This window comes from Nonomuraea sp. NPDC049480 (genome assembly GCF_044465905.1).
Classification (GTDB): domain Bacteria; phylum Actinomycetota; class Actinomycetes; order Streptosporangiales; family Streptosporangiaceae; genus Nonomuraea.
Window position 1 is genome coordinate 398,128 of sequence record NZ_JBITMD010000003.1, and the last position, 56,488, is coordinate 454,615.

Sequence of the window (56,488 nt, forward strand, 5' to 3'; positions counted from 1 at the left end):
CGAGATGCGGATCGCCCACGAGGAGATCTTCGGCCCCATCCTCCCGATCTTCCCCTACCGCGACATCGACGATGTCATCGACTACGTCAACGCACGACCACGACCGCTCGCGCTCTACTACTTCGGCAAAGACGACACGGACCGGCGCAAGGTGCTCGACCGCACGACCTCCGGCAACGTCACCATCAGCGGCACCATCATGCACGTCGGGCAGGACGACCTTCCGTTCGGCGGCGTCGGCGCGAGCGGGATGGGCCAATACCACGGGATCGAGGGCTTCCGGACGCTCAGCCACCCCAAGGGCATCTTCGTGCAAGGCCGCTGGAACGCCGCCCGCCTCCTGTATGCCCCCTTCGGGAAGCGTACCGACGCTCTTCTCAACTTCTTCCTTCGATAACCGGCGGCTTCCGCCGCCAAAGCCCGACCCGCATTCCGACGGGACGGGTGTGTCGACGACCGTTGTCGTGGGCCCTCGGGAGGCAATGGAGCGATCAATGGCGCCAGAGTGTGCAGGAAGCTGCACACTGTCCAGGTGTTTCGGCCGAAACACCTGAACTGATGTTCGAGCCGAACGCCGTCGCCGGGGGCGACCGTCTGGTCACCAGGTAGGCCGGCAGCCAAGGGCCCCGCTCGCCTGGTCACAAGGGCAAACCAGCCGATCGGGTGATGTGCTCATGAACGACGGAACCCCAGTCCGACAGTCCCGCGAGCCTCGCCGTGACCCGCTGGGCGTCGGGATGTTCGAGTTCTTCGAAGATCTGTAACGCGTCGCCCCAGATCAGCCGGGCGACCTCATCCTCACCCAGCTTCTGGTGGCTGTCACCTAATCGGGTGAGCGTTCCCGCCACACTGCACCGGTCACCCGCGTGGCGGAACAACTCGAGGCTCTGCTGGTAACAGTCGATGGCCTGCTCGTACTGCTGAAGATGATGATGGATATGCCCCAGGCTGTCCCATGTCGCTGCTCGCCCGTGCAGGTCGCCCGTCGTGGACTGCAGGTCGAGGGCCCGCCGGCAGTAGGCGAGGGCCTTGGGATGCTCCCCGAGCAGCGTGTAGTGCCAGCCGACCGCGTTGAGCGCCCTCGCCTGCCCGGCCTGGTGATTGGTCCGCCGGTAGAGATCAAGCGCCTGTTCGGCGTGGCTGAGCGCCTCCCGGTAACGCCCCTGCCGTTCGAGCACTCCCGACATGTTCCCGTGCGTGTGCGCGCTGCCGGTGAGGTCGCCCAAGTCACCGTACAGCTGGAGCGCGGACTGGAAATGTCCAAGGGCGTCGTCGTAGCGGCTCAGCTTGGTGAGAGCCCACCCGAGGTTCCGGTAGGCGTGTGCCTGTCCCATCTTGTCGCCGGTACGGCGGGCGGCTTCCAGACCCAGCTCCTGAAGTTCAGTCTGTTCACGCCATCGCCCCTGACGGTCCAGAAAATCATTCAAAATCCATGCGAGTTGCCACAAATGGGTGTCGAACCCCGTTTGGGCGGCAAGGGAGGCGGCCGCCATCAGGACCGGATGCTCGGTCTTGAACCATTCCAACGCCTGCCCGTGATCGGCCGGCGCCGATACGACGACCCCGGCCTGGGGTGGCGCCAGGAGCGGAGGACTCTGATGGACGTTGAGCAGCCGAGCCGAGTGGTGGGCGGAGTGCACATAGTGGTCGAGCAGCCGATGGAGGGCGGCCTGCCGTTCGGACTCGACCTCATGGGCGCTCGCGAGCTCGGCGGCGTAGGCCCGGAGCAGGTCGTGGAAGACGTAACGGCCGTGAGCGTGCTGAGTGAGCAGGTGCGTGCGCGTCAGCTCGGATAACAGGGGACGTGCCTGGGCGAGGGACATGCCGGCCAGGCTGGCCGCGGCCGGGGCGGTGATCCCGGGGCCGGGGTGGGAACCGATCAGGCGGAACAGCCGGGCGGTGTCGGGGGTGAGCGCGTGATAGGACCAGGAGAACACCGTGCGAATTTGCGTCATCGGTTCGCCGCCGTCGAAAACGTCCAGGTAGGCGTCGTCCAGTTCGGAGACCAGAGCGGACAGGGAGACGTCGGGGTTGCTCGCCGCCCTGGACGCCACGATGGCGATGGCCAGGGGGAGGCGTTCGCAGCGCCTGATGATCTCCTCCGCTGCGTCCGCCTCGTCGACCACCCGGTTCGCGCCCAGACGCTTGGCCATCAGCTTGCGGGCGTCCGGGACGGGCAGCAGCTTGAGGAACAGCGGGTGGGCGCCTTCCTTCGCCACGAGGCCGGGGAGCTGGCTGCGACTGGTCACCAGGACCAGACAGCCCGGTGAACCCGGCAAGAGTGGACGAACCTGCCCGGAGTCACGGGCGTTGTCGAGCACGATCAGGACCCGGTGCCCGGCGAGCAGGCTCCGATAGAGGCCGGTCTGGGCGTCGAGGCGGGCCGGCACCCGCTCGGGCGACACGCCCAGCGCCTCCAGGAGGCTTCGCATCGCCTCGGCGGGACTCATCGGCGATCCGGTCGGGTCGAAGCCCCGGAGATTGACATACAGCTGGCCGTCCGGGAAACGATTACAGACACGGTGTGCCCAATGTACGGCCAAGGCCGTCTTGCCCACGCCGGCCGCTCCCGACAACACGGTGACGACCACGGCGGTGGGCTGCTCGGCGGCGGCGGCCTGGATGGCGTCGAGCCGCTCCAACTCGGCGGCGCGTCCGACGAATCCGTAGACGTCCAGAGGCAACAGGGCAGGGAACACGGGCGCGGGCTCTGACGAAGCGTTCAGAACCTGCCGGTGAACGTCGCGGAGGTATTCGCCCGGTTCGATGCCCAGCTCCTCTATCAGCACGCGCCGGACTTCCTGATAGACCTTCAGGGCCTCGGCGCGCTGGCCTGACGCGTTCAGCGCCAGCATGAGCTGACCGTGGAACCGTTCTCGCAAGGGGTGGCTGGCGACAAGGAAGCGCAGTTCGCCGACGAGAGAGGCATGCCGGCCCAGCGCGAGTTCGGCGTCGGCGCATTCCTCCCTCATCTGGCACCAGGCGTCCTCCCACACGCGGACGTAGTGCGCTCGCAGCACTTCGGAATCGATGCCGGTCAGCGGTTCGCCTCGCCACAGGGCGAGCGCGTCCCGGAGCAACGCCGACTGTCCTTGCTGGTCCAGGTTCGCGGCCGCCTGGGCGGCTCGCGCGCGCAAGCGCTGAACCTGCGCCGTGTCCACGTCGCACTTGTCCACGTTCAGCAGGTAACCCCCTGGCTGGGTGATGAGGACCTGCGGCGTCGCGAGGAGCTTGCGCAGGCGCATGACGTGGCTGTGCACGGTTTCCCGTGCCGTCAGGGGCGGCTCTCCGTCCCATAGGCAATCCACGAGGTGCTCGACGGGGACGACCTCGCCGAGGCGGAACGCGAGCGCTGCGAGGACGATGCGCTGTTTGGCGGAGGTGACCGGTATCAGCATGTCCCGGTCGCCGCGGATCTCCAGTGGGCCAAGCAGTTTGATTTCCACCTACTGCTCACCTCCGGTGCCATCGGGTTGCCAGCCAGACGCCATAAGCGCATGGCACAATGCCGAACTTTTGTGATCAATCACACAATGATCAGCCAAACCGGGCGAGTCAATCCGTGTCGGGAAGTCCCTTTCATTCGGTGCCACCCAGCTGCCATCCGCCTGCCAGGCAGGGCCGCCACGATCACGGAAGAACACCGAGAAGTACCTGTTAGGAGATGCGCTTGCGCCGGTTACCGTTAGCCACCGCTGTCGCGATGGCATTGCTCCCCTTGCTGGCCGCGCCGGCATCCGCCAATACCGTCGAAGACGCGCCGACGGTCCCGGTCCAGGAGATCGGCCCTGGCCTCTACTTCCCCGAATCCAAAGCCTACGAACTGCACGAAATGGACGTGGCGGCGGGCGCGATCGGCCGGCGTCACGACGTGACCGTCGTGGACGGCGGCCTGGCCAAGCCGGAATCCGCCCCCGCGTCACGCCCCGAACTGGGCGTCTTCGGCCCCGGCTGGCAGGCGGACTTCCTCGGCGGCACGATCGCCCGGAAGCTGGAGGTCCAGAACGGCGCCATCGTCGTCACCGAGCTGGACGGCGGGACATCCAGCCGCTACGCGCTGACCAGCAGCGTCTCCTTTCCCTCGGGCGGCGGGGTGCAGAAGTACGAGGCCTCCGACGGCTCCAAGATCACGGAGACCACCAAGTGGGACACGACTGCCGGAGAGCTGCGCACCACGATCGTGGAGACCCTCGCGACGAGCCTGGACACGGACGAGGGCGACGACACCTTCGCCGACGACAATGGCGCGCCGCTCAGCGCGGCCGCGGTGAGCCTCACCTACACCTGGACCAAGCTGGGCACGCTCCAGGGCGACAACTGGCGTGTCGCCGGCCTCGGGACCAGCGCGTTCGGCACGACCACGCTGACCTACGACCCCTACGCGCGCATCAGCACCATCAAGGAGCCTGCCGCCGGTGACAAGCCCGAAGAGACGGTGACGTTCCACTACGCGACCACCACGACGGCCACCTCCGGCTCCTTCGGCGACTACGCCGGCCAGATCAAGGCGATCACGCTCGTCTCCGGCTCCGAGGCGCCGAAGACCGTGGCCAGCTTCGACTACGACCTGTCAGGCTGGCTGCGTTCGACGAGCGACCCCAGCAGCGGCACTCCCGACGAGACCTACGCCTACGACCCGTACGGCCGCCTGGCCGAGATCGACTCCCTCCAGCTGGGCGCCTGGGACATGTCCTTCCCGGCGAACAGCGCCGCCCCAGTCGTGACCAACACCGAGCCCGACCGCCCGTCCGCCGGCGACGAGCTGGCGGGGCCGACAGGGGCGGTATACGACCCCAACGTCACCGGACCGGACCCCGCCGACTTCACCAACCCCGACATCGACGGGATTCTCAACTCCCCCAGTCGCTGCGCCACCGTCGAGAACTGGCTGTGGTACACGAAGAAGGGCTGTTCGTCCTGGGCCGCGCACTACGGCTGGCGCAATCCGCAATTCAAGAACACCCCCACCGGATTCCAAGTTGTCGGCATCACCTACGACCACTGCACGGGATCGCCGGACAAGCCCCGGTACCTGTTCTGGAAGTTCGACTTCCGGGTGGCCTGTGACATGCACGACTACGGCTACGGCCTGATCGGGAACACCTACAAGGGCTACAGGTGGTACCTCGACCGGAACAAGAAGTCCAAGGTGGACAACCTGTTCTTCACCACGCTCGCCAAGAAGACCTGCCCCAAGTACTCGAAGGCCGCGCGCGTCGGCTGCCTTCAGCTGGCCGCCGTCTACCGGGTCGGCGTGCTGGCCGGTAAGCCCAAGAAGGGTGCGGACGCGACTCGGGGTTCGCGCCCCTAGAAGCAGGCCACCCATGACCGGACGGCGGGCGACCGCCGTCCGGTCCCTTCACGGAGGTCCGGATGAGCTGGATCGGCACGAGGATCCGCAGACACAGGAACGGCAGGGGAGCGGCGCCGGCCGCCGGTTCCTATCTCGCCGTCGTGGTGGTCACGGCGGGAGTCGCGGAGTACGTCTCCGTGACGTCCGGCGCTCCCATCGGGCCGGCCGTGGTGCTGATGGTCATCACCTTGCCCACCTCGCTGCTGGTCCTCCTTCCGCGGCTTTTCGGCATCGGGGAGAACGTCCTGGAAGGCGATGTCCTTCTCATCGCGCTGGTGGGATGCGGCGTCTTCCAGGCCTGGCTGTTGTGGCTGCTGCTCCGCGGCCCACGGATCCGATAACGCCACAGGTTCGGATAGATAAGGCGAAACACTGCCATGAAAAGGTCTCTGGCCATCATTCTGGCGTTAACCGTCACGGCGCTCATGGGCGCCCAGGCTGCGTCGGCAACCCCGACGCCACACCCTACCGACATAGCCACAAAAGCCGTAAAGCCCTCAGAGCCCTCCACCATCGATCCCGTACTCCGCAAGAAGACGACCGGCAACCGCAAGGTCCGCGTCAACGTGCTCACCAAGTCCCGGGGCCAGCTTCTGGACGCGGCCGCCGCCGGCACGACCCTGGCGACCTTCTCGCGCCTTCCCGTGGTCACCATGCGGGTCGACGCGGCCGGCCTGGACCGCCTGGCTTCGCAGGCCGGTGTGGTGAGCGTCACCGAGGACGTCCCCGTCCCGCCGGTCCTCGCCCAGAGCATCCCCCTGATCGGCGCCGACAAGACCAGGACCGCGGGCCTGACCGGCACCGGCAGCGCGGTAGCCGTCCTGGACACCGGGGTGGCGCGCACCCACCCGTTCCTCGCCGGCCGGGTGGTCGCCGAGGCCTGCTTCTCTCCCGTCGACGAGGACTACGGCGCCTCCAGCCTCTGCCCCGACGGTGAGGAAGAGCAGGAGGGGGCCGGAGCGGCCGACTCCGATCAGGGGCCGTGCGCGGCCGCCAACCTCGACTGCGACCACGGAACCCATGTCGCCGGCATCGCCGTCGGCAACGGCGCGAACGTCAGCGGAGCCCCGCCGGCCGGCGTGGCCCCCGGCGCCCAGCTGGTCGCGATCCAGGTGTTCAGCAAGTTCGACACCGAGGACTTCTGCGGCGCGGGTGCCGCGCCGTGCGTGCTGAGCTTCACCAGTGCTCAGCTCCTCGCCCTGGAGAAGGTCATGGAGCTCAAGGAGTCCGGCGTCCCGGTGGTGGCCGCCAACCTGAGCCTCGGCGGTGGCCAGTGGAGCGCGGCCTGCGAGGAGGACGTGCGCAAGGAAGTCATCGACATCCTGCTGGAGATGGGCGTGGCCACGGTGATCGCGGCCGGGAACAACGGGTACGGCGCCGCGGTCACCGCCCCCGCCTGCGTCTCCTCGGCCGTCACGGTGGGCAGCACCACCGATGACGACGCCGTCTCCACCTTCAGCAACCGAGGTCCCCTGCTGGACCTGCTGGCTCCCGGTACCGGGATCCTCTCCTCGGTTCCCGCCGCCAAGTGGGGAACGATGAGCGGCACCTCGATGGCCGCTCCGCATGTGGCCGGAGCGCTGGCCGTACTCCGTCAGAAGTTCCCTGGCACCGGCATCGGCGAGCTCGTCTCCCGGATGAGGACCACGGGCAAGCCGATCACCTACACGACCGCCAGCACTCCCAGGCTCCAGCTGGACGCCGCCGCCCTCACCCAGCCGACCCCCACGCCGACCCCGACCCCCACGTCCACCCCGACCTCCACGCCCACCTCCACTCCCACCTCCACGCCGACCCCGACGACCGAGCCGGAGAACGGCCAGTGGTCGAGGTACTTCGCCAACTGGACCGACTACAAGATTCCAGAGCCGGGCCGTGCGGAGTCGCCGATCCAGGTGAGCGGCCTGCTCGGCAACGCGCCCGCGCACGTGCACGTCTACGTCTACATCGAGCACACCTGGGTGGGCGATCTGAAGCTCGACCTGATCAGCCCGGACGGCACGGTCCACGAGTTGCAGGGATCCTCCCCCAGCGACGGCGACGTCATCGACGAGACCTACCGGGTGGACGCCAGTACGGTGGCGACGCCGAACGGGACCTGGAAGCTGCGCGTCGAGGACGCTTATACCGGCGACACCGGAATCATCGACGGCTGGACGATGGACTTCCCCTTCTTCGAGAACTGGGATGACCACGACCTCCCCGACCGCGGCGTCATCGAGGTTCCCATCTCGGTCGTCGGGTGGTTCCCGGGGAACGTCCACGACAAGGTGACGGTCTACGCGGACATCCACCACACCTGGGTGGGTGATCTGAAGATCGATCTGATCAGCCCGAACGGCACGGTGTACCCGCTGCGCGCGACGGACCCCAAGGACAGCGGCGACATCATCCACGAGCTCTATCCCGTGGACGCGAGTTCGTCACCGGCGAACGGGACGTGGAAGCTACGGGTCGAGGACATCACCGCAGGCGACACGGGCTACATGGACGGGTGGTGGCTCAAGTTCTGATTCCCCGCCGTCGCGCGACCGCCGGACGACGCCATGCGGCGTCCGGCGGGACCGTGGCAGGCAGCACGTTTTGAACCGCGAGCCGTCCATTCTTGCCGATCATTCCGCCCCATGGCAGAAACAGCATCATCTGTTCCTGGCGGGAACAACCGAATTCGCGGAGAGAATGCGAAATCGGGCCGGCGTCGATGCCCTGCTCCCGGGGCCCTTGCTTTACGCGAGCCGGCAGGCGATTGCCGCGTGGTCCGAGCGTACTTCGCTGTCTTCCAGGATCTCGATGCAGAAGGCCTCAACGAGCGAGTTGCAGGCGCTGACCCTGGCCGGCGTCGATGCGTAGCCTTGACTGTTGAGATAGTCGAGGCAGTCGTCCGGTGACCGCGGTGCCGCCTGCTGGACCGCTGACGCAGCCGACCCGGCGACTGCCGGCACGGCCTGTGCCGGTAGGGCGGACAGGCTCATCGCGAGCGCGGCGAGGCTTCCGGCAACGGCGATGTTCCGCAGGATGCTCATGGTAGGTGGGGCTCCTTTCGACAGCTCCGACGGGGGAACAGCATTCAGTGAAACCTGCTGCGGTCTCGTATTTCCGGCAGGTTGAGTGCTTTATCGCCGGACTCGGATTTCCCTTACCTGCTGGGATCGGAAGACTCACTTTATTTCGGCGGCAGTCGCAGGACGAGGGCTTTCATCGGACATGCACCGGACAATCAGCGAGGTTCAAAGGCTGAAGGGTGACCGCGGGACCGTCGGCGAAAAGCGGCGCTCGACCGGCGTCACGTACGCGGTGGCGCGGTGGTGCCCCGGACGACGAGGCGGGCGTCGAGGATGAGCTCGCGGGAGGGCAGCCGGTGGTCGTCCAGGCGTTCCACCGCCGAGCGCACCGCGAGCTGGGCCATCTGCTCGGCGTCCTGGCGCACGGTGGTGAGGTTGATGTGGGACAGATGGGCGATGTGGCTGTCGTCGTAGCCGACCACCGAGATGTCTCGCGGGATGCGGACGCCGGCGCGGCTGAGCGTGTGCATGAGGCCCATGGCGCAGCGGTCGTTGCCGGCCAGCACGGCGGTCGGCAGCGGGTCGTCGTGGAAGAGGGTTTCGCCGGCCTTCTCGCCGGATTCCTCGGTGTGGTCTCCGGGAAGGACGCGGATCTCTTCCTCCAGGCCGTGGTCGCGCATGGCGGCGCGGTAGGCGTGGCGGCGTTCGGCGGAGCCGGGGCCGGTGCCTCCGTCGATGTGGACGATGGCGCGATGGCCGAGGCCCACCAGATGATCGACGGCCTGCCGCATTCCCTTGCTCTCGGCGGTGTGGACGGTGTCGACGCCGTTCACGGGCACGCGGCGCCCCACGACCACGGTGGGCGTGTGCGCGCCCAGCTCGGCGAGGTACGCGGTCTCGGCGTTCGGGCCGAGCAGGATCAACGCCTCGCAGCGGTGGCCCAGCAGGGCTTCCACGACCTTCCGCTCGTCCCGCGTGGGGCCGAGCGCGCTCAGCAGGACCTCGTAGCCGAGCCGCTCGGCTTCGGCGTAGATCGCCTCGACGAGGTCGGCGTGGAAGGCGTTGCGGATGTTGATCATCACGCCGAGGACCATGCTGCGATTGCGGGCGAGAAGCCGGGCCGCGTTGTCCGGACGGTAACCGAGCTCGTCGGCGGCGCGGAGCACCCGGTCACGCGTCTCCTTGCTCGCCCCCGGCTCGTTGCGGAACACGAGTGAGACCAGCGCCCGTGACACGCCGACCCGGGCCGCGACATCCGCCATGGTGGGGCGCTTGGCCCGCGCCGAGGCCCTGGCCCCGGCCTTGGCGGACGGCTCGGATCCCGCACCTTGCTCCACCCATCAACCCTTTTCCGATGCGCGCGGCTTGCCGCAGGCTGTTGACATCCGATGTGACGCGGCTCATAGTAACAGCCACTAGAGCGCGCTAGAAAGCAGCCCTCGATGTGTAAGCCGGACAGACGCATGGAGCATCGGCGCAGTGGCCCGGGAAGTGTTCCCGAGGCCCGGCCGGTTGCGCACTCCTGCCGTGTCACCCCACGTAGGCAACAGAGCAAGCGTCGTCAGACCCTGACGTCACAACATCTTCATGTCAGGACAAATTAACTGAAGACATTGTCTTGACATGGGGCTTCATCGGCAGGTTACATCGTCGACACGAAGCCAGCCTGACAGGTCGGCCGACACACCGAGGGCCCCGCTCGAGCCCGTCTCCGCCCGAGGTCTTCTCGGACCCCCAGATCCACCAGCCCCATTGCCGCTCCCAGGGAGAGGTAGAACCAGTGCTCTACTCCACTCGCATCAACTGGCGCGCTCTAGTAGTCGCGCCCCTCCTCGTGCTCGGCCTCGCCAGCTGCTCGAACGCCTCGAGCGACACGAATGCCGGTTCGAGCGCACTGTCCACGGAACCCGCCGCGGCCGCCTCGGGGGCGGGGCTGCAGTCCGGGCTCGGCAGCCGTGCCAAGAACCGTAAGATCACGTTCTTGCTCTCCCAGGATCCCGGGGACTCCTTCTGGGGCACCATCTCGCAGGGCGCCAAGGACGCGGCCCAGATGTTCAACATGGAGCTCAACCTGCAGACCAGCCAGGGCGACCCGTCGAAGTACAACGACCTCATCGGCAGCGCCGTCGCCGACAAGCCCGCCGCCGTCGCCGTGGTGATCGACGACCCGAAGCGCTACACCGAGAACGTCTGCGCCGCGCAGAAGGCAGGCATCTCGGTGATCGCGTACAACATCACGCAGGAGGGTGACGTCGCCAAGTGCACCCTGGGCTTCGTCGGCCAGAACTTCGAAGAGGCGGGCTACCTCCTCGGCCAGCGCCTGATCGCCGAGGCGAAGCTGCCGCAGGGCGCCAAGGTCTTCACCCCGGTCGAGTTCCCCGACCAGGTGTACGCCATCCAGCGCAACGCCGGCGTCCAGAAGGCCCTCGACGCCATCGGCGCCAAGACCGAGATGGTCGCGACCGGCATCGACGACGCGGGAGCGCTGGACAAGATGAGCCAGTACCTGCTCGGTCACAAGGACATCGCGGCGATCGTGCCGCTGGGCGGCACCCCGCACCGCAACATCGAGGCGGCGATGAACGACGTCGGCGTCAAGGTCCCGGTGGTCGGCTTCGACCTGTCCAAGCCGGTCATCGACGGCATCAAGAGCGGAACCATCCTCGCCGCCGCCGACCAGCAGCCCTACATCCAGGGCTTCCAGACCGTGGCGCAGCTGGCGCTGAACCTCGACTTCGGCCTCAGCCCCGCGACCATCAACTCCGGCGGCGGCGGCCTGGTGGACAAGTCCAACGTCGCGGTCGTCGAGCAACTGGCGGGCAAGATCCGCTGACCGGACCGGGGCGGGCCCGAACGGGCCACCGGGTCCGCCCCCATTGGTCATATCCGTGACGGACATGGAGAGCCAAGCAGCGATGAGCAAAACGACCAGCGACGGAGCACCGTCGCCGACCATGGAGGATCAGCCCGCGGTGGCGGTCGCCGCCCCGAGAAGCGGCGGCGAGCAGTTCGGCGGATGGCTGCGGCTGGTACGCGGCCGCGGCGCGCTCGAGATCGGCATCATCTTCGTGCTGGTGCAGATCGGGTGCGTCATCGCCTACCTGGTGGCGCCGGACAGCTTCCCCTACCTGTCAGACGCCAATTTCAACGTCCTGAGCCAGTCGATCCCGGTGCTGGCCATCCTGGCGATCGGCGCGGGCGTGCTGATGATCGCGGGAGAGTTCGACCTGTCGCTGGGGATGAACTACACCTTCTGCGCGCTGGTGTTCATCCACTGGTACTCCAGCGGGAACGTCTTCGGCGCGTTCGTCGTGACCTTCGCGATGGGCATCGGCATCGCCCTGCTCAACGGCGTGATCGTGACCCGGTTCAAGATCCCGTCGTTCATCGTCACACTCGGCATGATGTTGTTCTGGGACGGCGCGGCGCTGTTCTACAACGGCACCTCGGCCGCGCGCATGCAGCGGGGCGAGTCTCTGCAGACCATCTTCGCCGGGCAGATCGGCCCCTTCCGCGGGCAGGTCGTGTGGCTGGTCCTGGTCGCCGTCTTCTTCTGGGTGGTCATGCACCGCCACAAGCTCGGCAACCACATCTTCGCCGTCGGCGGCAACGAGTCCGCGGCCCGGGCGATCTCCATCAATCCGACCCGCATCAAGCTGATCGCCTTCGGCATCCTTGGGGTGTGCGTGGCGCTCGCCGCGATCCTCGTCGCGGTGCGGACGCAGTCCGTCCAGCCGGGCACCGGCCGCGGCATGGAGCTGCAGGCCATCGCGGCCGCCGTGGTCGGCGGCGTATCGCTGCGCGGCGGCAAGGGCAGCGTGCTGGGCATGGTGCTCGGCGCGGCGCTCATCCTCGTGCTGCAGGACATCCTGCTGCTCTCCGGCGCGCCGGGCTTCTACCTCAACCTCTTCATCGGCGTGATCATCGTCTTCGCCGCCGTCTTCAACCGCCTCATCGAAGGGAAGGCCGAATGAGCACGGACAGCGAAGGCGAGGTCCTCCTGGAGCTGTCGGGGATCACCAAGCGCTACGGGCCCAATGTCTGCCTGAACGACGTCGGCTTCCAGATCCGCAAGGGCGAGGTGGTCGGCCTGCTCGGCGACAACGGCGCCGGCAAGTCCACCCTCGTGAAGATCATGTCTGGTGTCGTACGGGCGGACGCGGGGGAGTACGCCTGGCGCGGCAAGAAACTGACCGCGCCGACCCGCCAGGACACCGAGCGGCTCGGCATCGAGACGATCTTCCAGGACTCCGCGCTGGTCCCGTCCCTCACCATCACCCGCAACATCTTCATGGGCCGGGAGCTCACCAACCGGCTGGGCCTGCTGAGGATGCGCAAGATGGACCACATCGCCGCGGACATCCTCGACAGCGTCGTGACGATCGAGGGCATCAAGAGCCCTCGGCAGCTCGTGAGCTCGCTCTCCGGCGGACAGCAGCAGGCGGTGGCGATCGCCCGCGCCGTGCATTTCAAGCGCAGCCTGCTCGTCCTCGACGAGCCCACCAGCGCCCTCGCCGTACGCGCCACCGAGGCCCTGCTGGCCTACCTCACCCGGCTCAAGGGCGAGGGCGTCAGCTCGGTGCTCGTCACGCACAACCTGCACCACGCGTACGAGGTGTGCGACCGGCACATCGTGATGAACCACGGACGCAAGATCCTCGACACCACCCGCGAGGAGACCTCCGTCAAGGAGCTCACCGCCGCCGTGGTGGAAGGCGAGATCGGCCTGCGCCGCCACCGCGAAACTCTGACCACTGATGGGAGATAGGCCATGACATTGTCCCGGATCCGGCTGGGCACGGCCCCCGACTCCTGGGGCGTATGGTTCCCCGACAACCCGGACCAGGTTCCCTGGGACCGCTTTCTCGACGAGGTGGCCGCCGCGGGCTACCAATGGATCGAGCTCGGCCCGTACGGCTACCTGCCCACCGACCCCGAGCAGTTGCGGGACGAGCTCGGCCGGCGCGGGCTGCGGCTGTCCGGCGGCGCGGTGTTCTCCGGGCTGCACCGCGGCGGGGAGGCGCTGAAGGAGGCCATCGAGGAGTGCCGCGCGGAGGCCAGGCTGCTCACCGCGCTCGGCGCGAAGTACCTGATCTCGCTGCCCGAGGGCTACACCGACCTCGACGGGAACCTCACCCAGCCGGTGGAGCTGACCCCCGGGCAGTGGAAGGACCTCACCTCCGGCATGTCGGCGCTGGCCCGCGTCCTGCGCGAGGAGTCCGGGGTCGAGCTGGTCTTCCACCCCCACGCCGACAGCCACGTCGACACCCAGGAGCGGGTGCTGCGGTTCCTGGAGGACACCGACCCCGGAGTCGTCTCGCTCTGCCTCGACACCGGCCATATTTCCTACTGCGGCGGGGACAACATCGAGATCATCCGGGCGTTCCCCGAGCGGATCGGTTACGTGCATCTCAAGCAGGTGGACCCCGAGATCGTCCGCCAGGTCCGCGAGGAGAACCTGTGCTTCGCCGAGGCCGTCCGGCGCGGCGCCATGATCGAGCCGCCCACCGGCATCCCCGCCATGGAGCCGCTGCTGGCCGAGCTCGGCCGGCTGGACGCCGACCTGTTCGCGATCGTCGAGCAGGACCTCTACCCGTGTCCGCCGGACGTTCCGTTGCCCATCGCCACTCGCACCCGGACGTACCTCAACGGCTGCGGTCTGCGTCCGTGAAAGAAGGAGCCACTGTGACAATCAAGGTCGGTGTCATCGGGGCCGGCAACATCGGGGCCGACCATGTGACGCGCCTGGCGTCCCAGGTCGTCGGATCGGCGGTCGCCGCCGTGTTCGACGTCGACGCCGCCCGCGCGGAGCAGGTCGCCGCCGGAGCGGGCGCCGTGGCGCGGTCGAGCGCGCTGGAGGTGATCGAGGACCCCGGCGTCGACGCCGTGCTCATCGCCTCGCCCGGCGAACTCCACGCCGAGCAGGTCCTGGCCTGCATCGCCGCGGGCAAGCCGGTGCTCTGCGAGAAACCGCTCGCCACCACCGCGGCGGACTGCCTCAAGGTCCTCGACGCCGAGGTCGCCGCCGGCCGCCGCTGGATCCAGGTCGGCTTCATGCGCCGCTACGACCCGGGCTACCAGGTCGTCAAGAACACGATCGACGACGGCACGGTGGGCGAGGCGCTGCTGGCCCACATGGTGCACCGCAACGCGACTGTGCCCGGCTCCTTCACCAGCGAGATGGCGATGACCGACTCGGTCATCCACGAGATCGACACCACCCGGTGGCTGTTCGGGCAGGAGATCGTCCGCACCACCGTCGTCGCCACCAAACCGAGCCCGCTGGCCGCGGCGCACCTGCGTGACCCGCAGATCGTGCTGCTGGAGCTGGCCGGCGGCGGCGTGGTCACCGTCGAGGTGTTCGTCACCTGCCAGTACGGGTACGACGTGCGCTGCGAGGTCGTGGGCTCGACAGGCGTCGTGGCACTGGAGAACCCGACCGCCAACGCGCTGGTCACCGGCGGCCGGCGGATCGAGGCCGTGCCGGCCGACTGGCGGGTCCGGTTCGGCGCGACGTACCTGACGGAGTTGCAGGAGTGGATCACCGGCCTGCGCGCCGGCGTCGTGGGCGGGCCCAGCGCGTGGGACGGGTACGCGGCCACCGCCGTCGCCGAAAGCGCCGTCGCCTCGCTCGAGACGGGTGAGCCCGTCGCGGTCGGCCTGGTCGAGCGGCCCGGTCTCTACACCTGAGAGGAAAACCCGAACGATGAAGATCGCTCTTGACCCGTACATGCTGCGCAGCACGCCCCTGCTGCAGCTGCCCGCGCTGGTGGCCGAGCTGGGCTACGAGTACATCGAGCTGTCGCCGCGCGAGGACTTCCTGCCCTTCTTCCTGCACCCCAGAGCCGACCGCGGCACCGTCGCCGCCTTCAAGTCCGCCCTGGCCGCCGCGGATGTCAAGCTCGCCTCCGTGCTGCCGCTGTATCGCTGGTCCGGCCCCGACGAGGACGAGCGCCAGGCGGCGGTGCGCTACTGGAAGCGGGCCATCGAGATCACGGTCGAGCTCGGCTGCACCGTCATGAACTCGGAGTTCAACGGCCGCCCGGAGCAGGCCTCCCGCAGCGAGGCGATGTTCTGGCGGTCGATGGAGGAGTTGCTGCCCGTCTTCGAACGCGAGGGAGTCCAGCTACGTCTGGAGCCGCACCCCGACGACTTCGTCGAGGACGGCAAAACCGCCGTCGACATGGTCCGCGGCATCGACTCCCCGCTGGTGTCGTTCCTGTACTGCGCGCCGCACACCTTCCATCAGGGCGGCAACATGACCGAGATCATGCAGTACGCCGGGGACCTGCTCACCCACCTGCACGTCGCCGACTCCTTCGACCACCGCGCCTCCTCCGGGCTGCGTTACATCGTCAACCCGCCCGGCTCGACGGCGCGCGTCCATCAGCATCTGAACATCGGCCAAGGTGAGGTCGACTGGGACGAGTTCTTCGGCACCCTCGGTCGCCTCGGCTTCGATGGCGTCATGACCGCGTGCGTCTTCGCCTGGGAGGACAAGGCGCGCGAGTCGAGCCTGTTCATGCTGCAGGAGATGACCAAGCGCACGGCCTCATGGTGAGGGACTCGGCGAGTTCCCCGGCGCCGGCCTCTCGTCCCAGAGGTGCGTCGTGGGCATGGGACGTTCTCTTCGCCGATGATCAGCCGGCGAGGCCGATGAGGGCGGGCAGGGCGATGGTGTGCCCGGTGTGCTCGCGGAAAGCGCGCCGGGGCCGGCCACGAGCACCTGAAGGCCGGAACCCCGTGAGAGGGAGTTCCGGCCGTCGCGATGTCGGTGGCGGACGCCGATGTCAGTTGCAGGTGGTGGTGTAGAGGTACTTCGCCACCTCAGGCTCGTCGACGTTCTCCTTGGTGATGACCGTGGAGTCCGTGCCGATCTGCTTCTGCACCGCCTCGCCGCGCGCCGCCGCGGCGGCCTGGGCGACGCCGTCGGCGCCGATCTGCGCCGGCTGCTGGGCGACCAGGGCCTGGACCACGTCGTCGCGCAGCTGCTCGACCTGCGCGGGTCCGGCGTCGAAGCCGACCAGCTTGATCTTGCCGGCCTTGCCCGCCGCCTTCACCGCGTTGTTGGCGCCCTGGCTCTGGTCCGTGCTGAGCGCGAAGATGCCGGCCAGGTCGGGATGTGCCGCGAGCTGGGCCGAGACCAGCTGGGAGATCTTCGCGACACCGTTGGAGGTGAACACGTTGCCGAGATACTTGATGTTGGGATACTTCTTGAGCCCCTCCTCGAAGCCCTTCTGCCGAGCCTCGGCCGTGCTCACCCCGGGCTGGCCGCCGACCAGGAGGACGCTGCCCTTCTCGCCGATGAGCTTCGCCAGCGCCTCGGCGGCGACCTGGCCGCCCTTGACGTTGTCGCTGGCGATCGCTGAGGCGACGAAGCTGGTGTCCGACAGGGTGGTGTCCACCAGCACCACCTTGATACCGGCCTCGGTCGCCTGCTTCAGCGGCTGGACCAGGGCCTGGGAGTCGTTGGGGGCGATGAACATCGCGTCCGGCCGGGCGGCGATGACCGAGTTGACCATGGGGATCTGCAGGCTCACGTCCCAGTTCTTGGCGCCCTGGACGTTCAGGTCCACGTTGTGCTGCGCCGCCGCCTCCTTGGCGCCGCAGGCCATGGTCTCGTAGAAGGGATCACCGGCGACCCCTTCGATGAAGGTCACCTTGACCTTCTTGGCGCCCGCCTCGGCCGGCGCGGCGGACGCGCCGGACGTCGCGGCGGCGTCCGTGCCGCTGGAAGCGGAGGAGCCGCAGGCGGCGAGCGTGGTCACGAGACCGGCGACGACGGCCAGCCATGCCATAGGTGTTCTCTGCATCGTCGACTCTCCTGAGTGATGCGGCCGCACACTGTCGGTGTGTGCAGGCGATGGCGTGAAACGTGCGTCGTCGTAGGAGGAAGCCTCGTGGGCGGCGCAGGGGCGTGAGGAAATGTGTGGGGGAGAGGGCGCGCGGAGACCGCGCTAGGTTCGTACGTCGCGCCGTCGGCGGCGCTGGTCGACCATCACGACCGCGACCAGGGCGACTCCCAGCGCGACCTGCTGCCAGAAGGGTTCCAGGCCGAGGATGACGAAGCCGTCCGTGAGCACCGAGGGGATCATGACGCCGACGACGGTGCCGAGCACGGTGCCGATTCCGCCGATCAGGCTCGTGCCCCCGATGACGACCGCGAGGATCGCCTGCAGCATGTCGGTCTGGTGTCCGTTGAGCGTCGTCGTCTGGAACCGGGCCAGACTCACGAATCCGGACAGCCCAGCCAGCGCGCCCGAGAGCGCGTAAATCTTGACGATGTGGTGGTTGACGTTGACCGCGGCCCGGCGGACCGCCTCCTCGTTGGATCCGATCGCGGCCGTGTAGCGGCCGAACCGCGTCTGCGACATCACGAAGGCGCCGACGGCGGCGACCGCGAGCGCCACCAGCACCGTGTACGGGATGCCGAGGAATTCGCCGAAGCCGAGGGTGTCGGCCAGTGTGCGCGGCACGCCGTGCATGTCCTGCCCGCCGGCCAGGAGGTAGGCGAGACCGGTGGCGGCGGCGAAGCTGCCGAGCGTCGTGATCAGTGGAGAGACGCCGCCGCGGGTGGTGACCAGCCCGTTGACCAGCCCCCATGCCAGCCCGGAGAGCAGCGCGGCGGCGAGCCCGGCCAGCAGGACGAGTGGCCCGTCGCCGCCGATCGCGAGCATCACCTTGAGGCTGACGACGCCGGAGAACACGAGCACCGAGCCGACCGAGAGGTCGATCCCGGCGATCGTGATGACGAAGGTCATCCCGACCGCGATGAGCAGATAGCTGGAGGCGTCGACGGCGATGCTCTTGGCGTTGAACCAGGACACGAACTGCTCGGGGCGCAGGACCGAGAAGATCGTGATCAGGGCCAGCAGCACGAGCACCGACCAGCTGCGTTGCATCCGGTGCAGGTTGCGGAGCGGGCCAGGCGCCCGCGGTCCCGGCCCGGCGTCGTCCACGCCGGCTACCGGACGTGCGGCGCCGGCGCTCGTCGGCGCTGTTTCAAGGTCTGACATCGCTCACCTCTACGGGGTGCGCCATTTGTGACAACGTTGTCACTTCGATGAGGCACGGTAACCCCCGTGGTCGGTGGCCGTCAACGCTGGTGGCCCAATTGTTGCCGACCGGAACCCAAGGTCACCGGCGAACCCGCCGCCCGCACGGCGTCGGCCACCTCGGCCGGCACAGGAGGGATCGGACGCGGCACCGGAAGCCCGGCCAGGGAGAGCGACAGTTCGGCGAACAGGGAATTCGCCCAGGCGAACCACGGCCGGGTGAAGGCGGCCGGGTCGTCGGCGTGGAAGCTCTCGTGCATCAGGCCGGTGCCGGCCTCGGTGGCCAGGAGCAGGCGGTACGCGTCCGCCGACTCCTGCCGCGACCCGGCGGTCAGGGCCTGCACGCACAACGCCATCGGCCAGATGTGCCGCGCGGGTGTGTGCGGGCTGCCGACACCTTCCGCCGCCCGGCCCCGGTAGTGGTACGGGTTCCGCTCGCTCAGCACGAAGGCGCGGGTCCGCAGGTAGAGCGGATCATCGCGGTCGCACCAGCCCAGATAGGGCAGCGACAGCAGGCTGGGCACGTTGGCGTCGTCCATCAGGTTCACTCCGCCGAGGCCGTCCACCTCGTACGCGTAGACGGGGCCGGAGCCGGTCTGCGCCACCCCGTGGCGGGCGATGCCGCCCGCGAGTTCGACGGCCAGCTCGAGCGCCCGGGTGCCGAGCGCGGGCTCCAGCAGTCCCTCGTCGCACAGCCGTACGACGCCGTTGAGCGCGACCACGGCCGCCGCGTTGGCCGGGATCAGGTAGCCGTACTCGCACCGGTCGTCGCTGGGCCGGAAGCCCGACCAGGTCATCCCTGTGCGGCCGACCGGCGATCCGAGACCGCCGCGGTCCAGCGTGTCGGCCTGGAAGGGGCCGGCCACGCGCTCGAAGCGGTAGGGCGAGTCCCGTTCGTGGTCCTGCTCGACCCGCCAGACCCGCATGACGAGGTCGGCCGCCGCCGCGAAGTCGCCGTCCAGATGCGCCGCCGATCCGCCGGCCGCCCACAGCTCGTAGCCGAAGGACAGCAACGAGCACAGCGAGTCCACCTCGTACTTGCGCTCCCACACGTCCGGGGGCGGCGCCGGCCGGTCGTGCTCGTCGGCGTGGCCGCCGGTGGGCCCGTCGTTCACCGCGTTGGCGTAGGGATCGGCCAGGACCGCGCGCGCCATCCGCCGGACGACCCCGGTCAGGACGCGCAGCACGGCCGGATCCGGCAGCCCGGTCAAGTACGGCCGGAGCTGGCCGACCGTGTCCCGGTGCCACATGGCCTCGATGTCGCCGGTGATGACGAAGGGCTCGGCCGGGTCCCCGCGCAGCGTGGTCGTCCAGGCGTTGGCGAAGCAGCGCCGGAACATCTCACCCGCACCGAATTCCGCCTCCAGCCGAGCCTGCGCCCGGGAGGACACGCCGGCCAGGCTCTCGGCGAGAACGGCCCAGTGTGCCGCGTGGACGTCGGCTGACAAGAGAACGCACCCCTCGGGCTGATAGGCGGAACCGGCTCGGTGCCGCGGGTGGCGGCGGGATCCGGCGCCACGGACATCTTTGCTGGCGCACGCTACCCTAGTACTGTCCTATGCGACAGCGTTGTCACCCCCACGATGGATCTCCGCCCTTCCTCAGCCGGCCGGGATCCGAGGAGGCGCCGATGAGCAGCAGCCCCGACACCCCACTCCTGCAGTTGTCCGGGATCGTCAAGCACTACGGGACGGTCCGGGCCCTCCAGGGCGCCTCGCTCACCGTGCACCCGAACGAGGTCGTCGCACTGGTCGGAGACAACGGCGCGGGCAAGAGCACCATGATCAAGGTGATCTCCGGGGTGATTCAGCCGGACGAGGGCGAGATCGCCGTCAGCGGCCGGCCGGTCACCTTCTCCAGTCCGCTCGATCCGCGCAGCCATGGCATCGAGACCGTCTATCAGGACCTCGCGCTCGCCCCCGACCTCGATCCGGCCGCGAACCTCTTCCTCGGCCGCGAGGTGCTGCGCGGTGGTTTGCTCGGCATGCTGGGCATGCTGGACAAGCCGAAGATGCGCCGCCAGGCCGACGACGCGTTCGCCCGCCTCAGCGTCGGCCTGCAGGACACTCGCAGCACGGTCGGCACCATGTCCGGGGGGCAGCGGCAGGGGATCGCGGTGGCGCGAGCGGTGCTGTGGGCGAGCCGGCTGGTCCTGATGGACGAGCCGACGGCCGCCCTCGGCGTCGTCCAGACCGGCCGCGTCCGGGCATTGATCGAATCCGTGCGGGAGCAGGGCGTGTCCGTGGTGCTGGTCAGCCACAATCTGCCCTTCGTCTTCGAGGTGGCGGACCGGATCGAGGTGCTGCGGCTGGGCAGGCGCGTGGCCGCCTTCACCCGGGGCGAGGCCACGGCGGAACGCGTGCTCGGCGCCATGACGGGCGCGCTGAGCGAGGAGCCGCCCGACGATCTTGCCGATGCCCCGGCGGGTACGGCTCCGGATACGATGATCGGTACCGAGATCAACGCCAGGGCGGACGGCACCCGCGGAACCGGCGGGATGGAGGCATGACCGGCCCTGCCGACGTGTCCGCGGCCTTGTAGTGATCGACAAGCCGCAGGAAGGGGGACGGCCCGTGACTCGGCCGACGATGAAGCAGGTCGCCGAACTCGCCGGGGTGGGCATGAAGACGGTGTCCCGGGTGGTGAACGGGGAGGGCCGGGTCAGCCGTGAGACGCGGTCGAAGGTGGAGGCGGCCATCGCCGCGACCGGCTACCGGCGCAACGAGGTGGCCCGGAGCATGCGGGGCATGCGGTCCGGGCAGAGCACCGGAGACATCGGCCTGCTGCTCGGAGACCTCACCAACCCGTTCTTCGCGGCCATCGCCTCGGCGGTGATCGGCGTGGCCCGGGCGCGCGGCTACGCCGTCGTGCTGGCCAGCGCGGACGAGGATCCGCAGGCCGAACGCGCGGCCATCGACGGTCTGCTGGGCCGCCAGGTGGCCGGGCTCCTGATCGTCGCCGGCGGCCGGGACTACAGCTACCTGCAGCCGGAGCTCCAGCGCGGCACACCGGTCGTGTTCGTGGACCGCCCCGGCGCCGGAGTGGAGGCCGACGAGGTCGTGCTGGACAACGCCGCCGGGGCGCGGATGGCCGTACGGCATCTCGTCTCCTACGGGCACTCCCGCATCGGCGCCATCGTCGCGCCGAGTCGCTGGACGACCACGCAGCGGCTGCGTGGCTTCCGGGACGCCATGCGTACGGAGGTCGGTTCGGCCGACCCCGCGCTCATCCGGCGCCTGTCCACCGGTTCCGTCGCCGAGGCCGAACGGGCGGGCCGCGAACTGCTGGCGATGCCGGACCCTCCGACCGCCATTTTCACCACCACCGGCTTCATGACGCAGGGCCTGCTGCGTGCGCTGGGGCCGCGTCGCGACGTCGCGGTCACCGGCTTTGACGACTTCCCGCTGGCCGACATGCTTCCGGTTCCGCTGACCGTCGTCGCCGGCGATCCGGTCAGCCTGGGCACGGTTGCCGCGCAGACCCTGTTCGCCAGGATCGACGGGTGGACCGAGCCGCCGGCCCGCCGCGTCGTCCGCCCCACGCTGGTGCCGCGCGGCAGCGGAGAGATCCGCCCACCCGCCTCATCGATTCAGTCCGCCCTGCTGTCCTCTGGATCATCGGCGCCTTCCTGATCGCGCGAACGCCCGCCGTCGTCGCTCGCGCCCAGCTCGTGCCGGTGTGCCGTTGCGCAGGAGGCCCTCACACCGCTCCACGCCGAGGTGTGCCCGGGTGGACGGCGACGACTCCGCGGTCAGGGCAGCAGCCGTTCGCTGGTCTCCTCGCGCGACCTCTTCAGGAAACCCACGTAGTCACTCCCGCCGGTCCCTCTGGCGGCCTCCTCGCCGTGCTCGAACCGTTTGATGTAGCGCCCGGTGATGCCGATGTGCTGAGCCCTGAGCCGGTCCAGGCCGGCGACGGCCGCGTTGTACGCGTCGGCTGACCGAGGGCGGGCGCTGCGGTGCCGCGCGACGAAGCCGCGGATCGAGGGGCCGGCCTCCAGATCCTCGAGAAAGCGGCGATGCGGCCCGGGCATGTACGCGCGCATGCCGGTCAGGAAGCCGGAGGTCAGCTCGTCGCGATGGTGGATGCCGAGTCCGGCGTCGAAGGCCTGGATGAGGGAGCTTTGGGCGGCGCTGCCGCCGGCCAGCACCAGAGGCTCACGATCCACGCCTTCGAACCGCAGTCCCGGCGCGGACCAGCCCGTGAGGAACGGCCTGATCCGGTGGTAGAAGACGTAGTGGTCGCACCAGCGCTCGATGTCGAGCACCGCGTCGACCACGCGGCCGAGAACCTCGCGGACGCCGAGCAGCGCCTCGACGAGCCGGGTGTGGTCTCCGGCCGCCGCGGCGTGCTGGGCCCGCACGAGGAGGGGCAGCCCGCCGGCTCCGGCCAGTTCGACGCCCACGGTCGCGAGGTAGAACCACTTCTCGTCCACGCCGCCGAGGAACGTCAGCTGCGTGTCGATGTTGGACATGCTCAGCGGCTCAGCCGCATCGATGCGCCGCCAGTTGTTCAGGACGAGTGAGGCATGGGCGACGATCGGTTTCCGGTCCAGCAGTTGGGCGAGCTCATGAAGAGGGCGTGCCACCGGGGCCGGGAGCGTGCGCGCGGGCGTGCCGGCACCCCACACGTACGCGTTCGCGAGGCAGGACAGCAGCAGCATGGCCCGTTCCCGCTCTCCGCAGGACTCCAGCCTGTCCAGTGTGAGCTCGGGCATCGACGCGATCGCCGTACGGATGCGCCCTGTCATGATCAGCGCCGTGATGTTCCGGCCGGCCTGCTCCCAGGGGCGGTAGTACGCCGGCAGCGCGTCCACCGGGTCTTCGGCGGGCACGAATCCGCGGTGCACGTCGATGGCGTACTCGCCCAGCGAGGCGACCCGCGGTCTGGGGGCGCGGGTGTGCGCCGTCTCAGGGATCACCGGACTTCCTCCTCGTCTGCCCCCCAAGCTGAGGTTCCCCATGGAGATCGTATGCACATGAGAGCGCGATGACGCCTCAGGTGCCGGTGAGCGGATGAGCCAGGCCGCCCACGACTTCCTCAGGCCCTGGCCAATCCCGGCCACCGGCCGATCATGCTGCTGTTCGCCCGAGGCGCGGAGCTGTCGGTCAACCAGGTCGCCGAGCGCGCCGGGAGACGCGGGCCTGACGTCGTCCGGAACCACCAGCCGAATATGGAAACGGTTTTCATGTGCTAATCTCCTGATCGCCGATCCCCTCAACTCTGGACAATCCGTGCGAAACCGCAGTCTTTTCCATGCCCTCGCGGCAGCTTGTGCCCTCACCTTGGCCGCGTGTTCCCTTCCGGCAGGCGGGCAGAGCGCGGACTCCGCCGGTGGGCGGATCAAGGTGGCGATGCTCCAGCCGCCGCGTTCCGGCCTGTCGCCGTTCAGCGACGACGCCTTCAAGTTGTCGCGCTGGTCCACCGCCGAAACCCTGGTCAACCTGGACGAGAAGGGTGACGCGCGCCCCGCGCTGGCCACCGCGTGGTCCCAGATCTCCGACCGGACCTGGGAATTCACCGTCCGCCAGGGCGTGACCTTCCACGACGGCAGCAAGCTGACCGCTCAGGTCGCCGCCAACGCGCTGACCCGGGCCGGCCGGGCCACCCCCAAGCCGCGCATCCTCGACGGCGTCGAGCTGACCGCCACGGCCGAGGGCGACAAGCTCGTCGTGACCACCGGTGAGCCCGATCCGCTGGTGCCGCACCGCCTGTCCTCGCCGCAGCTGTCGATCCTGGCCGAGCGCGCGTACGGCGCGGACGGCAAGGTCGACCCGGTCGGCACCGGCAGCGGCCCGTTCAAGCTGACCCGGGTCAACGGCACCACCACCGCCACCCTCGACCGCTACGACGGCTACTGGGGAGGGAAGGCCGAAGCCGCCGGCATCGACGTCTCCTTCGTGCCGGACGGCACCGCCCGCGCCGCCGCCGTCCGCAGCGGCGAGGCGCACATCGCCGAGGCGGTCCCCGTCTCGCAGGCCGCGCTCCTGGCCAAGGAGACGATCAGCGAGGTGCCGATGCCGCGCACCAACACCCTCTACCTGAACACCGCGAAGGGCCCCTTCGAGACCCCCGGCCTGCGCGCCGCCGCGCGCACCGCCATCGAGGCCGGGCAACTGGTCAACGGCGTGTACGAGGGCCGCGCCGACCTCGCGGTCGGCCTGCTGGGCCCCGCGCTCCCGTGGGCCGCCGAGGGCCGCGAGCCGCTGACCGGACGCACGCCCGCCGCGAGCGCCAAGGGCGCGCGGATCACGCTGGCGACCTACTCCGACCGGCCCGAGCTGCCCGAGGTCGCCTCCGTGCTGCAACAGCAGCTCCAGGGCGCCGGCTTCACGGTCAAGCTCGTGGTACGCGAGTACGCCCACATCGAGGAGGACGCCCTCGCCGGCGCGTTCGACGCGTTCATCCTGTCCCGGGCGACCATGCTGGACTCGGGCGACCCGGTGGCGTACATGCAGGCCGACTTCACCTGCGACGGCTCCTTCAACCTCGCCAAGCTGTGCGACGACGACGTCGACAAGGCGGTGAAGAAGGCCGCGGCCACGGAGGCCGGCGCCGCCAGGCGCGCGGCGATCCTCGAGGCGGAGGCGGCGGTCCTGCGTACCGACGCGGCGATCCCGATGCTGCACGAGCGCGTCATCCAGGGCGACGCCACCACGGTGACGGGATCGGCGAAGGACCCGCGCGAGCGGATCCTGATCACCCTCGGCACCCGGCTGAAGTGATCGCACCGCCGCTGCGCGAGCGCGCCGGGGTGCTGCTCGCGCGCACCGCCGCGCTGGTCGCGATCATCGTCGTGGTCGGTCTGCTGCCCTGGCTGTCCGGCCGCGACGCGGCGCTGTCGCTGCTGCGCGCCCGCTCGGCCGAGCAGGAGCCGACGCCGGAGGTCCTGGAGGCCATCCGGCGCGAGCTGGGCCTGGACGGCGGCCCCGTGCCGCTGCTCGGCGGCTGGCTGGGCGGCGTCCTGCGCGGCGACTTCGGCCGCTCCTGGGTGGACGGCAGCCCGGTGCTGTCCTCCATCCTGTCCGGACTCGGCGTCTCGCTGACGCTGATGACCGCCGCGCTGATCGTGACGGCGGCGTTGGTGTGCGTGCTGTGCGCGCCGACGCTGGCGCGCGGCGCGCGCGGCACCCTGCGCGGCGGCCGGGGCACGGGGGCCGCGGCCGCCGCGCTGGCCGCGCTGCCCGAGTTCCTCATCGCGACGCTGCTGCTGGTGACGCTGTCGGTGTGGCTGGGCTGGCTGCCACCGTACGGCTGGCGGAACCCGCAGGACCTGGTGCTGCCCGCGCTCGCGCTGGGCATTCCGGCGGGCGGCGTGCTGGGGCGGCTGGTGGACGACGCGCTGCCCGCGGTGTTCGCCGAGCCCTGGGTCGGGCTGTGGCGCTCGGCCGGGTGCCGGCCCGGCGTCATCGCCCGCGCCGTGCTGCGTCGCGCGCTGCCCGCTCTCGTGCCCCAGTTCGGGCTGGTGGCCGTGGGGCTGACGAGTGGGGCGGTCGCCGTCGAGACGGTGTTCGCGGTGCCCGGCATCGGCAGGACCGCGCTGGGCGCGGCGGAATCCCAGGACCTGCCCCTGCTCCAGGGCGCGGTGCTCGCCCTCGTCCTGCTCGGCGTGCTCGCCGGGACACTCGCGGCCGCCGGCCGGCGCTGGATGCTCGGCCCGGGGCTGCGGGACGCCGCGCTGTCGCTGCCCGCGCCGGCCGTCGGCGGCGGTGGCCGGTGGCACCGCGTGGTGCCGGCCGCCTGCGCCGCCGTGCTGGCGGCCGCCGTGGCCTGGGGGCTGCTCCTCGACCCGCTGGCCATCGACGTGGGCGCGCGGCTGGCCGGGCCGAGCCGGGCCCATCCGCTGGGCACCGACGCGCTGGGCCGCGACGTGCTGGCCAGGGTCGGCCATGGAGCGGCGGCCACGCTGGCGGTCGCGGCGCTGGTCAGCACGGGCTCGTACGTCATGTCTTTGGCCCTCGGCTTCCTGCCGGGCCCGGCCTCGGGGGCCGCCGAGATCGCCAACGCCGTGCCGCCGGTGATCGCCGGCATCCTCGTCGCGGCCGTGCTCGGTCCCGGCACCCTGGGCGCCTCCGTCGCCGTCGCCCTGGTCTCCTGGCCGGTGCTCGCCGCCCACGCCGCCGCCCTGGTCTCCGAGACCCGCGCGGCGGCCCACCTGGTGGCCCAGCGCGCCATCGGCTCCCCGCCCTCCTGGATCCTGACCCGCCACGTCCTGCCCGCGGTCGCCGGTCCGATCGCCCGGCACGCCGTGCTGCGCCTGCCCGGTGTCGCCCTGGCCCTGGCCTCCCTCGGCTTCCTCGGTCTCGGCGCCCAGCCGCCCGCTCCCGAGTGGGGGCTGACGCTGGCCGAGTCGCTGCCGTACGTCGAGCGCGCGCCATGGGCGGCACTCGCCCCGGCGGCGATGCTCCTGCTGCTGGCCGCGCTGGCGGTCTCGCTGTCCACGCTCCGCGGAGGCCGGGCATGACGCTCTCCGAGCCGCTGCTGCGCGTACGCGACCTGCGCGTCACCGCGCCCGCCGCCGAGATCGTCAGAGGACTGTCCTTCGACCTGGCCCACGGCGAGATGCTCGCGGTCGTGGGGGAGTCCGGCGCGGGCAAGTCGCTCACCGCGCGTGCCCTCCTCGGACTGCTGCCGCCCGGCCTGCGGATCTCCGGCAGCGTGCGCCTGGAGGGGATGGAGCTGGCGGGCGCGCCCCAGCGCCGCTACCGGCAGGTACGCGGCCGTCGTGTCGCGTTCGTGCCGCAGGACGCGCTGTCGGTGCTCAGCCCCGTCCACACCGTCGGCGACCAGCTCGCGCTCGCCGCCAGGTCCGTGCGGGGCCTGAGCCGCAAGGCCGCCCGGGAGCGGGCGGTGGCCGCACTGGAGCGGGTCGGCATCCCCGACGCGGCGCGGCGGGCGCGGGCCTACCCGCACGAGTTCTCCGGCGGGATGCGCCAGCGCGCGGTGATCGCCATGGCCACCGTCAACGACCCCGCCCTCGTCATCGCCGACGAGCCCACCACCGCCCTGGATTCCGCCGTCCAGGCCATGATCCTGCGCATGCTGGCCGAGCTGCGCGAACAGACGCGGCTGGCCGTGCTGCTGGTCACCCACGACCTGGCGGTGGCGGCCGCGCACGCCGAGCGCGTGCTCGTCATGTACGCCGGCCGCCAGGTCGAATCCGGCCCGGTCGGCCGGGTGCTGCGCCATCCGCGCGCCCCTTACACCGGCGGGCTCATCGCGTCACTCCCGCGGCGGGAGGCGGTGGACCGGCGGCTGCCCGTCATCGACGGCGCGCCGCCGCGGCCCGGCGCGCTGCCGCCCGGCTGCGCCTTCGCGCCCCGCTGCCCGGCCGCCGCCGGCGCCTGCCGGGCGCACGAACCCGAGCCGTACGAGGCGGGGGACGCGCACCTGGTGGCTTGCCACCGGCTCGGCGAGCTGCCGGACCCGGTCACGGAACTGTTCGAAGGGCACCCATGACGCCGCCTCTGCTGGAGGTGCGGGACCTCGTCGTGCGTTACCCGGCGCGCGGCCGCCGCACCCCGCCCGTGCTCGCGGTCGACCGGGTCTCGTTCACCCTGGCCGCCGGCCGGACGCTCGCCCTGGTCGGCGGGTCGGGCTCGGGGAAGTCCAGCATCGCCGCCGCCGTCCTCATGCTGCGCAGGCCCGAGAGCGGCTCGGTACGCTTCGCGGGCCGCGAGTTGACCGGACTCGACGAGCGGGCCATGCGCCCGCTGCGGCCCGCGCTGCAGCCCGTCTTCCAGGACCCCTACGGCTCGCTCAGCCCGCGCCGGCGCGTGTACGACACGATCGCCGAGCCCCTGCGCGTCCAGGGACGCTGGGATCCGGCGACCGGGCCGGCCCGGGTCAGTGAGCTGCTCGACCTCGTACGGCTGGACGCGTCACTGGCCCGGCGCAGGCCGTACGAGCTGTCCGGCGGCCAGTGCCAGCGCGTCGGCATCGCCCGCGCCCTGGCCTGCGAGCCCCGGCTGCTCGTCCTGGACGAGCCCGTGTCCGCCCTGGACCCGTCCGTACGGGCCGGGATCGTCAACCTCCTCGCCGACCTGCGGGACGAACTGGGGCTCGCCCAGCTGTTCATCGGCCATGACCTGGCCCTCGTCCGGCACGTGGCGCACCACGTCGCGGTGCTGCGGCACGGCCGGATCGTCGAGACCGGACCCGTCCAGCAGGTGTGGGAGGCGCCCGCGCACGCTTACACGCGCGAGTTGCTCGCCGCCGTGCCCGACCTCACCCGGGTGGGCGACCCCGCTTGACCTTCGCCCGCCTGCCCGCGCTGCCTCGGCTGCTCATCGCCACCCAGTTCGCCTTCAACATCGGCTTCTTCGCCGTCCTGCCCTACCTGTCCGCCCACCTGACCGGCTCGCTGGCGCTCGCGGGCTGGCTCGCCGGCCTGATCCTGGGCCTGCGGACCTTCAGCCAGCAGGGGCTGTTCGTGATCGGAGGCGCGCTCACCGACCGGTTCGGGCCGCGGCCGGTGGTGCTGGCGGGCTGCGCCCTGCGCGTGGCCGGATTCGCCTGGCTCGGGTTCGCGGAGAGCACCTGGGCGGTCGTGGCCGCCGTGCTGCTCATCGGGTTCGCCGCCGCGTTGTTCTCGCCCGCCGTCGAGTCGGAGATCGTCCGCCAGGCGGCGGCGCACGAGCGGGCGACCGGCGTCGCCCGTGCCCAGGTCCTGGGGCTGTTCAACGCCGCAGGGCAGGCCGGGGCGCTGATCGGGCCCGTGCTCGGCACGGCCCTGCTCGGCCTGGGCTTCCGCGCCGCGTGCCTGGCCGGCGCCGCCGTGTTCGTCCTGGTGCTGCTGGGGCAGCTGGCGCTCATGCCGTCCGGATCCACCGCGGCCCGTCGCGACGGTGCCAGGGGCGTCGTGGATATCGCGCGCAACCGGCGGTTCCTGGGGCTGTGCGGCGCCTACGGGAGCTATCTGCTGCTGTACAACCAGCTCTATCTCGCGCTGCCCGCCCAGGTCGAGCGGGCCACGGGCACGCAGGGGGCACTCGGCTGGCTGTTCGCGCTCTCCTCGGCGCTGGTGGTGGCCGGGCAGCTCCCGCTGTCCGGATGGGCCGCGCGCAGGTTGTCGCTGCGCCGGTCCCTCCTGATCGGCCTGGGGCTCATGGCCGCCGGCGCGGTGGCCGCCGGGCTGCTGCTGCCCGTACGCGCGGCCGGCGGGCTCCTGCCGTCGCTGGCCTTCGTCGTCCTGCTGACCGCCGGGCAGATGCTCGTGGTTCCCGCCGCCCGCGCCTGGCTGCCGGACCTGGCCGAGGACCACCGGCTGGGCCTCTACACGGGTGCCATGTTCTCGCTGTCCGGGCTGCTCGTCCTGGCCGGAGGCGCCCCGCTCGGCGCCCTCTTCGACGCCGAAGGCCCGCTGCCGTGGTTCGCCCTGGCCGCCGTCGCCCTGGCGGGCGCGCTGTGCGTCCCGAAGCCGCCGCGAGGTGCGGGAGGGCCTACGAGGGCGGCGCCGTGACCGTCACCGGGACCGGGCGCGGCAGGTGGTCGCCGACCCGATGACCGCGGGCCAGGATCCCGGTGACCGGCGGCTCATCGCTCGCCCTGCCCGGGCTTGTCCTCATCGACGATCTCCGCGTCCACGACCTCCTCTTCCCCGGCCCGCTGCTGATCGCCCGCACCCGCGGCGGAGCCCTGCGCCTGCGCGTAGATCGCTTGACCCGCCTTCTGGGCGGCGGCGGAGACCTTCTCGCCGGCCTGCCTGATGGCGTCGGCGTCCTCGCCCTTCAGCTTGTCCTTCAGATCGGCGATCGCGGACTCGATCTCGGATCTGACGTCCGCGGGGATCTTCTCCGGGTGGTCCCGCAGCAGCCTTTCGGTGGAGTAGACGAGCGTCTCGGCGTTGTTGCGGGTCTCGGCGGCCTCGCGCCTGCGGCGGTCCTCCTCGGCGTGCCGCTCCGCCTCGCGCACCATCCGGTCGATGTCGTCCTTCGGCAGCGCCGAACCGCCGGTGATCACTATCGACTGCTCCCGTCCCGTGCCGAGGTCCTTGGCGGAGACGTTCATGATGCCGTTGGCGTCGATGTCGAAGGCGACCTCGATCTGCGGGACTCCTCTCGGCGCGGGTGGCAGACCGGTCAGCTCGAACATGCCGAGCTTCTTGTTGTACGCGGCGATCTCGCGCTCGCCCTGGTAGACCTGGATGGCCACGGACGGCTGGTTGTCGTCGGCCGTGGTGAAGACCTCCGAGCGTCTGGTCGGGATCGTGGTGTTGCGCTCGATGAGCCGGGTCATGATGCCGCCCTTGGTCTCGATGCCCAGCGACAGCGGGGTGACGTCCAGCAGCAGGACGTCCTTGACCTCCCCCTTGAGCACTCCCGCCTGGAGCGCGGCGCCGATCGCCACCACCTCGTCCGGGTTGACCCCCTTGTGCGGCTCCTTGCCGCCGGTCAGCTCCCGTACCAGGTCCACCACGGCCGGCATGCGCGTCGCGCCGCCGACGAGGATGACGTGCTCGATGTCGGAGGCCTGGAGCCGCGCGTCGTCGATCGCCTGCCGGAACGGTCCCTCGCAGCGCTCCAGCAGGTCCTGGGTGAGCCGTTGGAACTGCACGCGGGTCAGCTTCTCGTCCATGTGCAGCGGGCCCTGGGCGGAGGCGGTGATGTAGGGCAGGCTGATCGAGGTCTCACTGGTCGACGACAACTCGATCTTGGCGCGCTCGGCGGCCTCCCGCATCCGCTGCATCGCCATCTTGTCCTTGGACAGGTCGATCCCGTAGCCGTTCTTGAACTGCGTGACCAGGTGATCGACGATCCGCTGGTCCCAGTCGTCGCCGCCGAGGCGGGTGTCGCCCGCGGTGGACCTCACCTCGACCACGCCCTCGCCGATGGACAGCAGTGACACGTCGAACGTCCCACCGCCCAGGTCGAAGACCAGGATGGTCTGGTCGTTCTCCTTGTCCAGGCCGTACGCCAGCGCGGCCGCCGTGGGCTCGTTGATGATCCGCAGCACCTTCAGGCCCGCGATCTCCCCGGCCTCCTTGGTCGCGGTGCGCTGCGTGTCGTCGAAGTACGCCGGCACGGTGATGACGGCCTCCGTCACGCGCTCCCCGAGGTAGGCCTCGGCGTCGCGCTTCAGCTTCTGCAGCACCCGGGCGGAGATCTCCTGCGCCGTGAACCGCTTGCCGTCCACGCTCTCCGCCTCGGGGAACCGCCAGGCCGCATCGCCCATGTGGCGCTTCACGGAGCGCGCGGTGCGCTCCACGTTGGTCACCGCCTGCCGCTTGGCGAACTCGCCGACCAGGACTTCGCCGTTCTTGGCGAACGCGACCACCGAAGGCGTCGTCCGCGATCCCTCGGTGTTGGTGACGACGGTCGGCTCACCGCCTTCCAGCACGCAGACGACCGAGTTCGTCGTGCCCAGATCGATGCCGACGGGTCTGGTCATCGACGGCCTCCTTCCTCATCGCCTCCCGACCACGAGCTGGAGCATCGCCCGTAGCAGCACCAAGTCCGGCGGCGCCACCGCGGCGAAGCGGCCAACGGTCACACCGGGGCCGGCCACGTCGGCGAAGACCCGCCGGCCGGCGTCCGGCACGGGCACATGCCCCGCCGGACCCCGCGCGCGGATGACTCTGACGGCGACGGGGCGGCCGCTGAGCGCGCCGCGGGCAGCCTGCCGGCGCTCGGCGTCGTAGGCCGCACGCCGGGCGGGATCCCGCAACACGGCGTAGGCCTCGATCACCTCGGCGAACCGTTCTCGCGACGCCGGCTCGGCGGGCCGGGCGTCCGGATGGAGTGCGCGTGTCAACCGCCGGTAGGCCGACGTGATCTGCGTCGTGGATGCCGACGGTTCCACACCGAGCACCGTGTAGTGGTCCCGCTGGGGCCACTTGCCGTCGCGCCGCACGGGCACCGTACTCACCTCCTGCGCCAAAGGCATCGCCGGCCGGATGGCTGCTGCGACCTGCAGGTATGAAACGGAACCTCTTTATGAATGTATATCAAATGTGCGCCATCCCTTGCTGCGGCGGCTGGTTTGTGCTAGAAGCGCTGTTTCAGGGTGGGGGCGGGCGGCGTGGGTGGCGCCTCCTTCGCCTCGATGGCGGAAACCGACATTAGGTGCAAAATTTACGTCCGTATGGATGGCGGGCGTGCGGGGAATGTGCTGATGTTCTTGGTGGACGCACTCCGGACTATGACCTTCGATCCGTCGTGGAGATGGCTATGGATCGGCTGGACGTCAACGTGGAGATCGCGGACGGGCGCGCCCTGGTGCGGGCACGCGGAGAGATCGATCTGGCGACCGCCGGGCTGCTCGGGAGCATGCTGGAGAACGTCCGGCGACCCGACGGCTGCCGCCGGGTCGAGGTGGACCTCGGACGGGTCTCGTTCATGGACTGTTCCGGGTTGAGCGAGCTGATCAGGGCCAAGGGGCGCCTCCTGCGGCAGGGCGGGACGCTCACGCTCGTCACCTGCTCGCCCCAGGTCGATCGGCTGCTGGAACTCGCCGGCCTCGACCATCGCCTCGACGCGCCGTGGCGCCATCGCGTCAGGTAGCGCCGGTCAGGACTTGACCAGCGTGTACGCCCGCGCGGGATCGATTGCGACGGTCACGTTCGTGCCCTCGGGCAGCGGGCACCCGGGATCGGGCCCGGGAACGTGCCGCCCACGCTGGTGAACCGGCCACGCCCCGGCCGTCACCGCGGCGGCCGCGACCGCTGTCCCGAGCAGGCCGGCCAGCAGGGGTGACCGCGGCGACCGCGACACGACCCGGTGCGCCCGGCCGCCACGTCCCATGGGGAACCACCTCTGCCGTCATCGGCCTGACCCGCCTCGGGAAAGGGATGACCTGCCGGGCCGAACGGCGAAAGGGGGCGTTTCGCGAGTGCGCCGCGGCGAACGTCACGTGCTCGGCGTCATCCGGGCCCTCGGCGGGCGGGGGAGCGGCGGCGCGGGGATGCGCCGTTCATTGACCGCATTTCATCCCGGCTTGGGCGGGAGCGTAGGTGCGCGCGGGCACCGTTCCGGTGGAGCCGGCGCGGCCGGATCGGTGTGACTCGTCCCTCGGGGGACGGCGGAAATCGGGAGAGAACTGCCCATGGGTGAGAGATACAGCGTGCTGCGGGACCTGAGCGCGGCGCGTACGGCGAGTCCCTTCGAGATGGCGCGGTCGGCCGGGCTGGCGCCGCCCCAGGCGTTCGCCCTGGGCGGCGAACCACACGTGGAGGTCCTCGAGCTCAGCAAGCGCGACGTCCGTGACGTGGTCCGCGATCCGGAGGTACGGGCGGTGGCGCCCGTGATGCCGACGGTGCTGATCCAGCCGATCGAGGACGCCTCCGGCGGGCGGGCGGAGGCCGAGGCCACGGCGGCCGCGACCACGTGGGGCGTCAAGGCGGTCGGCGCCGACGTCTCGACGCGCACCGGGGCGGATGTGATCGTGGCCGTCCTGGACACCGGCATCGACGGCAGTCATCCCGCCTTCACCGGGATGACCCTCATCCAGGAGGACTTCAGCGGCTCGGGCATCGGCGACAAGCAGGGCCACGGCACGCACTGCGCCGGTACGATCTTCGGCCGGCCGGTCGAGGGCACACGCATCGGCGTCGCACCCGGCGTGACCCGTGCCCTGATCGGCAAAGTCCTCTCCGACGACGGGAGCGGCGACACCGAGGGGCTGCTGCGGGGGATGGAATGGGCGCTGAACCAGGGCGCTCAGGTGATCTCGATGTCGCTCGGGTTCGACTTCCCCGGCATGGTCCAGCAGATGGTCGACCGGGGACGGCAGCCGAAGTTCGCCACCTCGCTCGCCCTTGAGGCCTACCGGGCCAACCTGCGGCTCTTCGACGCGCTGATGCGGATGGTCGCCGCCCGCGAGGCCATCGGCACCGGCACGATCGTCGTCGCCGCCGCGGGCAACGAGAGCGAGCGTCAGTCCGGCCCCGATTTCGAGATCGCCGTGTCGCTGCCCGCCGCCGCCGAGGGTGTGATCGCGGTCGGCGCGCTGGGGCAGTCGGCCACCGGAAACGGCCTGGTCATCGCGCCCTTCTCCAACACCTTCCCGCAGATCAGCGCCCCGGGGGTCGGCGTGGTCTCCGCGCAGGCCGGCGGTGGCCTGCGTGCCCTGACCGGCACGAGCATGGCGACGCCGCACGTCGCCGGTGTCACGGCGTTGTGGTGGGAGGAGGTGATGAAGTCGCCGCTTCCCGCGACCGCCTCCACCGTCATCGCGCGCCTCATCGCGGACGCCATCGTCAGCCCCCTGGCCTCTGGGGTGGACATCGCCGACCGCGGCGTGGGCCTGGTCCGCGCTCCGTAGCCCGGCCGGCGTCGGACGTGGTCCGAGGGTCAGCCCTTGCCGGCCGCGTTCACGATCCGGGTCGTGGAGCGGTCCGGGATGGCCTCCAGCTCCCAGCAGTCGGCGCCCAGGATCGCCGCCGCGGCGGCGCGGGCGCCGGCGTGCGGGTCTCCCGCCGTGTGCGCCAGCGCGCCCGGCCGCATCGGGGCGAGGAGGTCGATGTAGTCCTCGGGGCCGTGGGCGTCGGGCGGGCCAGTGACGATGAAGACGCCGGTGACGAAGCGGAGCGCGGCCAGGACCTCGGCGCGCTCCGCCGACGGGTTGAACGGGCGGCTCGGACCCTTCCAGGCGCGTACGCGCGGGTCGTCCTCGACGCCGACGACGAGGGGCAGCCCGCGGGCCGCCACCGCGCCCAGATAACGCACGTGCCCCACGTGCAGGATGTCGAAGACCCCGGTCACGACCGCCGCCCCCGGCCGGTCGTACGGCTGCACCCAGACGGCCTCCAGGCTGCTCACGCGACCTCCTTGCTGCCCCACGGGCCTCGGCGTACTCCCCCACGGGCCTAGACGACTCGTCGATCGCAGCGTACTCGGTCGCCGCCGGCGGTCGTGCAGGCGACCTTGGGAAAGGGCATTCCTACCTTTTCGCGATAGTCCTCTGGCCGCCACCCGGGCGTCTCACAACGCAGCGTGAGGTTGGGGCCCGACTATGGGGGAGGTCGCTGTGGCACCGCCGGATTCGCATCGTGTCAACGGGGACGATCTGATCGGCTCGGGCGGTCTCATGGTCCGGCTGCCGGGGATCGCGTCCCAGGTGTCCAGGGCCAGGGGGATCGTCACGGCCGCGCTCGGCCGCGATCATCCGCTCTACGACGACGTGGTGCTGCTCACCAGCGAGCTGGCCACGAACGCGGTCCTGCACACCAGGTCCGGCGCGGGCGGCACGTTCACGGTGAGCGTGACCAGTTCGGAGTCGGCGGTGCGGGTCTGCGTGTCGGACGCGGGTTCCGACGGGCCGCCGTGCGTGTGCCGTACGAGCGCGCGGTCCACCAGCGGGCGCGGCCTGCCGCTGATCGAGGCGCTCAGCCACCGCTGGGGCTTCACCCGCGAGAGCGGCTCGACGACGGTGTGGTTCGAGCTGCTGCAGGCCGGCGTCCCGCCGGTGGCCGAACTCCAGCACGTGAGAACCAGACGGAACTAGACGTCCAGGCGGCACAGGCCCTCGGCGAGGGCCTTGGTGGTGAGGCGGGTGCGGCTGTCGCAGCCGAGCTTGGCGAAGATGTGCTCCAGGTGCGTGGTCACGGTGCGGACGCTGAGGACGAGGGCCGCGGCGATCTGCGGGTTGGAGTCGCCGGCCGCCACCCGGGTGAGGACGTCCACCTCCCGGCCGGTCAGCTCGTACGGCAGCGCGCACGGCCGCTCGGCCGCGACCGCGCCCTGCAGCGCCCCCTGGAATCCGACGCCGGCCCTGAGCAGCCGGAGCTCGTGCCAGTGTCCGTCGCCGTCGAGCCAGAGGCCGTGCCGGCTCAGCTCACGCGAGTCGATGAACGCCCGCGCGTACGCCGCCACGGCCGGGTCGTCCCACAACGCGGCCGACACCTCGCGCCCCGGCACCTCGCGGCGCGTGCCGAGCCGGTCGAAGGCCGCCACGCGGAAGTCCGGCGGCAGCCCCACCGGGTCGATCACGCACCGGGTCAGGTCGGTGACGTGCGCGAGCATCGGGCTCACCGCCGCCACGAGCGCTCCCGTGAGCTGCGGGAACGTCCCCCTGGACGTCAGGTGCAGCAGGCCCGTGTAGCGGCCCTCGGCCAGGAACAGCGGCGCGGTCAGACCGGCCCGCCACCCGTAGGGTTCCAGGTGGCGCCGGAAATAGCGCTCGGTGTCCGGCCCCGGCATGCTCACGGGCGCCCGCGTGGCCAGGGCCCGGCGGTAGGCGTCCAGCCCGGCGTACTCCTCGGCGGCGTCCCGGTCGATGCGCCGGTGCCCGCCGGACACGACGCTGTGGTGCCGCCCGGTCGCGGGGTCGAACGCGACGAACTCGTACGCGTCGAGCGAGACCACCCTGCGCAGCGCGGCCATCGCCCCATGGGCGCTCCCGCCGCCCGCCACCTGATAGCCGACCTCGGCGAACGCCTGCAGCTGGCAGACGTCCAGAGTGATCTCGGCCACGAAGCCTTTATATCATTTGCCAATCCTTGAGGTCTTCTTGAAGGATTTTTTCACGAGCTGCGGCGAGCTACCGGATGCTACGGTGAGAGGCATGCAGCGCGCCTACGTCTCCATCACGACGACGCCGGACCTCGTCCCGGCGCGCTGACTCCATGTCTCCCGGGCGAACGCCCGGGAGAGCTGGTCGTTCGCCCTTTCTCCGGAAAGGATGATCATGAACGACCACCGCAGGCTCGGCCGTGAGCTGGGCATCTTCGACACCGATCCCATGATCGGCTCCGGTCTGCCCTACTGGCTGCCCGCCGGGGCGGCCATGCGCAAGGCCGTCGAGGACTACGTCCACGAGCTGGAGCGCCGCAACGGCTACCAGCACGTCAACTCGCCCGTCCTGGGCAAACGCGAGCTGTACGAGCGATCCGGCCACTGGTCGCACTACGCGGACGACATGTTCCCGCCCATGAACGTGGGCGGCGAGCAGTTCGTGCTGCGCCCCAGCCTGTGCCCGCACCACGCGCTCATCTACCGCTCGCGCCGGCGCAGCCACCGCGAGCTGCCGCTGCGCCTGGCCGAGCTGGGCGGGCAGTACCGCTCCGAGCTGTCCGGCGTCCTGGGCGGCCTGACCAGGGTGCGCTCCATCCAGCTCAACGACGGTCACGTGTTCTGCCCGCCGGAGCAGGCCGCCGCCGAGGTGTCGGCCGCGCTCGACCTGATCGAGGCCGCGCACGCCCGGCTCGGCATCCGCGCCGCGCGGTACCGGCTGTCGCTGCGCGGCGACGGCGGCAAGTTCGTCGACGACCCCGCCATGTGGGCCCGGTCCGAGGCCGTCCTGCGCGACGTGCTCAAGGAGCGCGGACAGTCGTACGACGAGGAGCGCGGCGAGGGCGCCTTCTACGGGCCGAAGATCGACATCCAGATCGCCGACCCGGCCGGGCGCGAGGCCACCCTGTCGACCGTCCAGGTCGACCTCTACATGCCCGAGCGCTTCGACCTGAGCTACGTCGGCGGCCACCGCCCCGCCATGGTGCACCGCAGCGTCGTCGGCGGCCTCGAACGCCTGGTCGCGCACCTCATCGAGGTGCACGGGGGCGCGTTCCCCGCCTGGCTGGCTCCCGTGCAGGCGGTGGTGCTGCCGTTGTCGGACGCCGAGCTGCCGGCCGCCGGGGATCTGCTGCGGCGGTGCCTGGCCGCCGGGCTGCGGGCGGAGCTGGCCGCCGCCGACCGGGGCAGCCTCGGGGCCAGGATCAGGGCGCACCGGCTGGTGCCGTACCAGCTCGTCGTGGGGCCGCGCGAGGCGGCGAGCGGGCAGGCGGCCGTACGGTTGCGCGACGGGAGCCAGGCGGGGGAGGTGCCGATCGAGCGGCTGGCGGCCGATTCGCAACCTTTGTTCTGACAATCAGATAACGGAGCCTTCCCTGATCACGTCAACGGCTCTTAAAGTCCCACCAACACCGTGTCGGGGAGGACGTGTTGACCGAGCTGAGCGATCGTGAGGCCGAGCTGGTTTCCGCTCACGAACAGGAACGTCCGGCGCGGCAGCTGGGCGGAGGGCTCCGGCTCGGTGTGTGGATCGTGGGCGGGCTGCTGTCGGTCTACTCGCTGGTGGTGGTGTTCCGGCCGGTCGAGGCGCTCGAACATCGGATGACGTTCCTGGCGGTGGCGCTGCCGCTGGTGTTCCTGTGCTACCGCTCGGGGATCCCGGCCTGGGGGGACCGGCTGCGGCGCCGCGGTCCCGCCGAGGCGGCTCCCGGTGGAGCGGCCCCGGATGGAGTGGCGCCGGTGCCCGCGGGCGACGAGGCGGGCCCGCCGGCCGGGACGACGGTGGACGGGCGCGCGGTGCCGCCCGCGGTGGAGGGCCGGCCCGACCCGCTGGCCGGCGTGTCGCGGGCGGTGGCGCACCCGGAGGGCACGCGGCGCGCCGAGCGGCCGAGTGTCGCCGACTGGCTGCTGGCCGCGGCCTCGCTGGCCGTGCTGCTCTACCCGCTGGCCGACATCGACGCGTTCCGCGACCGGGGCTCGGGCGCCGCGCTGGCGGGCATGGACGTCGTGGCGGGCCTGGCGCTGACGGTGCTGCTGCTGGAGGCGGTACGGCGGACCGTCGGATGGGCCCTGACCATCATCTGCCTGCTTTTCCTGATTTATGCCTATTACGGTGCCTATTTGCCGATTGACTGGACGATCGGGCATCGCGGCTTCGACCTCGAGCAGATCGTGTCGCAGCTGTACACCGGCACCGAGGGCTTCTTCGGCGTCCCGATGCAGGTGGCCGCGAGCTACATCATCCTCTTCACGATCTACGGCGCCGTGCTGGACTTCTCGGGCGCGAGCCGCTTCTTCATCGACCTGAGCTTCGCCGCCTTCCGCAACTCCCGCTCCGCGCCCGGCCGCACGGTCACCACGGCCGGCTTCCTGCTCGGCACGGTCTCGGGCTCCGGCGTGGCCACCACGGTCAGCCTGGGCAGCGTGGCCTGGCCGGTGCTGCGGCGGGCCGGCTACCCGAAGGAGCCGGCGGGCGGCATCCTGGCCGCCGGCGGCATCGGCGCCATCCTGTCCCCGCCCACGCTGGGCGCCGCGGCGTTCATCATCGCCGAGTACCTCCGGGTCAGCTACCTCGAGGTGCTCCTGTACGCGACGATCCCCACGATCCTTTACTACCTCGGCATCTTCCTGGCCATCGAGATCGACTCGCGCCGCTTCGGCACCCACGCCGTCCAGGTGGACGCGCCCAAGGCGAGCAAGCTCCTGCTGCGCTTCGGCTACCACTTCAGCTCGCTCATCCTCATCATCGTGCTGATGGCGCTGGACCGGTCGGCGTTCCAGTCCGTGGTGATCGCCACCGCCGTGGCGTTCGCGCTGTCCTTCCTCGATCCCGCGCACCGGATGACCCCCACGCGCGTCGGGCAGGCCCTGGCGAAGGGCACCCTCGAAGTGCTGCCGGTGACCGCCGTCTGCGCGGCGGCGGGCATCATCGTCGGAGCCATCACCCAGACCGGCCTCGGGCTCAACCTCAGCGCGATCATCGTCGACTTCGCGGCCGGCAACCTCATCCTCACCACGGTCATGTCCGCCATCGCCGTCATGCTGCTGGGCCTGGCCGTGCCGGTGACCGCGAGCTTCATCATCGCCGCCGTGATCATCGGGCCGGCGCTGACCACGCTCGGCGTCACCCAGGCCGAGGCGTACATGTTCGTCTTCTACTACGCGGTGCTGTCGGAGGTGAGCCCGCCCACGGCGCTGTCGGCGGTGGCCGCGGCCGCGATCACCGGCGGCAACACGTACCGGACCATGATGATGACCTGGCGGTACACACTGCCGGCGTTCCTGGTGCCGTTCGCGTTCGTGCTGACGCCGAACGGCCAGGCGCTGCTCGGGCAGGGGCCGATCGGGACCGTGCTGCTCATGGCGGCGGTCTCGGCGGTCGCGGTGGCCGCCCTCGCCATGGCCACCGGCGGGCTGAGCGGCTGGCCGGAGCGCCTGCTGGCGGCGGTGGCCGCGGTGCTGCTGCTGTTCCTCGAGCCCATCCCCATCGTCGCCGGCCTGGCCGTGCTGGCCGTGGCCGCCGCCGTGCACCTCGTCAGAAGAAGGAGAAGGGATTCAGCGTGAAGCGGATCTTTGCGATAGTCGCCGCGACCGCGCTCGCCGTGGCGGGCTGCGGCGGCGGAGGGAGCGGCGGCGGCTCGGGCAACCGGCTGTCGATCGCCACGGGCGGCACGACGGGCGTCTACTACGTGTACGGCGGCGGCCTGGCCAAGCAGCTGTCGGCGAACATCGCCAACACCCAGGCCACGGCGTCGGTCACCTCGGCCTCCGTCGAGAACATCAAGCTGCTGGCCGGCGGCAAGGCCGACATCGGCTTCTCCCAGGTCGACACCGCGGCCGACGCGGTCAACGGCAAGGACACGTTCACCGCGAAGCAGCCGATCAAGGCCATCGCCCGCATCTACGACAACTACACGCACGTGGTGGTCGCCCCGGGCGTCGACGCGACGAAGGTGGCCGACCTCAAGGGCAAGCGCGTCTCGCTCGGCCCGGCCAACTCCGGCACCCAGGTCGTGGCCCGGCGCATGCTGGAGGCGGCCGGACTCAACCCCGACACCGACATCACCAAGCAGCAGCTGTCGATCAACGAGTCGGTGCAGGCCGCCAAGGACGGCACGATCGACGCGTTCTTCTGGGTCGGCGGGCTGCCCACGGCGGGCATCACCGACCTGGCCACGAGCAAGCCCGACATGAAGATACTCGACACCTCCGACGTGCTGGCGAAGATGCAGACCACGTACGGCCAGCAGTACGTCGGGCTCGACGTCGACATGTCCACGTACAAGCTGGACGGCACGGTCAAGACCGTCGGCGTCGCGAACGTGCTGCTGGTGCCGGACAAGATGAGCGAGCAGCTCGCGTACGACATCACCAAGACCCTGTTCGAGAAGAAGACCGAGCTGTCGGCCGTGCACCCGGAGGCCAAGAAGCTCGACATGAAGCTGGGCCAGCAGGTGGCCCCGGTCGAGCTGCACCCGGGCGCGGCCCGCTACTACAAGGAAAAGGCCTGATCAGGCTTCTCCTGGCGGTCGCGGTGGCGATGGCGCTCGGCTCCGGCGACGGGGCCGGGCGCCTCACCGTGAACGGCCTGCCCGTGTCCGGCGGCTTCATGATCGGGTACGTGCACTCGATCTACCGGGCGCCGTCGGCCGAGGTGTTCACGGTCGAGGGACGCCGGTTCACCATGCGTGCGGTCGTCTCGGCCAGCGAGAACGTCCTGGACTACTACGCGCTGGCGGGCACCCGCGGCCGGACCCCCGCGGGCGGGTGGCTGCTGCGCCTGGCCGAGCCCGCCACGTACGAGGAGCTGTCGCTGCTCACCACCTCGATCGGCCGCCGGACGCTGCTGGCGGGCGGCCGCTGCCTGCCGCTCTACCGCGAGGCGGGCGCCGCCGAGGTGCGGCTGGCGGTCGAGATGACGATCGACGCCCGCGGCGAGCCCTGCCGCCCGCCTTACAACCAGTCCCTCTTCTTGAACGCCGCGTACAGCGCCACCGACGCCAGCGCCACCAGGACCGTGGACATCCAGAACCCCCAGGATTCCCCCTCGCCGGGGTAGGGCACGTTCTGCCCGTAGAAGCCGGTGATCATGGTGGGGACGGCGATGATCGCGGCCCAGCTGGTGACCCGCTTCATGATCTCGTTGAGCCGGAAGCCCTGCTGCGCCAGGCGGGTCTCGCGGGCGTTCGCGAGCATGTCGCGGACCGACTCCACCCACTCCGCCGTCCGCAGCACGTGGTCGTGGACGTCCTCGTAGTACGGCGCCATGACGGGATCGGCGACGAGCTCCTGGTCGCGGCGGAGCAGGGTGCCGATCACCTCGCGCATCGGTAACGCGATCTTGCGGAGCCCGGTGGCGTTCTTGCGCAGCACGTACATGGTCCGCTGCAGCTCCCTGGCATCGTGCACGCCCTCCTCGAACAGCGACTCCTCCAAGGCCTCCGCCTCCGCGTCGAGCTCCTGGACCAGATCGAACTGGGTGTCCACCACGTAGTCGAGCAGGCCGTGCAGGAGGAACATCACGCCGTGCCCGGCCAGGCGGGAGGCGGCGTCCCAGCGCCTCACCACCTCGCCGATGTCGAAGTGGTCGCTCCCGCGGATCGTGACCAGGGCGTTGGGGGTGACGAAGATGTTCACCTCGACGGGGTCGAGCCGGTCCTCCTCGAAGTGCACGCCGTACACGGTGATGAACAGGTGGTTGTCGTAGATATCCACCTTCGGCCGCTGGTGGTCGGTGAGCACGTCCTCGACCGCGAGCTCGTGCAGCCCCAGCTCTTCGCCGATGACGCCGAGGTCCTCCGGCGTCGGCGAGCACAGGTCGAACCAGACCGTGCTGCCGGGGTCCCCGACGTAGTCGGAGACGTCCGCGATCGGGAAGCCCTCCTTCTCGAGGGCGCCGTTCCTGTACAGACGCGTGTGCACCTAGCCGAGTCTGGCAAACCGCCGGGCGTTCCGTACGGCCGCCCCTCCCGGATCGTTGTTGAAGTACACGTAGACGTCCTCCCAAGCCGCCTCGCGCAACCGGCGGGCCCAGGTGCGCAGCGCGGTGTCGCCGTACTCGACGCCGCCCCGCAGGCCCTGGTGCATGCGCACGTAACCCCACCCGGCCGTGCGCCAGAACGGATTCTGCGGGCGGCCCAGCCGGTCCGCCCAGCACAGAGCCGCCCCGTGAGCCCGCATGACGTCGCGTACCTCCTCGATCCACCAGGAGTCGTGCCGCGGCTCGACGGCCACCCGCACGTCGCGCGGGAAGCACGCCAGGCACCGGTCGAGCCTGCCGGGCTCGGCGCGGAGCGTCGGCGGGAGCTGCAGCAGGATCGGGCCGAGCTTCTCCTTCAGCGCCGAGGCGGCCGTCATCAGCCGCTGGACCGGCTCCTCCGGCTCGTCCAGCCGCTTGATGTGGGTGAGGAACCTGCTGGCCTTGACGGCGATCACGAACCCGCCGGGCGTGCGCTCCCGCCAGGCGGCGAACGTCTCGGGCGCGGGCAGCCGGTAGAAGGCGTTGTTGCTCTCGACGGTCGGGAACTCCCGCGCGTACGTCTCCAGCCAGAGCCGCTGCGGCACCCCCTCCGGATACAGCACTCCCCGCCAGTCCTTGTACTGCCACCCGGAGGTGCCGACCAGCCACGTCATGTTTTACGCCTACCCTGACCTCCGGCGTGCAGTACTGTCACTACTCATCATCCGAGGAGGACCTTCACGTCGATGGGCGCCAATCACGCGCACGGCACCACTGTCCGAAGCTCGCGGCGCACGTTCGTCGCCAGCCTGGTCGTGCTGGTGCCACTGGCGATCGTCACGCTGGCCGGCCTGTTGTGGCTCTGGCCTGACGGGCTCGATGCGGGCACGGCGCAGTCCGGGGTCGAGCGGCTCCACGGGACGGTCACCAGCGTCACGCTCAAACCCTGTCCCGCCACCGCCGAGGGCGCGCCCAAGCCGGACCCCGCCACGTGCGGGAACGCCACGGTCAAGGTCGGCGACGGCCCCGACGTGAACAAGGACGCCGCGCTCCGCCTGCCGAGCGGCCCCGGCGCGCAGCGCTTCGCCGCGGGCGACGACGTGATCCTGCTGCGCGACCAGGACGGGGCGTACCAGATCTCCGATCACGACCGGGCGGTGCCGCTGTGGTTGTTCGTCGGGGCGTTCGCGCTGGCGGTGATCGCCTTCGGCCGCTGGCGCGGCGTCACCGCGCTCGTGGGGCTGGCGGTCACGTTCGTGCTGCTGCTGACGTTCGTCATCCCCGGCATCCTCGAGGGCAAGCCGCCCATGCTGGTGGCCGTCGTCGGGGCGGCGGCGATCATGCTGATCGTCCTCTACCTCACGCACGGCTTCTCGCCGTCCACGTCGATGGCCGTGCTCGGCACGCTCGCCAGCCTGGCGCTCACCGCGGGGCTGTCGTACGCGGCGCTGGGGCTGGCCGAGCTCAACGGCGTCACCGACGACGCCTCGCAGTTCGTGACCCTGAGCCTGCCGATCGACACCCAAGGTCTGCTGCTGGCCGGGATCATCATCGGCGCGCTGGGGGTGCTCGACGACGTCACGGTCACGCAGGCGGTGACGGTGGCCGAACTGGCGCACGCCAATCCCTCGTACGGGTTCTCGCGCCTCTACCGGGCGGCCAGCCGGATCGGGCGGGCGCACATCGCTTCGGTGATCAACACGATCATCCTGGCGTACGCGGGCGCGTCGCTGCCGTTGCTGCTGCTGTTCAGCATCGGGTCGCAGCCCCTGGGCGATGTGCTGACGACGCCGGTCATCGCGCAGGAGATCGTCCGCAGCATCGCCGGCACGCTCGGCCTGATCTCCGCCGTGCCCATCACCACGGCCCTCGCGGCCCTGTCCGCCTCCCGCTCCGCCCGGCACGCCGAGCCCGGCCCCGCCGGCGAAGAGGAGACGTCGTCCGAGGAGGACTTCTTCAGCCGGCCGGACGATGACGGGGACGACGACTTCTTCACCCGTCCCGACGACACCTCCGATGGTTTCTTCAACGGCACAGGCCGCCGTCGCGACAGCAGCCGCGAGCCGGGCCCGGACCGCCGCGAGTCCCCGGTGCCGGAAGGCGGCTTCTTCACCCCGGCCACGAGCCAGCATCCCGGCCCTTCCGGCCACGTGGCTCACGGCCCGGTGCCGTATCCCACGGTCCAGCAGGGGGAGAACCCCTACGCGCGCCCGGTCGGGCGTGCCCCGCGAGACAACCCGACCGACCGGCTGCCGGGGCGCCGTCGCCGCCGCGCGGGCTCCTGAAGGGCCCGGCGGCCGGTCAGTAGGCCTCGGTGCTGCCGTCCACCCGCAGCTTCCGCCGGGCCCGCTCGTAGAAGGTCGTGCCGAGCCGTACCACTTTCGCCGCCCCCGGCCAGGCGGTCACCGTGATGCTGTCACCGGGACACAGATGCCCCATGATCGCCCCGTCGACCTCCACCGCCAGACGCCCGCTGGTGGGCAGCACCTCCAGCGTCACCTCCTCGTCAGCGGGCAGCACCAGCGCCCGGTTGAACGCGGAATGCGCGGCGGCGGGCACGACGAGCACCGCCTCCACCCGGGGCGACACGATGGGCCCTCCGGCGGAGAAGCTGTAGGCGGTGGACCCCGTGGACGTCGCCACGATCACCGCGTCCGCCGCGAATCTGACGAAATCGCTCCCTGCCGGGCTCACGGACACGGCCGCCAGCCCCTCCCCGGGGATCCGTACGAGCGCGATGTCGTTGAACGCGGTCACCTCCACGTCCCCGACCCGGCTCCGGATCGCCATGCGCGGCTCGATCGTGTACCGGTGCCCGTCGATGGCCGACAGCGTGTCGCCCAGCTCGTCCACGTCGATCTCCGCCAGGAACCCGAGCCGCCCGAGATTCACTCCGAGGATGGGCGTCGGCCGCCCGGCGAGCAGCCGCATGGTCCGCAGCATCGTCCCGTCCCCGCCGAGCCCGACCAGCAGATCGGCCCGCTCGACGAGCGCCTCGGCGTCGACGGCCACGGCGGAGCAGTCGATCCGCCCCACCTCCTCGGGCAGCCCGAGCACGGTGGCGCCCTTGCCCGCCGCCCAGCGCAGGATGGTGTCTATCGCCTTCTTGGAATCGCGCTGAGGGTGCAACACCAGCCCGACCGTCCCGACCATGCCCATGGGGCAACCATATGCGGTGGGAGCACGGTCACGGCCGGGTCAGGACGACGTGCAGGGCGGGGTGGTCGGTGTAGCGCATGCCGGCGACCTCGGTCCGCACGAATCCCACGTTGGCCGCGAAGACGTGCTGCACGCTGCCGTCGCCCTTACGGAAGAAGGGGGAGACGTTGCAGTCCTGGACATTCGGACCGATCAGCGGGGCGTACTTCAGGTTGAAGTCGCCGGCCAGGAACGTCGGCTTGCCGGCCACGGCCCGGTCGCGGAGCATCGCGATGGCCGCCTTGCACTGGGCCATGGCGACGTTTCCGGTGGTCGACAGGTGGGTGCTGCAGCCGACCAGGTCGGAGAACTCGGCGCACACGTAGACGCGCTTCTCGCTGCCGCTGTCCTGGGTGGCGTACTGGCCGGAGAACACGGTCCCGGGGGTGGCGGACCGGAAGATCAGGCCGTTGCCGTACTCGTCGCCGTTGGTGCAGCGTACGGGCGTGCCGTCGGGGCGGCGGGCCGGGGCGAAGGCGCTGAAGCCGTTCGCCATGGCGGCGGCCAGCTGCGGCAGGTCGTTCCGGCAGATCTCGTTGAGTGAGACGACGTGGGGCTGCCTGGCGGTGATGACGGCGTTCGCCTCCTGGAGGGTGGCGGCGCCGTTGTAGCAGGAGGTGTTGACGCCGCTGTGGCACAGGTTGAGCTGCAGCACGCGGTATTCCTGCGCGGCCGAGGCAGGCGTGGCCAAGACGCTCAGGGTCAGGGTGAGGGCGAGGATGACGCGGATCATGGGCTCCCCTTTGCGACGGGATCTTCCTGTCGCGGACAGCGTCTCAGCGGACTCCGCTAGCGTCGAGGGCATGCGGCTTCATGTGGGATGTGCGATGTGGACGCACGCGTCGTGGCAGGGCCGGTTCCTGCCCGGCCCGCTCCCGCCGGGGGAGCGGTTGCGCGCGTACGCGACGTGGTGCAACGCGGTGGAGGGCAACACGACGTTCTACGCCACCCCGACGCGGGCGACGGCGGAGTCGTGGGCCGCCCAGACCGATCCGGGCTTCCGTTTCGTGGTCAAGCTCCCCAAGCCCATCACCCACGAGCACCGCCTGGTGGGCGCGGACGAGCTGTTGCGCTCTTTCCTGGAGGCCGTGGAGCCGCTGGGGGAGCGTAACCACGCCTTGTGGGTGCAACTGCCGAGTTCGTTCGGCCCGTCCGATCTGGGGTCGTTGGCGGCCTTCCTCCGCCGCCTTCCCGGGTCATATCGCTATGCGGTCGAGGTCCGCCACCGCGCGTTCTTCGCGGATGAGCGTTCGGAACGGCTGCTGGAGCAGGTCCTGGCGGGCCGTGATGCCGAGTGGGTCCCGTTCGACACCACCGCCTTCTTCGCCAGCCCACCGACCAGCGACGCCGAACGCGACGCCTGGACCAAGAAACCCCGCGTGCCACGCCGCACGCGAGCCCTCACCGGTCACCCGATCGTCCGCTACCTCGGACGCGACGCCACGGACCGGACCGTGGAGGGGTGGCGGCCGTGGGTGGACACGGTCTCCGAATGGCTGCGCGAAGGGCGCTCGCCGACCGTCTTCATCCACACCCCGGACAACGCCGACGCGCCGACGCTGGCGCGCCGTTTCCACGACGAGGTACGGTCCCGCGTGCCCCTGCTCGAACCCCTGCCCGAGCCGGTAGGGCCCGGGCAGGCGGATGAGGAGCCGCTGACTCTCTTCTGAGTCGATGTGCTCAGTTCGCCTCGGGAACCCCTGCGGGGGAGAGGCACGGCAGCCGGGCCGAGCTGTACAGCACCGCGATCAGGGCCACGATGGCGGCGAACCAGGCGATGAGCGTGATCGGAGCCACGGCGGCGTAGCCGTACCCGACCAGCATGCCGAGCGCTCCCAACCCGACCACGGTCCAGCGCGCCACGTCGAGCCAGGTGGCCCTGGAGGTCTCTCCATTGGGCCGGATCCGGTCGATGACGGCGTCGGCGGTCAGCCAGACGGCGATCAAGGCACCGGCTGTGCCGGCGATGCCGGCCACGTGCTGAAAATCACCGAGCGGGAACATAGCGGCAACCGAGACACAGACCATGATGATGGCGGCGGGTCCTGGCCGGGTCGAAGCCGTCGCCGGGGGATCGATGCAGCTGAGCCAGCCCGGATGCGCATAATCCCCATCCGACCGGGTCGAGCAGCAGGTCGAAGCCATTGATGCGGAGAGCGCCGAAAGCGATGACGAAACCAGTAGCGATCTTCGTGACGGGCAGCATGCCCCACAACCTTTCTGCGAATGCCTAGCCGGTCACGGGCTTCCGCGTCGGTGACAGGCACGGCAGCCGGGCGGACCGGTACAGCACGATGATCAGGGCGACCAAGGCGGCGAACCAGGCGATGACCGTGACGGGGCCGAGGACGGCATAGCCGTACCCGGCCGGCACGCCGAGCACGCCCAGGCCGGCCACGGCCCAGCGCAGCACGTCGAGCCGGGCGGCTCTGGAGGTCTCCTCGTGGGAGCGCAACCGTCTGATGACGGCCTCGACGGTCAGCCAGACGGCGATCAGGGCTCCCGCTGTGCCGGCGAGGCCGATCACGTGCTCGACGGGGGAGTCCGTCAGGTGCTCGCCCGAGCCGCGGTCGTAGTCGATCATGGCGGCGAACGAGAGGAAGAACATGACGAGGGCGATGGACCTTGCCCGGGCGAAGGGATCTTCCGCGGATCGCTGCAGTTGAGACAGCCCGGCTGCGCACAGTCCCCATCCGGCGGGATCGAGCAGCAGGTCGAAGCCGTTCAGGCGGAGGGCGCCGAAGACGAGGACGAATCCGAGAGCGATCTTCGTGACGGGCGGCATGCGCCCTTCGGGCGTGTCGCCACCGGCTGCTGGGCCGCCTGTCAGGACCAATCCTTCACCGCCTGATTGCAAACGTTGCCGGCGAGGGCCCGCTGCCAGGCGATGGGGAGATCCTCTTCAGGGCCGTTCAGCCGCCATGAATCCCACGTCACCTCCGCAGACCTCGTGCCCGTCCAGGTTTCATAGGTGAAGCGGATCGGCTGAGGTTCGTGCGGTACCGCGGCGCAGTCGGTGATGACGACGCGCCGCGTCAGCCTTTCCAGGTCGCCGGGCGCCACGGTGACCGCGGGACGTTCCTCTTTCGCCGTGTCGGCGGGCAGGAAGCGGAGGCCCGGAACTTCCGCCGAGATATCGGTGAGGGTGAAGGACGCCGCACCCTCGTTTTCCACATCGATATGGACGAAGGCGGACAGGACGCCATTCTCATCCACGTCGGCGTGGAGGAAGAAATCGTCGAGCTCCCATCGGATATGCGGGATTATCGCCCCTGACCACCACAGGCCCGCGGCGATGACCGTGAGCGACAGGCAACCGAACACCACGGCGCGTAATCGCGCACGTTGTGCGGGCCACGAGGTGACGCCGAATTGCTGCCACACGTCATCCGAATTCACGAAACAGAACCCTATAGGGTGGCCCCTCGTGACGATACCGCCGATGATTCTCTGGGCAGCCGCCGTGATCACCCTGCTGGTGGCGGCCGTGCCGGTCACGCGGGAGCGGTTGACCAGGTTCGCCGCCCTGACCGGCCTTTCCGTCACAGCGGCCAACGCCTGTCAGGTCATCGCTCACTTCGCCCGTCTGCGGCGCCGGCGGCTGTTCGACCTCACCGTCGCCGTCCCCCTGGCCTGTTTCACCAATGACCCGTTCTATCTGGTCCTGGGCTGGTGTGCCGTTTCCGTGTTCGGCGATGTACGGCTTTCGGCCCCGCTGCTCCGTGGTCGCGACAATGCGAACATCTATCGGCAGGCATGGCTGCTCGGTTTGGGCGGAGCCGTTCTGGTGATGGGCTATCTGCTGACAACGCGGGGCGAAACGACGGCGCTTCTCACCCATGCCGCCGTCGTGATTGTCGTGGCGGTGGCCGTATCGTATGGCGCGCGGAAAACGAGCGCCGTGCCGGCGCCTGGGGAATCGGACGACGTGGCACGGGCCGAGCCGGCCATCGGGCGATGGTCGGCGCGAAACCTTTACCTCGGAGGCGCCGCAATCGTGTTGTCGGGCGCGTTGCTCACCCCCGGGCAATCGCAGCCGCGCGAACTGCCCGAATACTCGATGCCCAGACCGTTCTCGCCGGAAAGGGCCGCGTTCACCGTGGTGGACGAAATGGCGGAGCCCACCTGTCCGTGGTTCGACCAGCTGGACGACCGCTGCCGGTACTGGCTGGTCAACGGGGAGCCGTTTCCGCAGGCCGCGCCATACGTCATCCGGAAAGGCGGAGCGCCGCGGGCGGCGCCGTTCGTGCGACGGCCTGACGGCAAGGCCGTCGTCTACCTGGACCGGGAGACCCGCCGCATGACGTACGAGAACGCCCGGGGCATCCGCCGTCTCACCGGCGGCCTGCCCGACAGCGAGGTGCCGACGCCCACCTTCGCGGGCCAGAACAGGTACGTCGCCCTGGTCAAGGACGGCGCGCAGATCATCGACGCCAAGAGCTGGGCCACGGTGCGGATCCCCGCCGCGCAGAAGGTCCATGAGATGAACGGGAGCGGCAGCGTGGTCACAACGGCGTCCCGGATCCTCGTGCTCGACCGCCGGGGGAGGAGGCGGATGAGCCTGCCCCTCAAGAAGGTCAGGGACGACGCTCCCGACGACACGTACAACTTGCGGCCGGACGGACGCCGCTTCGTGGTCATCCGCGGCCATGACATGCGTGTTGAGACCTTCGATCCGAGGACTGGCAAGCGAATGTCCAGCGTCACCCCCACGTTCCCCGGCGACGACTTCATCGACGTCGGTCTCGGGTGGTCGAAGGAGGGCACCTTCCTGGTCCGTGGCTACGACAGCGGTCGCGTCTACCACCTCGACCTGGAGACGGGCAGGCTCTGGCGGCGCAAGAAGTGAGCACCGGCATGATCGCGTAATCTTCCGTGACATGACAGGCGACATCGTGGCGAAGCGCGTGACGAACCTGCTGGCGCCGCAGGTGCTGGTGATCGCCATGCCGCCCCTCGTCGGCCTGCTCGCGCAGGGGTGGATCGGCGCCGCCTGGGGGCTGGTCGCCTCGGCGTTCTGCGGTGGCGTGCCGGCGGCCGTCATCGCCGTGGGCGTGCGGTCCGGTCGGCTCGACTCGCACCACATCGTGGAGCGCTCCCGGCGCACGGGACCGTTGCTCGCCGCCGTGGCGGCCGTGCTCGTGGCTCTGGCGCTGCTGGTGGTGATGGGGGCGCCGACGCTGCTCGTGGCCACCGTGACGGCGATGCTGGCGGCGCTGGCGGTGACCGTGCCCGTGACGTTGCGCTGGAAGATCTCCTTCCACGCCGCCGTGTCCGCGGGCACGGTCGTGGTGTTCGCGCACGTGCTGCCCGCCTGGCCGGCCGGGATCGCCGGGGCCGCGGTCGTGGCGCTGGTGTGCTGGGCGAGGGTGCGGCTCGCGCATCACACGTGGGCGCAGGTCGTGGCGGGGGCGGTGGTCGGCACGGTGACGACCTGGGTGACGCTGGCGACGTTCGGGGGGCAATAGCCCCAGGAACAGGCCCAGGAATAGGCAGGGGCGCCGGTGGGTTGCGGCGAGCATGGATGCTGGGAACCGCGGCCGGGTGCGCGTCGAGCGGACGGCCAAGCGTGTGAGGACCTATCTGGGCGGCCGGGTGGTGGCCGACACGACCTCCGCCCTGCTGGTGTGGGAGGTCCCGTACTACCCCACCTACTACTTCCCGCTCGCCGACGTGGACGAGGCCACGCTCAAGGCGACCGGGACCGGCAAGCACTCGCCGAGCAGGGGCGACGCCGTCGTCTACACGGTGGCCTCCGGCATGGCGGAGGCGGCGGACGCGGCGCTGGCGTACCCGGACTCGCCGCTGGAGGAGATCCGCGGGCACGTCACGTTCGACTGGGAGGCCATGGACGCCTGGTTCGAGGAGGACGAGCAGGTCTACGTCCACGCGCGCGACCCGTACACGCGGGTGGACATCCTGCCCAGTTCGCGGCACGTGCGGGTCGAGGTGGACGGCGTCACCGTGGCGGACTCGCGCGGCGCGCGCATCCTCTTCGAGACGGGGCTTCCGGCCCGCTACTACCTGCCGAAGACGGACGTGCGGCTCGACCTGCTCGAACCCACCGACACCGTCACCCACTGCCCGTACAAGGGGACGGCGGAGTACTGGTCGGTCAACGGCAAGAAGGACCTGGCCTGGTCGTACCGGACGCCGTTGCCGGAGAGCGAGCGGGTCGCCGGGCTGATCGCGTTCTACAACGAGAAGCTCGACATCTACGTGGACGGCGAACGCGAGGAGCGGCCGAAGACGAAGTTCTCCTGAGTTGACAGACGGCGCACGGGTATAACACCCTTTCACTATTCCATTAGTGAAAGGGTGTTATACCTGTGATCGAGTTCCAGCTCGACCGCGGCTCGGGAGTGTCGACGTACCTGCAACTTGTCCACCAGGTCAAGCAGGCGCTCCGGCTCGGCACGCTGCGGCCCGGCGACCAGCTGCCCACCGCCCGCGAGGTGGTCGAAAGCCTCGCCATCAATCCCAACACCGTGCTCAAGGCCTACCGCGAACTGGAGCGGGAGGGGCTGGCCGAGGGCCGGCCGGGGATGGGGACGTTCGTGCGGCAGGGCATCAAGGGCGCGAAGCTCGCCGACCACACCCGGCTGCGGCGCGCGCTGGAGCAGTGGGCGCGCGAGGCCCGGGCGGCCGGGCTCGACCAGGAGGACATGCGAGCCCTGTTCGCCGCCGTCCTCACCGACGCCGCCAAGGAAGGCGTGGCGTGAGGCCCGCTCTGGAGGTGACCGGGCTCGGTGTGCGCTACCGCCGCCGCTGGGCGCTGCGGGACTGCTCGCTGGCCGTCCCGGCGGGCCGCGTGGCCGCGCTCGTCGGGCCGAACGGCGCCGGCAAGACCACGCTCATGCATGCCGCCGTCGGCCTGCTCAGGCCTGATCGGGGGAGCGTCGCGGCGCACGGCGAGGTGGCGTTCGTGGCCCAGGACAAGCCGCTGTACGAGGGCTTCACGGTCGCCGAGACGCTGGACTTCGGCCGCCGCATGAACCGGCGCTGGGACGGCCGGGCCGCCCGCGACAGGCTCGGCCGCCTGGGCATCCCGCTCGACCGCAAGGTGGGCAGGCTGTCGGGCGGGCAGCAGGCGCAGGTGGCGCTCACGCTGGCGGTGGCCAGGCGGCCCGACCTGCTCGTGCTCGACGAGCCGCTGGCCAACCTCGACCCCCTGGCCCGGCACGACGTGATGCGCTCGATCATGGCCGAGGTGGCCGGGCGGGAGCTGACCGTGCTGCTGTCCTCGCACGTCGTCTCCGACCTGGAGGACACCTGTGACTGGCTCGTCGTCCTGAACGGCGGCCGGCTCCAGGTCAGCGGTGACATCGAGGATCTGCTCGGCGGGCACCTGGTCCTGACCGGCCCCGCCGAGCTGGCCGGCGGCACGATGGCGGGCGCGGCGGTCGTGTCCGCGAGCCGTACCGGGCGGCAGGCCGCCCTGCTCGTCAGGGGAGAGCCCCTGCTCGACCCGCGCTGGCAGGCCCGGCGGGCGGGGCTGGAGGAGCTTGTCATGGGCTACCTGCGCAGCCCCGAGTCGGCCGCGCTGCCGGGGCCGGCGGGGGTGCGCGCATGATCTGGCTGACGTGGCGCCAGCATCGGGCGCAGATCCTCTTCACGGCCGGCTTCCTGGTGCTGCTGGCGATCCTGCTGATCGGGTCGGCGGTCGAGGCCAGGATCTACATCGCCGGGCACGCCCCGCCCGGCTGCCCGGGACCGGCGGTGGAGTGCGGGGATCTCGAGGCGGCCCTGGGGCGCCGGTACGACGCGGTCTACTCGATCTTCGGCTGGCTGCCGCTGGTGCTGCCCGCGCTGGTCGGCGCGTTCTGGGGAGCTCCGCTGCTCGGCCGCGAGTACGAACACGGCACGCACCGGCTGGCCTGGACCCAGTCCGTCCCCGTGTGGCGGTGGCTGGCGGTCAAGCTGTCGGTGCTGGGCGGCGCCGTCGTGGCGGGCGGGCTGCTGCTGTCGCTGACGGTCAGCCTGTGGCGGCCGGTGTTCCGCAGCGGGATCGACTCCTCGTTCGGGAACCTCGGCGTGTTCAACATGGTCGGGGTGGCGCCGGCGGCGTGGTGGTTGTACGCGTTCGCGCTCGGCACGCTGGCGGGCACGTTGTTCCGGCGTACGCTGCCCGCGATGGGGCTGGCCGTGGCGGGCGTGGCCGTGACGATGTTCACGCTGTTCGCGCTGAGCGACCACTACGCCGAGCCGTCGCGGACGGAGCTGTCCGGCACGGTGGTGCTGGAGGACACCGACGCGCGACTGGTGGGTGCCGCCTGGGTCGAGCCCTCGGGGAAGGAGGTCGCCGAGCCGGCGGGAAGCGGCTGCCCGCGCCGGGTGGACGGGGGGCGGAGCAGCAGGAACGCCGAAGCGTGGCAGGAGTGCCTCTTCGGCAAGGGCTACCGGTACGCGGTGTATTACCACGCGCCGAACCAGTTCTGGCGGTTCCAGTGGACGGAGGCCGGGATCCTGCTGGTCGCGTCGGCGGCTCTGGGCGGCCTGGCGGTGCGCCGGACCCTCCGCCGCACCGCCTGACCGCACCGCCTGACCGCACCGCCACAGCGGGTCAGGCGGCCGTCCAGTGGGGGTCGCGGCCGAGGTAGCGCAGGAGCTCGGCCACGTCGTCGTCGCCCGGCTCGGGCTCCAGGGCGGCCGCGTACGCGCCCCAGGCGCGCAGCGGCTCCACGATCTCCTTGGCGACCTTCAGCAGGGGGCGGGCCAGCTCGGGGGTGAGCGGCGAGGGCGCGCCGACGGCCATGGCGATGTCCCAGGCGTGGACGGCGGCGTCGAGCCCGCACGCCGCCGAGCCGGACCACGGCGACATCTTGTGCGGCGGCACCGGCGTCGGCACCTCGGCGGCCTCCCGGTCGACGCCCGCCCACGCCTTGGCCGAGCGCGCCAGGGCGTCCTCCAGGAACGCCGACGGGTCCTCCTCCAGCACGCCGGAGGGGTCGAACGGATTGAAGGCGGGGCCGGGCTCGCCGGTCAGCGCGGCGGCGAAGCCGATCTGGTCGCCGGCGGCGTGCTGGAAGACCTTCGTGGCGCTCCAGCCCGCACAGGGCGTGGGGCGGTCCCAGCCGTCGGCCGGAACAGCGGCGACCGCCTTGCGCAGAGCCTCGTGCGACGCGTCGAGAATGTCCCAGCCGCTGGAAATCGTGGTGTCACCCATTGGTCGGTCCCCTTTCGTGGTGACACCACTCTATCAGAACGGAATGCTTTATTCCGCACCTGTGAGGAGCCGGGAAAGGACCCGGGTGCCGAACTCCAGACCCTCCACCGGGACCCGCTCGTCCTTGCCGTGGAACATCCCGAAGTAGTCCAGGTCCGGCCGGAGCATGAGGGGCGCGAAGCCGTACCCCGTGATGCCGATCCTGGCGAAGGACTTGGCGTCGGTGCCGCCGCTCATCACGTACGGGACCGGCCGGGCGAGGGGATCCTCGGCCGTCAGCGCTCCCGCGAGCTCGTCGAAGAACGCCGACGGGTACGGCGCCGCCGGCGCGTCCTCCAGGTTGACGAACTCCCGGGTGATCTTCGGCCCGAGCAGCTCGTCGAGCGTCTCCAGGAACTCCTCCCGCAGGCCGGGCAGGTAGCGTCCGTCCACGTGCGCCTCGGCGGTCGAGGGCACGACGTTGACCTTGTAGCCCGCCTCCAGCATCGTCGGGTTCGCCGAGTTGCGGATCTGGCTCTTGAACAGCGAGCCCAGGGGCCCGAGCCGGACGGCCTCCGCGTCCAGCCGGTCCAGGTCGATCGGCCGGCCCGTGATCTCCGACAGGCTCTGGATCAGCGCCGCGACCGACGGCGTCAGGCGTACCGGCCACTGGTGGGAGGCCACCCGGGACAGCGCGTGCACCAGCGTGGCGACCGGATTGTCCACCGGGGGCCGCGAGCCGTGACCGGCCACGCCGTGCGCGGTGAGCTTCATCCACGCGGTCCCGCGCTCGCCCACGGCGATGGGGTAGACCCGGTGGTCGCCGGAGGCCACGCTGAAGCCGCCCGACTCGCTGATCGCCTCGCTCACGCCGTCGAACAGGTCGCGGTGCTCGATCACCGCGTGCCGCGAGCCGTAGTCGCCGGTCGCCTCCTCGTCGGCCAGGAACGCCAGCACCAGGTCCCGCTTCGGGCGCACGCCGCGGGCGGCCAGGTCGAGCACGGTCGCGAGCGTCATCGCGCACGAGCCCTTCATGTCGACCGCGCCCCGGCCGTACACGCAGCCGTCCGTGATCTCCCCGGAGAACGGGTGCATCCGCCACTCGGCCGGGTCCGCGGGCACCACGTCGAGATGGCCGTGGATCAGCAGCGCGTCGGGGGAGTCGCCGTCGATCCTCGCCACGACCGTGGTCCGGCGCGGCGCCGACTCGAACACGACCGGGTCCAGGCCCGCGTCGGCCAGCAGCGTGGCGACGTACTCGGCCGCCAGGCGCTCTCCCGAGCCCGGGTTGGTGGTGTCGAACCTGATCAGATCCGAGCAGATCTCGGCA

At 70.6% G+C, this 56,488-nt stretch carries 53 protein-coding genes and 1 pseudogene (2 of these 54 running past the window's edge); 32 read left to right on the forward strand and 22 right to left on the reverse strand.

What is annotated here, in order from left to right; all coding sequences use genetic code 11:
- Positions 1–397, forward strand: partial view of a coniferyl aldehyde dehydrogenase gene (locus ACIBX3_RS11580; protein ID WP_397115733.1) — the end only. It extends 1,031 nt beyond the left edge of the window; the window shows 397 of its 1,428 coding nt (coding positions 1,032–1,428); the start codon falls outside the window, past its left edge; it ends in the stop codon at positions 395–397.
- 241 nt (positions 398–638) lie between these two features.
- On the opposite strand, the gene ACIBX3_RS11585 is transcribed toward ACIBX3_RS11580, so the two are convergent.
- Positions 639–3,446, reverse strand: a complete 2,808-nt coding sequence (locus tag ACIBX3_RS11585; RefSeq protein WP_397115735.1) for a BTAD domain-containing putative transcriptional regulator — start codon at positions 3,444–3,446, stop codon at positions 639–641.
- Between the two features lie 257 nt (positions 3,447–3,703).
- Between ACIBX3_RS11585 and ACIBX3_RS11590 the strand changes: the two genes are divergently transcribed.
- The 3 genes from ACIBX3_RS11590 (at position 3,704) to ACIBX3_RS11600 (ending at position 7,866) form a co-directional block, all read left to right on the forward strand.
- Positions 3,704–5,311: a phospholipase A2 gene (locus ACIBX3_RS11590; RefSeq protein WP_397115737.1), complete on the forward strand. Its 1,608-nt coding sequence runs from the start codon at positions 3,704–3,706 to the stop codon at positions 5,309–5,311.
- Positions 5,312–5,373: 62 nt separating this feature from the next.
- Entirely contained in the window at positions 5,374–5,694 is a 321-nt protein-coding gene (locus ACIBX3_RS11595; protein ID WP_397115739.1) for an SCO4225 family membrane protein, read from the forward strand.
- 36 nt (positions 5,695–5,730) lie between these two features.
- Positions 5,731–7,866 carry a S8 family serine peptidase gene (locus ACIBX3_RS11600; RefSeq protein ID WP_397115741.1) on the forward strand — a complete coding sequence of 712 codons (2,136 nt, stop codon included), beginning with the start codon at positions 5,731–5,733 and terminating at the stop codon, positions 7,864–7,866.
- A gap of 213 nt (positions 7,867–8,079) precedes the next feature.
- On the opposite strand, the gene ACIBX3_RS11605 is transcribed toward ACIBX3_RS11600, so the two are convergent.
- Together ACIBX3_RS11605 and ACIBX3_RS11610 are read right to left on the reverse strand one after the other, a co-directional pair.
- Complete coding sequence (locus ACIBX3_RS11605) at positions 8,080–8,376, reverse strand: hypothetical protein (protein WP_397115743.1); 297 nt, start codon at positions 8,374–8,376, stop codon at positions 8,080–8,082.
- Between the two features lie 260 nt (positions 8,377–8,636).
- Positions 8,637–9,692 carry a LacI family DNA-binding transcriptional regulator gene (locus ACIBX3_RS11610; RefSeq protein WP_397115745.1) on the reverse strand — a complete coding sequence of 352 codons (1,056 nt, stop codon included), beginning with the start codon at positions 9,690–9,692 and terminating at the stop codon, positions 8,637–8,639.
- Positions 9,693–10,135: 443 nt separating this feature from the next.
- On the opposite strand from ACIBX3_RS11610, the gene ACIBX3_RS11615 reads away from it, so the two are divergent.
- The 6 genes from ACIBX3_RS11615 (at position 10,136) to ACIBX3_RS11640 (ending at position 15,916) form a co-directional block, all read left to right on the forward strand.
- Positions 10,136–11,188, forward strand: coding sequence for a substrate-binding domain-containing protein (locus ACIBX3_RS11615; protein WP_397115747.1), 1,053 nt, complete (start codon positions 10,136–10,138; stop codon positions 11,186–11,188).
- A gap of 82 nt (positions 11,189–11,270) precedes the next feature.
- Positions 11,271–12,329 (forward strand): ABC transporter permease, encoded by a 1,059-nt coding sequence (locus ACIBX3_RS11620; RefSeq protein ID WP_397115749.1) that lies wholly within the window; start codon positions 11,271–11,273, stop codon positions 12,327–12,329.
- Complete coding sequence (locus ACIBX3_RS11625; protein ID WP_397115751.1) at positions 12,326–13,123, forward strand: ATP-binding cassette domain-containing protein; 798 nt, start codon at positions 12,326–12,328, stop codon at positions 13,121–13,123. Before ACIBX3_RS11620 ends, ACIBX3_RS11625 begins: the two co-directional genes overlap by 4 nt.
- 3 nt (positions 13,124–13,126) lie before the next feature.
- On the forward strand, positions 13,127–14,026 hold the full coding sequence (locus tag ACIBX3_RS11630; protein WP_397115753.1) for a TIM barrel protein: 900 nt from the start codon (positions 13,127–13,129) through the stop codon (positions 14,024–14,026).
- 14 nt (positions 14,027–14,040) lie between these two features.
- Entirely contained in the window at positions 14,041–15,045 is a 1,005-nt protein-coding gene (locus ACIBX3_RS11635) for a Gfo/Idh/MocA family protein (RefSeq protein WP_397115755.1), read from the forward strand.
- A gap of 16 nt (positions 15,046–15,061) precedes the next feature.
- On the forward strand, positions 15,062–15,916 hold the full coding sequence (locus ACIBX3_RS11640) for a sugar phosphate isomerase/epimerase family protein (RefSeq protein WP_397115757.1): 855 nt from the start codon (positions 15,062–15,064) through the stop codon (positions 15,914–15,916).
- Between the two features lie 229 nt (positions 15,917–16,145).
- Here ACIBX3_RS11640 and ACIBX3_RS11645 read toward each other — a convergent pair whose 3' ends face one another.
- From ACIBX3_RS11645 to ACIBX3_RS11655, 3 genes are all read right to left on the reverse strand, one after another.
- On the reverse strand, positions 16,146–17,168 hold the full coding sequence (locus ACIBX3_RS11645; protein ID WP_397115759.1) for an ABC transporter substrate-binding protein: 1,023 nt from the start codon (positions 17,166–17,168) through the stop codon (positions 16,146–16,148).
- Between the two features lie 144 nt (positions 17,169–17,312).
- Complete coding sequence (locus ACIBX3_RS11650; protein WP_397115761.1) at positions 17,313–18,371, reverse strand: ABC transporter permease; 1,059 nt, start codon at positions 18,369–18,371, stop codon at positions 17,313–17,315.
- Between the two features lie 80 nt (positions 18,372–18,451).
- Positions 18,452–19,858, reverse strand: coding sequence for a glycoside hydrolase family 125 protein (locus ACIBX3_RS11655; RefSeq protein ID WP_397115763.1), 1,407 nt, complete (start codon positions 19,856–19,858; stop codon positions 18,452–18,454).
- Positions 19,859–20,040: 182 nt separating this feature from the next.
- On the opposite strand from ACIBX3_RS11655, the gene ACIBX3_RS11660 reads away from it, so the two are divergent.
- Entirely contained in the window at positions 20,041–20,919 is an 879-nt protein-coding gene (locus ACIBX3_RS11660; RefSeq protein ID WP_397115765.1) for an ATP-binding cassette domain-containing protein, read from the forward strand.
- A 64-nt stretch (positions 20,920–20,983) separates the two neighbouring features.
- The gene (locus ACIBX3_RS11665; RefSeq protein WP_397115766.1) at positions 20,984–22,042 is read left to right on the forward strand and encodes a LacI family DNA-binding transcriptional regulator; all 1,059 of its coding nucleotides are present in this window, start codon (positions 20,984–20,986) and stop codon (positions 22,040–22,042) included.
- Between the two features lie 119 nt (positions 22,043–22,161).
- On the opposite strand, the gene ACIBX3_RS11670 is transcribed toward ACIBX3_RS11665, so the two are convergent.
- On the reverse strand, positions 22,162–23,331 hold the full coding sequence (locus ACIBX3_RS11670; RefSeq protein WP_397115768.1) for an indoleamine 2,3-dioxygenase: 1,170 nt from the start codon (positions 23,329–23,331) through the stop codon (positions 22,162–22,164).
- Between the two features lie 433 nt (positions 23,332–23,764).
- Between ACIBX3_RS11670 and ACIBX3_RS11675 the strand changes: the two genes are divergently transcribed.
- The 5 genes from ACIBX3_RS11675 to ACIBX3_RS11695 are packed head-to-tail and all read left to right on the forward strand — an operon-like array spanning position 23,765 to position 29,871.
- Positions 23,765–25,135, forward strand: a complete 1,371-nt coding sequence (locus ACIBX3_RS11675) for an ABC transporter substrate-binding protein (protein ID WP_397115770.1) — start codon at positions 23,765–23,767, stop codon at positions 25,133–25,135.
- Complete coding sequence (locus ACIBX3_RS11680) at positions 25,132–26,874, forward strand: ABC transporter permease subunit (protein WP_397115772.1); 1,743 nt, start codon at positions 25,132–25,134, stop codon at positions 26,872–26,874. Before ACIBX3_RS11675 ends, ACIBX3_RS11680 begins: the two co-directional genes overlap by 4 nt.
- Positions 26,871–27,869 (forward strand): ABC transporter ATP-binding protein, encoded by a 999-nt coding sequence (locus ACIBX3_RS11685; RefSeq protein ID WP_397115774.1) that lies wholly within the window; start codon positions 26,871–26,873, stop codon positions 27,867–27,869. Before ACIBX3_RS11680 ends, ACIBX3_RS11685 begins: the two co-directional genes overlap by 4 nt.
- The gene (locus ACIBX3_RS11690; RefSeq protein WP_397115776.1) at positions 27,866–28,663 is read left to right on the forward strand and encodes an ATP-binding cassette domain-containing protein; all 798 of its coding nucleotides are present in this window, start codon (positions 27,866–27,868) and stop codon (positions 28,661–28,663) included. Before ACIBX3_RS11685 ends, ACIBX3_RS11690 begins: the two co-directional genes overlap by 4 nt.
- Positions 28,660–29,871, forward strand: coding sequence for an MFS transporter (locus tag ACIBX3_RS11695; RefSeq protein ID WP_397115778.1), 1,212 nt, complete (start codon positions 28,660–28,662; stop codon positions 29,869–29,871). Before ACIBX3_RS11690 ends, ACIBX3_RS11695 begins: the two co-directional genes overlap by 4 nt.
- A gap of 74 nt (positions 29,872–29,945) precedes the next feature.
- Here the strand turns inward: ACIBX3_RS11695 and dnaK are convergent, their stop codons facing one another.
- Positions 29,946–31,799: a molecular chaperone DnaK gene (dnaK, locus tag ACIBX3_RS11700; protein ID WP_397115780.1), complete on the reverse strand. Its 1,854-nt coding sequence runs from the start codon at positions 31,797–31,799 to the stop codon at positions 29,946–29,948.
- A 15-nt stretch (positions 31,800–31,814) separates the two neighbouring features.
- Positions 31,815–32,276 carry a J domain-containing protein gene (locus ACIBX3_RS11705; RefSeq protein ID WP_397115782.1) on the reverse strand — a complete coding sequence of 154 codons (462 nt, stop codon included), beginning with the start codon at positions 32,274–32,276 and terminating at the stop codon, positions 31,815–31,817.
- 302 nt (positions 32,277–32,578) lie between these two features.
- Here ACIBX3_RS11705 and ACIBX3_RS11710 point away from each other — a divergent pair, with 302 nt between their 5' ends.
- Entirely contained in the window at positions 32,579–32,911 is a 333-nt protein-coding gene (locus ACIBX3_RS11710; RefSeq protein WP_397115784.1) for an STAS domain-containing protein, read from the forward strand.
- A gap of 6 nt (positions 32,912–32,917) precedes the next feature.
- Here the strand turns inward: ACIBX3_RS11710 and ACIBX3_RS11715 are convergent, their stop codons facing one another.
- On the reverse strand, positions 32,918–33,151 hold the full coding sequence (locus ACIBX3_RS11715) for a hypothetical protein (RefSeq protein WP_397115786.1): 234 nt from the start codon (positions 33,149–33,151) through the stop codon (positions 32,918–32,920).
- A 301-nt stretch (positions 33,152–33,452) separates the two neighbouring features.
- On the opposite strand from ACIBX3_RS11715, the gene ACIBX3_RS11720 reads away from it, so the two are divergent.
- On the forward strand, positions 33,453–34,670 hold the full coding sequence (locus ACIBX3_RS11720) for a S8 family peptidase (protein WP_397115788.1): 1,218 nt from the start codon (positions 33,453–33,455) through the stop codon (positions 34,668–34,670).
- Positions 34,671–34,699: 29 nt separating this feature from the next.
- Here ACIBX3_RS11720 and ACIBX3_RS11725 read toward each other — a convergent pair whose 3' ends face one another.
- Positions 34,700–35,167: an adenylyltransferase/cytidyltransferase family protein gene (locus ACIBX3_RS11725; RefSeq protein WP_397115790.1), complete on the reverse strand. Its 468-nt coding sequence runs from the start codon at positions 35,165–35,167 to the stop codon at positions 34,700–34,702.
- A gap of 208 nt (positions 35,168–35,375) precedes the next feature.
- Here ACIBX3_RS11725 and ACIBX3_RS11730 point away from each other — a divergent pair, with 208 nt between their 5' ends.
- A complete protein-coding gene (locus ACIBX3_RS11730; RefSeq protein WP_397115792.1) occupies positions 35,376–35,852 on the forward strand; it encodes an ATP-binding protein in 477 nt (158 codons plus the stop codon).
- On the opposite strand, the gene ACIBX3_RS11735 is transcribed toward ACIBX3_RS11730, so the two are convergent.
- A complete protein-coding gene (locus ACIBX3_RS11735; RefSeq protein WP_397115794.1) occupies positions 35,849–36,820 on the reverse strand; it encodes a response regulator transcription factor in 972 nt (323 codons plus the stop codon). The two genes, ACIBX3_RS11730 and ACIBX3_RS11735, sit on opposite strands and share 4 nt — an antisense overlap.
- Before the next feature lie 205 nt (positions 36,821–37,025).
- Between ACIBX3_RS11735 and thrS the strand changes: the two are divergent.
- The 4 genes and pseudogenes from thrS to ACIBX3_RS11755 form a co-directional block, all read left to right on the forward strand.
- Positions 37,026–38,210: pseudogene (gene thrS / locus ACIBX3_RS11740) on the forward strand (threonine--tRNA ligase); the annotation flags it as partial.
- Positions 38,211–38,287: 77 nt separating this feature from the next.
- A complete protein-coding gene (locus ACIBX3_RS11745; protein WP_397115796.1) occupies positions 38,288–40,420 on the forward strand; it encodes a TRAP transporter permease in 2,133 nt (710 codons plus the stop codon).
- Positions 40,417–41,367 carry a TAXI family TRAP transporter solute-binding subunit gene (locus ACIBX3_RS11750; RefSeq protein ID WP_397115798.1) on the forward strand — a complete coding sequence of 317 codons (951 nt, stop codon included), beginning with the start codon at positions 40,417–40,419 and terminating at the stop codon, positions 41,365–41,367. The genes ACIBX3_RS11745 and ACIBX3_RS11750 overlap by 4 nt, the downstream gene beginning before the upstream one ends.
- A 23-nt stretch (positions 41,368–41,390) precedes the next feature.
- Positions 41,391–41,915, forward strand: a complete 525-nt coding sequence (locus ACIBX3_RS11755; protein WP_397115800.1) for a hypothetical protein — start codon at positions 41,391–41,393, stop codon at positions 41,913–41,915.
- On the opposite strand, the gene ACIBX3_RS11760 is transcribed toward ACIBX3_RS11755, so the two are convergent.
- Together ACIBX3_RS11760 and ACIBX3_RS11765 are read right to left on the reverse strand one after the other, a co-directional pair.
- Positions 41,810–42,778, reverse strand: a complete 969-nt coding sequence (locus tag ACIBX3_RS11760; protein WP_397115802.1) for a magnesium transporter CorA family protein — start codon at positions 42,776–42,778, stop codon at positions 41,810–41,812. The genes ACIBX3_RS11755 and ACIBX3_RS11760 overlap by 106 nt on opposite strands.
- Entirely contained in the window at positions 42,779–43,489 is a 711-nt protein-coding gene (locus ACIBX3_RS11765) for a DUF72 domain-containing protein (RefSeq protein ID WP_397115803.1), read from the reverse strand.
- A gap of 72 nt (positions 43,490–43,561) precedes the next feature.
- On the opposite strand from ACIBX3_RS11765, the gene ACIBX3_RS11770 reads away from it, so the two are divergent.
- Complete coding sequence (locus ACIBX3_RS11770; RefSeq protein WP_397115805.1) at positions 43,562–45,100, forward strand: YibE/F family protein; 1,539 nt, start codon at positions 43,562–43,564, stop codon at positions 45,098–45,100.
- A 16-nt stretch (positions 45,101–45,116) separates the two neighbouring features.
- On the opposite strand, the gene ACIBX3_RS11775 is transcribed toward ACIBX3_RS11770, so the two are convergent.
- A complete protein-coding gene (locus tag ACIBX3_RS11775; protein WP_397115807.1) occupies positions 45,117–45,974 on the reverse strand; it encodes an NAD(+)/NADH kinase in 858 nt (285 codons plus the stop codon).
- A 28-nt stretch (positions 45,975–46,002) separates the two neighbouring features.
- Entirely contained in the window at positions 46,003–46,746 is a 744-nt protein-coding gene (locus ACIBX3_RS11780; RefSeq protein ID WP_397115809.1) for an endonuclease/exonuclease/phosphatase family protein, read from the reverse strand.
- A gap of 70 nt (positions 46,747–46,816) precedes the next feature.
- Here ACIBX3_RS11780 and ACIBX3_RS11785 point away from each other — a divergent pair, with 70 nt between their 5' ends.
- Positions 46,817–47,683, forward strand: coding sequence for a DUF72 domain-containing protein (locus tag ACIBX3_RS11785; protein WP_397115810.1), 867 nt, complete (start codon positions 46,817–46,819; stop codon positions 47,681–47,683).
- A gap of 10 nt (positions 47,684–47,693) precedes the next feature.
- On the opposite strand, the gene ACIBX3_RS11790 is transcribed toward ACIBX3_RS11785, so the two are convergent.
- From ACIBX3_RS11790 to ACIBX3_RS11805, 4 genes are read right to left on the reverse strand one after another with little or no spacing between them, the layout of a single operon-like run.
- A complete protein-coding gene (locus ACIBX3_RS11790; protein WP_397115812.1) occupies positions 47,694–47,990 on the reverse strand; it encodes a hypothetical protein in 297 nt (98 codons plus the stop codon).
- Between the two features lie 10 nt (positions 47,991–48,000).
- Positions 48,001–48,219 (reverse strand): hypothetical protein, encoded by a 219-nt coding sequence (locus ACIBX3_RS11795; protein ID WP_397115813.1) that lies wholly within the window; start codon positions 48,217–48,219, stop codon positions 48,001–48,003.
- A gap of 24 nt (positions 48,220–48,243) precedes the next feature.
- Positions 48,244–48,798, reverse strand: a complete 555-nt coding sequence (locus ACIBX3_RS11800; protein ID WP_397115815.1) for a hypothetical protein — start codon at positions 48,796–48,798, stop codon at positions 48,244–48,246.
- Positions 48,799–48,839: 41 nt separating this feature from the next.
- Positions 48,840–49,412, reverse strand: coding sequence for a hypothetical protein (locus tag ACIBX3_RS11805; RefSeq protein ID WP_397115816.1), 573 nt, complete (start codon positions 49,410–49,412; stop codon positions 48,840–48,842).
- 43 nt (positions 49,413–49,455) lie between these two features.
- Between ACIBX3_RS11805 and ACIBX3_RS11810 the strand changes: the two genes are divergently transcribed.
- From ACIBX3_RS11810 to ACIBX3_RS11835, 6 genes are all read left to right on the forward strand, one after another.
- Positions 49,456–50,862, forward strand: a complete 1,407-nt coding sequence (locus ACIBX3_RS11810; RefSeq protein ID WP_397115818.1) for a hypothetical protein — start codon at positions 49,456–49,458, stop codon at positions 50,860–50,862.
- Between the two features lie 31 nt (positions 50,863–50,893).
- Entirely contained in the window at positions 50,894–51,481 is a 588-nt protein-coding gene (locus tag ACIBX3_RS11815; protein ID WP_397115820.1) for a hypothetical protein, read from the forward strand.
- Positions 51,482–51,533: 52 nt separating this feature from the next.
- Positions 51,534–52,277: a DUF427 domain-containing protein gene (locus ACIBX3_RS11820; RefSeq protein ID WP_397115822.1), complete on the forward strand. Its 744-nt coding sequence runs from the start codon at positions 51,534–51,536 to the stop codon at positions 52,275–52,277.
- Positions 52,278–52,342: 65 nt separating this feature from the next.
- A complete protein-coding gene (locus ACIBX3_RS11825; RefSeq protein WP_397115824.1) occupies positions 52,343–52,735 on the forward strand; it encodes a GntR family transcriptional regulator in 393 nt (130 codons plus the stop codon).
- Positions 52,732–53,586, forward strand: coding sequence for an ABC transporter ATP-binding protein (locus ACIBX3_RS11830; protein ID WP_397115825.1), 855 nt, complete (start codon positions 52,732–52,734; stop codon positions 53,584–53,586). The genes ACIBX3_RS11825 and ACIBX3_RS11830 overlap by 4 nt, the downstream gene beginning before the upstream one ends.
- Complete coding sequence (locus tag ACIBX3_RS11835) at positions 53,583–54,545, forward strand: ABC transporter permease (protein ID WP_397115827.1); 963 nt, start codon at positions 53,583–53,585, stop codon at positions 54,543–54,545. The genes ACIBX3_RS11830 and ACIBX3_RS11835 overlap by 4 nt, the downstream gene beginning before the upstream one ends.
- A gap of 31 nt (positions 54,546–54,576) precedes the next feature.
- On the opposite strand, the gene ACIBX3_RS11840 is transcribed toward ACIBX3_RS11835, so the two are convergent.
- Both ACIBX3_RS11840 and ACIBX3_RS11845 read right to left on the reverse strand, forming a co-directional pair.
- Positions 54,577–55,179: a TIGR03086 family metal-binding protein gene (locus tag ACIBX3_RS11840; RefSeq protein WP_397115829.1), complete on the reverse strand. Its 603-nt coding sequence runs from the start codon at positions 55,177–55,179 to the stop codon at positions 54,577–54,579.
- A gap of 48 nt (positions 55,180–55,227) precedes the next feature.
- A protein-coding gene (locus tag ACIBX3_RS11845; RefSeq protein ID WP_397115830.1) for a M20/M25/M40 family metallo-hydrolase crosses the window boundary here: on the reverse strand, positions 55,228–56,488 show its 3' portion. 11 nt of this gene lie beyond the right edge of the window; only the last 1,261 of its 1,272 coding nucleotides appear in the window; its start codon lies off the right edge, out of view; its stop codon occupies positions 55,228–55,230.

What these genes read in the sequence shown, in the direction of transcription:
- ACIBX3_RS11590 (WP_397115737.1), top strand. Translation starts at nt 3,704, where the DNA reads ATGGCATTGCTCCCCTTGCTGGCCGCGCCGGCATCCGCCAATACCGTC.
- ACIBX3_RS11595 (WP_397115739.1), top strand. Translation starts at nt 5,374, where the DNA reads ATGAGCTGGATCGGCACGAGGATCCGCAGACACAGGAACGGCAGGGGA.
- ACIBX3_RS11600 (WP_397115741.1), top strand. Translation starts at nt 5,731, where the DNA reads ATGAAAAGGTCTCTGGCCATCATTCTGGCGTTAACCGTCACGGCGCTC.
- ACIBX3_RS11605 (WP_397115743.1), bottom strand. Translation starts at nt 8,376, where the DNA reads ATGAGCATCCTGCGGAACATCGCCGTTGCCGGAAGCCTCGCCGCGCTC.
- ACIBX3_RS11620 (WP_397115749.1), top strand. Translation starts at nt 11,271, where the DNA reads ATGAGCAAAACGACCAGCGACGGAGCACCGTCGCCGACCATGGAGGAT.
- ACIBX3_RS11625 (WP_397115751.1), top strand. Translation starts at nt 12,326, where the DNA reads ATGAGCACGGACAGCGAAGGCGAGGTCCTCCTGGAGCTGTCGGGGATC.
- ACIBX3_RS11630 (WP_397115753.1), top strand. Translation starts at nt 13,127, where the DNA reads ATGACATTGTCCCGGATCCGGCTGGGCACGGCCCCCGACTCCTGGGGC.
- ACIBX3_RS11640 (WP_397115757.1), top strand. Translation starts at nt 15,062, where the DNA reads ATGAAGATCGCTCTTGACCCGTACATGCTGCGCAGCACGCCCCTGCTG.
- ACIBX3_RS11645 (WP_397115759.1), bottom strand. Translation starts at nt 17,168, where the DNA reads ATGCAGAGAACACCTATGGCATGGCTGGCCGTCGTCGCCGGTCTCGTG.
- ACIBX3_RS11650 (WP_397115761.1), bottom strand. Translation starts at nt 18,371, where the DNA reads ATGTCAGACCTTGAAACAGCGCCGACGAGCGCCGGCGCCGCACGTCCG.
- ACIBX3_RS11660 (WP_397115765.1), top strand. Translation starts at nt 20,041, where the DNA reads ATGAGCAGCAGCCCCGACACCCCACTCCTGCAGTTGTCCGGGATCGTC.
- ACIBX3_RS11675 (WP_397115770.1), top strand. Translation starts at nt 23,765, where the DNA reads ATGCTCCAGCCGCCGCGTTCCGGCCTGTCGCCGTTCAGCGACGACGCC.
- ACIBX3_RS11685 (WP_397115774.1), top strand. Translation starts at nt 26,871, where the DNA reads ATGACGCTCTCCGAGCCGCTGCTGCGCGTACGCGACCTGCGCGTCACC.
- ACIBX3_RS11690 (WP_397115776.1), top strand. Translation starts at nt 27,866, where the DNA reads ATGACGCCGCCTCTGCTGGAGGTGCGGGACCTCGTCGTGCGTTACCCG.
- dnaK (WP_397115780.1), bottom strand. Translation starts at nt 31,799, where the DNA reads ATGACCAGACCCGTCGGCATCGATCTGGGCACGACGAACTCGGTCGTC.
- ACIBX3_RS11710 (WP_397115784.1), top strand. Translation starts at nt 32,579, where the DNA reads ATGGATCGGCTGGACGTCAACGTGGAGATCGCGGACGGGCGCGCCCTG.
- ACIBX3_RS11715 (WP_397115786.1), bottom strand. Translation starts at nt 33,151, where the DNA reads ATGGGACGTGGCGGCCGGGCGCACCGGGTCGTGTCGCGGTCGCCGCGG.
- ACIBX3_RS11720 (WP_397115788.1), top strand. Translation starts at nt 33,453, where the DNA reads ATGGGTGAGAGATACAGCGTGCTGCGGGACCTGAGCGCGGCGCGTACG.
- ACIBX3_RS11765 (WP_397115803.1), bottom strand. Translation starts at nt 43,489, where the DNA reads ATGACGTGGCTGGTCGGCACCTCCGGGTGGCAGTACAAGGACTGGCGG.
- ACIBX3_RS11770 (WP_397115805.1), top strand. Translation starts at nt 43,562, where the DNA reads ATGGGCGCCAATCACGCGCACGGCACCACTGTCCGAAGCTCGCGGCGC.
- ACIBX3_RS11775 (WP_397115807.1), bottom strand. Translation starts at nt 45,974, where the DNA reads ATGGGCATGGTCGGGACGGTCGGGCTGGTGTTGCACCCTCAGCGCGAT.
- ACIBX3_RS11780 (WP_397115809.1), bottom strand. Translation starts at nt 46,746, where the DNA reads ATGATCCGCGTCATCCTCGCCCTCACCCTGACCCTGAGCGTCTTGGCC.
- ACIBX3_RS11785 (WP_397115810.1), top strand. Translation starts at nt 46,817, where the DNA reads ATGCGGCTTCATGTGGGATGTGCGATGTGGACGCACGCGTCGTGGCAG.
- ACIBX3_RS11795 (WP_397115813.1), bottom strand. Translation starts at nt 48,219, where the DNA reads ATGCTGCCCGTCACGAAGATCGCTACTGGTTTCGTCATCGCTTTCGGC.
- ACIBX3_RS11800 (WP_397115815.1), bottom strand. Translation starts at nt 48,798, where the DNA reads ATGCCGCCCGTCACGAAGATCGCTCTCGGATTCGTCCTCGTCTTCGGC.
- ACIBX3_RS11810 (WP_397115818.1), top strand. Translation starts at nt 49,456, where the DNA reads ATGATTCTCTGGGCAGCCGCCGTGATCACCCTGCTGGTGGCGGCCGTG.
- ACIBX3_RS11815 (WP_397115820.1), top strand. Translation starts at nt 50,894, where the DNA reads ATGACAGGCGACATCGTGGCGAAGCGCGTGACGAACCTGCTGGCGCCG.
- ACIBX3_RS11820 (WP_397115822.1), top strand. Translation starts at nt 51,534, where the DNA reads ATGGATGCTGGGAACCGCGGCCGGGTGCGCGTCGAGCGGACGGCCAAG.
- ACIBX3_RS11835 (WP_397115827.1), top strand. Translation starts at nt 53,583, where the DNA reads ATGATCTGGCTGACGTGGCGCCAGCATCGGGCGCAGATCCTCTTCACG.
- ACIBX3_RS11840 (WP_397115829.1), bottom strand. Translation starts at nt 55,179, where the DNA reads ATGGGTGACACCACGATTTCCAGCGGCTGGGACATTCTCGACGCGTCG.